This is a genomic window from Paenibacillus sp. YAE3, from assembly GCF_057546105.1.
Window position 1 is genome coordinate 114,112 of sequence record NZ_BAAIYF010000007.1, and the last position, 57,671, is coordinate 171,782.

Annotated in this window: 54 protein-coding genes and 1 pseudogene (2 of these 55 only partly in view); 9 read left to right on the forward strand and 46 right to left on the reverse strand. The window is 49.2% G+C overall.

All coding sequences use genetic code 11. The features are described 5' to 3' along the window. The 12 genes and pseudogenes from AC27KL_RS15085 to AC27KL_RS15140 all read right to left on the reverse strand — a co-directional run. Nucleotides 1-643 (reverse strand): annotated as a pseudogene (locus AC27KL_RS15085) (alpha/beta hydrolase) (its annotated part extends 104 nt beyond the left edge of the window); the annotation flags it as partial. A 7-nt stretch (nt 644-650) separates the two neighbouring features. After that, nucleotides 651-2,384 carry an ABC transporter ATP-binding protein gene (locus AC27KL_RS15090; RefSeq protein ID WP_487170210.1) on the reverse strand — a complete coding sequence of 578 codons (1,734 nt, stop codon included), beginning with the start codon at nt 2,382-2,384 and terminating at the stop codon, nt 651-653. 87 nt (nt 2,385-2,471) lie between these two features. Further along, nucleotides 2,472-3,968 carry a hypothetical protein gene (locus AC27KL_RS15095; protein ID WP_487170211.1) on the reverse strand — a complete coding sequence of 499 codons (1,497 nt, stop codon included), beginning with the start codon at nt 3,966-3,968 and terminating at the stop codon, nt 2,472-2,474. Beyond that, nucleotides 3,946-4,518 (reverse strand): RNA polymerase sigma factor, encoded by a 573-nt coding sequence (locus AC27KL_RS15100; protein ID WP_487170212.1) that lies wholly within the window; start codon nt 4,516-4,518, stop codon nt 3,946-3,948. Before AC27KL_RS15100 ends, AC27KL_RS15095 begins: the two co-directional genes overlap by 23 nt. A 503-nt stretch (nt 4,519-5,021) precedes the next feature. Continuing rightward, nucleotides 5,022-5,885 (reverse strand): aldo/keto reductase, encoded by an 864-nt coding sequence (locus AC27KL_RS15105; RefSeq protein WP_487170213.1) that lies wholly within the window; start codon nt 5,883-5,885, stop codon nt 5,022-5,024. 151 nt (nt 5,886-6,036) lie between these two features. Beyond that, the gene (locus AC27KL_RS15110) at nt 6,037-6,426 is read right to left on the reverse strand and encodes a DUF2255 family protein (RefSeq protein ID WP_487170214.1); all 390 of its coding nucleotides are present in this window, start codon (nt 6,424-6,426) and stop codon (nt 6,037-6,039) included. A 107-nt stretch (nt 6,427-6,533) separates the two neighbouring features. Further along, nucleotides 6,534-7,703, reverse strand: coding sequence for an MFS transporter (locus AC27KL_RS15115; protein ID WP_487170215.1), 1,170 nt, complete (start codon nt 7,701-7,703; stop codon nt 6,534-6,536). Between the two features lie 522 nt (nt 7,704-8,225). Continuing rightward, a complete protein-coding gene (locus AC27KL_RS15120) occupies nt 8,226-9,455 on the reverse strand; it encodes an alpha-L-fucosidase (protein ID WP_487170216.1) in 1,230 nt (409 codons plus the stop codon). A 92-nt stretch (nt 9,456-9,547) separates the two neighbouring features. Then, nucleotides 9,548-11,257: an ABC transporter substrate-binding protein gene (locus AC27KL_RS15125; RefSeq protein ID WP_487170217.1), complete on the reverse strand. Its 1,710-nt coding sequence runs from the start codon at nt 11,255-11,257 to the stop codon at nt 9,548-9,550. A gap of 137 nt (nt 11,258-11,394) precedes the next feature. Beyond that, complete coding sequence (locus tag AC27KL_RS15130) at nt 11,395-12,294, reverse strand: carbohydrate ABC transporter permease (RefSeq protein WP_339324867.1); 900 nt, start codon at nt 12,292-12,294, stop codon at nt 11,395-11,397. 57 nt (nt 12,295-12,351) lie between these two features. Further along, the gene (locus tag AC27KL_RS15135; RefSeq protein WP_487170218.1) at nt 12,352-13,338 is read right to left on the reverse strand and encodes an ABC transporter permease; all 987 of its coding nucleotides are present in this window, start codon (nt 13,336-13,338) and stop codon (nt 12,352-12,354) included. Between the two features lie 264 nt (nt 13,339-13,602). Next, entirely contained in the window at nt 13,603-15,867 is a 2,265-nt protein-coding gene (locus tag AC27KL_RS15140) for a helix-turn-helix domain-containing protein (RefSeq protein WP_487170219.1), read from the reverse strand. 183 nt (nt 15,868-16,050) lie between these two features. Here AC27KL_RS15140 and AC27KL_RS15145 point away from each other — a divergent pair, with 183 nt between their 5' ends. The 4 genes from AC27KL_RS15145 to AC27KL_RS15160 all read left to right on the forward strand — a co-directional run bounded on the left by AC27KL_RS15145 (nt 16,051) and on the right by AC27KL_RS15160 (nt 20,522). Next, nucleotides 16,051-16,707 (forward strand): TetR/AcrR family transcriptional regulator, encoded by a 657-nt coding sequence (locus AC27KL_RS15145; RefSeq protein ID WP_487170220.1) that lies wholly within the window; start codon nt 16,051-16,053, stop codon nt 16,705-16,707. A gap of 80 nt (nt 16,708-16,787) precedes the next feature. After that, nucleotides 16,788-18,167, forward strand: coding sequence for a serine hydrolase domain-containing protein (locus tag AC27KL_RS15150; protein ID WP_487170221.1), 1,380 nt, complete (start codon nt 16,788-16,790; stop codon nt 18,165-18,167). A gap of 349 nt (nt 18,168-18,516) precedes the next feature. Then, nucleotides 18,517-19,446, forward strand: coding sequence for an AraC family transcriptional regulator (locus tag AC27KL_RS15155; RefSeq protein ID WP_487170222.1), 930 nt, complete (start codon nt 18,517-18,519; stop codon nt 19,444-19,446). Nucleotides 19,447-19,622: 176 nt separating this feature from the next. After that, nucleotides 19,623-20,522 (forward strand): SDR family oxidoreductase, encoded by a 900-nt coding sequence (locus tag AC27KL_RS15160; RefSeq protein WP_487170223.1) that lies wholly within the window; start codon nt 19,623-19,625, stop codon nt 20,520-20,522. 295 nt (nt 20,523-20,817) lie between these two features. On the opposite strand, the gene AC27KL_RS15165 is transcribed toward AC27KL_RS15160, so the two are convergent. The 11 genes from AC27KL_RS15165 to AC27KL_RS15215 all read right to left on the reverse strand — a co-directional run bounded on the left by AC27KL_RS15165 (nt 20,818) and on the right by AC27KL_RS15215 (nt 32,277). Then, nucleotides 20,818-21,576 carry an ABC transporter permease gene (locus tag AC27KL_RS15165; protein WP_487170224.1) on the reverse strand — a complete coding sequence of 253 codons (759 nt, stop codon included), beginning with the start codon at nt 21,574-21,576 and terminating at the stop codon, nt 20,818-20,820. Further along, nucleotides 21,573-22,322, reverse strand: coding sequence for an ABC transporter permease (locus AC27KL_RS15170; RefSeq protein ID WP_487170225.1), 750 nt, complete (start codon nt 22,320-22,322; stop codon nt 21,573-21,575). Before AC27KL_RS15170 ends, AC27KL_RS15165 begins: the two co-directional genes overlap by 4 nt. After that, entirely contained in the window at nt 22,319-23,032 is a 714-nt protein-coding gene (locus AC27KL_RS15175) for an ABC transporter ATP-binding protein (protein ID WP_487170226.1), read from the reverse strand. The genes AC27KL_RS15170 and AC27KL_RS15175 overlap by 4 nt, the downstream gene beginning before the upstream one ends. Before the next feature lie 92 nt (nt 23,033-23,124). Then, on the reverse strand, nt 23,125-24,135 hold the full coding sequence (locus AC27KL_RS15180) for a HAMP domain-containing sensor histidine kinase (RefSeq protein ID WP_487170227.1): 1,011 nt from the start codon (nt 24,133-24,135) through the stop codon (nt 23,125-23,127). Continuing rightward, nucleotides 24,132-24,809 carry a response regulator transcription factor gene (locus AC27KL_RS15185; RefSeq protein WP_487170228.1) on the reverse strand — a complete coding sequence of 226 codons (678 nt, stop codon included), beginning with the start codon at nt 24,807-24,809 and terminating at the stop codon, nt 24,132-24,134. Before AC27KL_RS15185 ends, AC27KL_RS15180 begins: the two co-directional genes overlap by 4 nt. Nucleotides 24,810-25,002: 193 nt before the next feature. Then, nucleotides 25,003-25,836, reverse strand: a complete 834-nt coding sequence (locus AC27KL_RS15190; protein WP_339324858.1) for a carbohydrate ABC transporter permease — start codon at nt 25,834-25,836, stop codon at nt 25,003-25,005. Nucleotides 25,837-25,862: 26 nt separating this feature from the next. Then, nucleotides 25,863-26,741, reverse strand: coding sequence for a carbohydrate ABC transporter permease (locus AC27KL_RS15195; RefSeq protein WP_487170377.1), 879 nt, complete (start codon nt 26,739-26,741; stop codon nt 25,863-25,865). 194 nt (nt 26,742-26,935) lie between these two features. Next, nucleotides 26,936-28,267, reverse strand: a complete 1,332-nt coding sequence (locus tag AC27KL_RS15200) for an ABC transporter substrate-binding protein (protein ID WP_339324857.1) — start codon at nt 28,265-28,267, stop codon at nt 26,936-26,938. A gap of 157 nt (nt 28,268-28,424) precedes the next feature. After that, nucleotides 28,425-29,258: a response regulator gene (locus tag AC27KL_RS15205; protein WP_487170229.1), complete on the reverse strand. Its 834-nt coding sequence runs from the start codon at nt 29,256-29,258 to the stop codon at nt 28,425-28,427. Then, a complete protein-coding gene (locus AC27KL_RS15210) occupies nt 29,236-31,029 on the reverse strand; it encodes a sensor histidine kinase (RefSeq protein ID WP_487170230.1) in 1,794 nt (597 codons plus the stop codon). The genes AC27KL_RS15205 and AC27KL_RS15210 overlap by 23 nt, the downstream gene beginning before the upstream one ends. A gap of 795 nt (nt 31,030-31,824) precedes the next feature. Further along, nucleotides 31,825-32,277 (reverse strand): VOC family protein, encoded by a 453-nt coding sequence (locus tag AC27KL_RS15215; protein WP_487170231.1) that lies wholly within the window; start codon nt 32,275-32,277, stop codon nt 31,825-31,827. A gap of 298 nt (nt 32,278-32,575) precedes the next feature. Here AC27KL_RS15215 and AC27KL_RS15220 point away from each other — a divergent pair, with 298 nt between their 5' ends. After that, nucleotides 32,576-32,812, forward strand: coding sequence for an SRPBCC family protein (locus AC27KL_RS15220; RefSeq protein ID WP_487170232.1), 237 nt, complete (start codon nt 32,576-32,578; stop codon nt 32,810-32,812). Nucleotides 32,813-32,860: 48 nt separating this feature from the next. Here the strand turns inward: AC27KL_RS15220 and AC27KL_RS15225 are convergent, their stop codons facing one another. Beyond that, nucleotides 32,861-33,724, reverse strand: coding sequence for a LysR family transcriptional regulator (locus tag AC27KL_RS15225; protein WP_487170233.1), 864 nt, complete (start codon nt 33,722-33,724; stop codon nt 32,861-32,863). 139 nt (nt 33,725-33,863) lie between these two features. Here AC27KL_RS15225 and AC27KL_RS15230 point away from each other — a divergent pair, with 139 nt between their 5' ends. Beyond that, nucleotides 33,864-35,081, forward strand: coding sequence for an MFS transporter (locus tag AC27KL_RS15230; protein ID WP_487170234.1), 1,218 nt, complete (start codon nt 33,864-33,866; stop codon nt 35,079-35,081). 382 nt (nt 35,082-35,463) lie between these two features. Here the strand turns inward: AC27KL_RS15230 and hxlB are convergent, their stop codons facing one another. From hxlB to AC27KL_RS15275, 9 genes are all read right to left on the reverse strand, one after another. After that, nucleotides 35,464-36,012 (reverse strand): 6-phospho-3-hexuloisomerase, encoded by a 549-nt coding sequence (gene hxlB, locus AC27KL_RS15235; RefSeq protein WP_339325139.1) that lies wholly within the window; start codon nt 36,010-36,012, stop codon nt 35,464-35,466. Between the two features lie 138 nt (nt 36,013-36,150). Then, nucleotides 36,151-36,816 (reverse strand): 3-hexulose-6-phosphate synthase, encoded by a 666-nt coding sequence (hxlA, locus tag AC27KL_RS15240; RefSeq protein WP_487170235.1) that lies wholly within the window; start codon nt 36,814-36,816, stop codon nt 36,151-36,153. Next, nucleotides 36,813-38,114 carry an MFS transporter gene (locus tag AC27KL_RS15245; protein WP_339324850.1) on the reverse strand — a complete coding sequence of 434 codons (1,302 nt, stop codon included), beginning with the start codon at nt 38,112-38,114 and terminating at the stop codon, nt 36,813-36,815. The genes hxlA and AC27KL_RS15245 overlap by 4 nt, the downstream gene beginning before the upstream one ends. Then, nucleotides 38,111-39,073, reverse strand: a complete 963-nt coding sequence (locus tag AC27KL_RS15250; protein WP_339324849.1) for a sugar kinase — start codon at nt 39,071-39,073, stop codon at nt 38,111-38,113. Before AC27KL_RS15250 ends, AC27KL_RS15245 begins: the two co-directional genes overlap by 4 nt. Before the next feature lie 16 nt (nt 39,074-39,089). Then, entirely contained in the window at nt 39,090-39,962 is an 873-nt protein-coding gene (locus AC27KL_RS15255) for a sugar phosphate isomerase/epimerase family protein (protein WP_487170236.1), read from the reverse strand. Nucleotides 39,963-40,255: 293 nt separating this feature from the next. Then, a complete protein-coding gene (locus tag AC27KL_RS15260) occupies nt 40,256-41,263 on the reverse strand; it encodes a LacI family DNA-binding transcriptional regulator (protein ID WP_487170237.1) in 1,008 nt (335 codons plus the stop codon). 131 nt (nt 41,264-41,394) lie between these two features. Further along, nucleotides 41,395-42,474, reverse strand: a complete 1,080-nt coding sequence (locus AC27KL_RS15265; RefSeq protein WP_487170238.1) for an ankyrin repeat domain-containing protein — start codon at nt 42,472-42,474, stop codon at nt 41,395-41,397. A gap of 713 nt (nt 42,475-43,187) precedes the next feature. Then, nucleotides 43,188-45,119: a fructose-1,6-bisphosphatase gene (locus AC27KL_RS15270; RefSeq protein WP_487170239.1), complete on the reverse strand. Its 1,932-nt coding sequence runs from the start codon at nt 45,117-45,119 to the stop codon at nt 43,188-43,190. A gap of 170 nt (nt 45,120-45,289) precedes the next feature. Beyond that, nucleotides 45,290-46,540 (reverse strand): DUF4073 domain-containing protein, encoded by a 1,251-nt coding sequence (locus tag AC27KL_RS15275; protein WP_487170240.1) that lies wholly within the window; start codon nt 46,538-46,540, stop codon nt 45,290-45,292. Between the two features lie 236 nt (nt 46,541-46,776). Here AC27KL_RS15275 and AC27KL_RS15280 point away from each other — a divergent pair, with 236 nt between their 5' ends. Continuing rightward, entirely contained in the window at nt 46,777-46,971 is a 195-nt protein-coding gene (locus tag AC27KL_RS15280) for a hypothetical protein (protein ID WP_487170241.1), read from the forward strand. A gap of 498 nt (nt 46,972-47,469) precedes the next feature. Here AC27KL_RS15280 and AC27KL_RS15285 read toward each other — a convergent pair whose 3' ends face one another. From AC27KL_RS15285 to AC27KL_RS15330, 10 genes are all read right to left on the reverse strand, one after another. Continuing rightward, nucleotides 47,470-47,910 (reverse strand): hypothetical protein, encoded by a 441-nt coding sequence (locus AC27KL_RS15285; RefSeq protein ID WP_487170242.1) that lies wholly within the window; start codon nt 47,908-47,910, stop codon nt 47,470-47,472. A gap of 120 nt (nt 47,911-48,030) precedes the next feature. Then, nucleotides 48,031-48,651: a TVP38/TMEM64 family protein gene (locus tag AC27KL_RS15290; RefSeq protein WP_487170243.1), complete on the reverse strand. Its 621-nt coding sequence runs from the start codon at nt 48,649-48,651 to the stop codon at nt 48,031-48,033. 147 nt (nt 48,652-48,798) lie between these two features. Further along, nucleotides 48,799-49,302, reverse strand: a complete 504-nt coding sequence (locus AC27KL_RS15295) for a DUF3600 domain-containing protein (RefSeq protein WP_487170244.1) — start codon at nt 49,300-49,302, stop codon at nt 48,799-48,801. Further along, nucleotides 49,292-49,855 carry a sigma-70 family RNA polymerase sigma factor gene (locus AC27KL_RS15300; protein WP_487170245.1) on the reverse strand — a complete coding sequence of 188 codons (564 nt, stop codon included), beginning with the start codon at nt 49,853-49,855 and terminating at the stop codon, nt 49,292-49,294. Before AC27KL_RS15300 ends, AC27KL_RS15295 begins: the two co-directional genes overlap by 11 nt. Before the next feature lie 208 nt (nt 49,856-50,063). Next, on the reverse strand, nt 50,064-50,825 hold the full coding sequence (locus AC27KL_RS15305; protein WP_339324837.1) for an ABC transporter permease: 762 nt from the start codon (nt 50,823-50,825) through the stop codon (nt 50,064-50,066). A gap of 3 nt (nt 50,826-50,828) precedes the next feature. After that, complete coding sequence (locus tag AC27KL_RS15310; RefSeq protein WP_487170246.1) at nt 50,829-51,587, reverse strand: ABC transporter ATP-binding protein; 759 nt, start codon at nt 51,585-51,587, stop codon at nt 50,829-50,831. 15 nt (nt 51,588-51,602) lie between these two features. After that, nucleotides 51,603-51,953, reverse strand: a complete 351-nt coding sequence (locus AC27KL_RS15315) for a DUF1048 domain-containing protein (protein ID WP_339324835.1) — start codon at nt 51,951-51,953, stop codon at nt 51,603-51,605. A 12-nt stretch (nt 51,954-51,965) separates the two neighbouring features. Continuing rightward, the gene (locus AC27KL_RS15320) at nt 51,966-52,313 is read right to left on the reverse strand and encodes a DUF1048 domain-containing protein (RefSeq protein WP_339324834.1); all 348 of its coding nucleotides are present in this window, start codon (nt 52,311-52,313) and stop codon (nt 51,966-51,968) included. Then, nucleotides 52,310-52,618 carry a PadR family transcriptional regulator gene (locus AC27KL_RS15325; RefSeq protein WP_310858113.1) on the reverse strand — a complete coding sequence of 103 codons (309 nt, stop codon included), beginning with the start codon at nt 52,616-52,618 and terminating at the stop codon, nt 52,310-52,312. The genes AC27KL_RS15320 and AC27KL_RS15325 overlap by 4 nt, the downstream gene beginning before the upstream one ends. Nucleotides 52,619-52,915: 297 nt before the next feature. Further along, nucleotides 52,916-53,248: an iron-sulfur cluster biosynthesis family protein gene (locus AC27KL_RS15330; protein ID WP_487170247.1), complete on the reverse strand. Its 333-nt coding sequence runs from the start codon at nt 53,246-53,248 to the stop codon at nt 52,916-52,918. A 168-nt stretch (nt 53,249-53,416) separates the two neighbouring features. On the opposite strand from AC27KL_RS15330, the gene AC27KL_RS15335 reads away from it, so the two are divergent. Both AC27KL_RS15335 and map read left to right on the forward strand, forming a co-directional pair. Beyond that, nucleotides 53,417-54,019 carry a TetR/AcrR family transcriptional regulator gene (locus tag AC27KL_RS15335; RefSeq protein WP_487170248.1) on the forward strand — a complete coding sequence of 201 codons (603 nt, stop codon included), beginning with the start codon at nt 53,417-53,419 and terminating at the stop codon, nt 54,017-54,019. Nucleotides 54,020-54,024: 5 nt separating this feature from the next. Then, a complete protein-coding gene (map, locus tag AC27KL_RS15340) occupies nt 54,025-54,771 on the forward strand; it encodes a type I methionyl aminopeptidase (RefSeq protein ID WP_487170249.1) in 747 nt (248 codons plus the stop codon). Between the two features lie 279 nt (nt 54,772-55,050). Here the strand turns inward: map and AC27KL_RS15345 are convergent, their stop codons facing one another. From AC27KL_RS15345 to AC27KL_RS15355, 3 genes are all read right to left on the reverse strand, one after another. Continuing rightward, nucleotides 55,051-55,629, reverse strand: a complete 579-nt coding sequence (locus tag AC27KL_RS15345; protein WP_487170250.1) for an MBL fold metallo-hydrolase — start codon at nt 55,627-55,629, stop codon at nt 55,051-55,053. 15 nt (nt 55,630-55,644) lie between these two features. Then, complete coding sequence (locus AC27KL_RS15350) at nt 55,645-56,169, reverse strand: DUF5946 family protein (RefSeq protein WP_487170251.1); 525 nt, start codon at nt 56,167-56,169, stop codon at nt 55,645-55,647. A 379-nt stretch (nt 56,170-56,548) separates the two neighbouring features. After that, nucleotides 56,549-57,671: the 3' portion of an MFS transporter gene (locus tag AC27KL_RS15355; RefSeq protein WP_487170252.1), read on the reverse strand. 98 nt of this gene lie beyond the right edge of the window; 1,123 of the gene's 1,221 nt are visible here — the last part of the coding sequence; its start codon lies off the right edge, out of view; it ends in the stop codon at nt 56,549-56,551.

Genomic DNA, 57,671 nt, shown 5'->3' on the forward strand with positions numbered 1-57,671 from the left:
ACGTTAAAATTTGTCCGAAGCTGGTGAACACAAGACGGTTTGGTGCATTTTTGTGGCAGCCGCGAGGGGTAACATAGTAATCACGTCCTTCGGCCATTGTACCCGTCATGCATTCTTCCAGCTCTTGCGGCACATAAGTTACATAGAGCGTATCAGCCCCGCTTGCTTCAGCCGTCCGTTGCTGCGACACTTGCTCCAGCTGCTTGATTTGATCCTCTACCGGCACGACGCGTCCTAGACCTTCGCCGAACAGCGAGCCGATATCGACCATGCTCACGGTTGCGACAGCCTTAATGCGGCGCTCTGTCTGCGAAGCCGCGACTGTGTATCCTCCGCCGGCACAAATGCCCAATGCTCCGATGTTATCCGTGTCTACAAAGGACAGCGTAGTTAGATAGTCAACCGCAGCACGAACATCTCCCGTACGGGCATAAGGATCTTCGAAATAACGAGGCGTTCCTTCGCTTTCTCCTTGGTTGGAAGCATCGAAAGCCAAGGTAACGAAGCCCAATTCAGCAAGTTTGTCCGCATAAAGTCCGGCTGCCTGCTCCTTAACGCCTCCGCCCGGATGAGAGACGACAATGGCCGGATACTTCTTGGCTTCATCGAATTCAGAGGGAACGTACAGATTTCCTGCCAACAGTTTCGTCTCATAAGGTCTTTGTCATATGAATGGTTTTATTGAAAAAGTCCATTCCTTCCATTTGATGTGATATCACAATTAATATCCCCTTATAACGCTGTTCCCTTAAGGCGTGAATGATGATGCGACGGGTCTCTTCGTCGACGTTAGCCGTGGGTTCATCTAAAATTAATACGTCCTTTTCGGCAAACATGGCTCGTATAAAAGCGATGATTTGAGCCTGACCACCCGAGACGCCTGAAGTGTTTTGATTAATTTCTGTGTCCAGCCCTTTGGGCATCCTGCCTATATACTCTTTCAACCCGAGTTCGTCAATCAGGTTTTCAACAGTGTTGCGGTTTTCACCATTTTGCCCGTATAAAATATTGTCCAACACGGTCCCGCGGAAGAGAAAGGTGCTCTGTGATACCACACCAATTCTTTGCCTTAAGGAGTCGCTTTGAATCGATGCGGCATGGATTCCGTTAAATGAAATGATTCCGCAAGCAGGCTGGTACAACCCTAATAAAAGTTTAATAAGCGTCGTTTTTCCCGAACCGTTATCCCCAAGAAGAAGAACCTTATCCCCTCTCATTAACGAGAAAGTCAAGTCATTAAAAACCAGAGGCAGATCCGTTCGATATCGATAACCTACACGGAGGAACTCTATCGTTTCAATCCTTGAATCCAACTCGACAACCTTACCGCTGTTTTCGTCCGGCATGTCGAGTAGCTGGTAAATTCTTTCGACGCTCAAGCAAACCGGTTTCAAAATCGTATTTAAGGATGTAAGACTTTGTGCACTGGCAAACACTTTTGTGGTGTACAGGGAAAAGGTTGTGTACATGCCGACAGTAAATTGCCCTTTTAAGATGAGGATGCCGGAGATGAACAATATGATTAGGGTGAACAGGTTGTTTAACAAGCTAACGTTTTCGGTTAAAAATATCAATGACTTGTTTTGTTTGATGCTGTGATGAAACAGCTCATTCATCTTTGATTTAAATTTGAAGAGCTGCGTCTCTTTGCCGCCCAGAATTTTAATGTCCTCGATGCCATTCATCGATTCAAATACTTCCCCGCTTAAAACAGCGGACGATTCCATCATTTCCCTTGTATTGTTCAAAAATTTCTTGTTGGATGATTTGGATAAAAAAATGAAGATAGGTACTAAAACAATAACTACGCAAGATATTTTATCATTAATCGCGAACATCGTGATTACTGCAAACATTGCATTTAATACGCTAAGCACCATACTGATAATGACTGGCGAAAAGGCATTTCCGACGGAATTGCATTCGGCCACCCGCCCCTGGAGGTATCCTTTTTCGGTGGTTGAGAGGTAACTCATTGGCAATGATAATACTTTTGACATGACCAAATACTTTAACTCGTTAACGATCGAATAACTTATTTTAACAAACAACCATCCAGATAAAAGAGAACATGCATATTGCATCAGATATAGAACAGCCATCATGCCTAACAACAAAAACATGTCGTTGATGTTCTTATCTTTTAATAAAACCCGATCAAGCAAGATCCCTGTGAGATACGGGATGGGTACTGTCAAAATCGAACTCGCCAGAACAGCGCCTACCCCGAACATAAAGGACAGTCGGTACTTTCCGATAAAGGGAACGAGTTTAAAAAGATTCTTCCACGGTCCGATTCTACTCATTGCTTTTGCGGGGATCGTCCAATTCAACGGAATTCCCCCCAGACGTTGGAAATAAGTTTTGAAAATAATGATCCCCATGATTATATCGATCCTTGGGAGGCTTTTGCGCTTGATCGTTAACACACGGTCACAAGTACCATAAACCATGCTTGTTTCCTAGCAACTTTACCAAGGCAGGTTGGAAAGTGCGGGCAAGTCAAATGCCCACTGGAAATCTCGCTTTTTGCCAATAACGGTTCGTTTTAACGTCATTGATGGTGGGATGTTTGTTAAGCCTTGAATCGCAAATTCCAGATTTTCTGACTTTATTGGCTTCCCTTGCGTATAAGCTCCACCGATACGGACTTTGTATTCCCGTCCATTATTATCAACCGCGACCCATTCATCCAGTAAAGGCTGATTCACAAACCTTCCTTTTGCGTACACAGCCATAACTTGTTCTCCCGTAGAAGGATCTTTCAGAAGCGAGGATTTTGTAAACGTAATAGTGTCTCCTGCATCATTCATCACAGCTGGTTTCTTATCCAGCTCCTTCGGGTTAAACTGAATGGCGCCTTCGTTGGTGAAACGCATGACCAATCCGTTGACGACCACCCTCATATGACGTGAATCCGGAGGAATTACGGCCGAATCGAATTCATTGGACCATTTCAGGGTCCCGCTTGAAGTATTCAATTGCTGCGTTTCCACTTTTTTAACATAGGATCCGATGGTCTTATACCCGTTACCTTCCTCAACCTTCACATCATACAAAACCTCCAATCCGTCATGCCAGTTGGGCGGGACCTGTTCGAGCATCTGAGGAGCCAGGGATATCGACATATCCAAACGCACACCATTTGGTGTAACTAGAAGCTGTTTCATGTCCATGTTGAGCCCATCCTGCGGTGAATTTGTATTCTCCAAAGGTTTAGATACCGATAATGATTTGGCCTTGGTCATATCCAGCGCCAACTCCAACGGCCAATTAACCAGGACACGTTCTTCCGGTTGTTCTTCTGGACCAACTGCTGCTTCTACTGCTTTCCCGTGGATAACAATGTGATCCGGAACGGTGCCGTCGAATACATAAACATAATCCTGTATTCCCGGATCTGTGTTGCGAAGATACCTGCCGGGAATTGCAACTCGGCGTCCCTGCATGTCCGTAATCAGGAACGGATCGCGCACGCTGTATTTTAATGAACGTCCATCCGGTCCGAATTGCTTTGTCACGATAACGATATGGGAACGGTCCTTCAAAACGGCTAAGATTTCCAGCGAGTATCCGTCATCTTCTACTTTGACGTTCTGCATTTGAAGAAGACCAAACCGTTGGGCCCTTTCATATTCCTCATTCCATAACCAATTGCCGTTGGTGGACAACGGGCCACTACCTTGATAAAGCTGCTCACCGATCATTGAGGTACGATCAGACGAGGTCTGCCATACCATATACGCTCCACCCATAAGAATTACGACAGCAGCTCCAGTCATCACCATTCGACGAAATACCTGCTTGAGAGCGGCTTTCTTTTTCAAGTCTCCAAACGGCCTCCTCGGATCCATTTCGATGTGTTCTATTGCTTTCATCACGTTTGAAGTAAATTCGGGATCCGGTTCTTCATCATATATTTTGGCGCCCCAACATTCCTCGTCACTAGCCTTTAATATAGGTCTCAAACCATATCCCTCCCTTGTTCTCGATTTGTTTCTTAAGGCTTTTTTTGCCTCTGTGCATGGCATTTCGAACTTGGTCAGCGTTTAATCCGGTAATCTCGCAGATTTCTTCATATGTCAAGTCATTCGTATACTTGAGAAGCAACACCAGTCGATAATTTAGAGGAAGTTCCTGAAGCTGGCGATAGATTTCCCGCTGCATTTCCTTTTGAAGGACAAGTTGTTCAGGCGTATGCTGGTGGCTTGGTTCATCGACCCCTTCATTCGAAGCAGAACGGACTCGATTTCGTCGCTGAAGATCCTTCACCGCATGAACGACGATTTTATATAGCCAGGCCGAAAAATGCCCCTCGTCCCGATAGTTTGCTAAGCTGCGGTAGACTTTAACAAAGGCTTCCTGAGCTATGTCCTGAGAATCCTGATGATTTAACCCCATACTGCGGATGATTCCGTATACTTTAATTTTGTAACGATCGACGATAACAGAAAATAATTGCTTTTCGCCTTCGACGATACGACGAATGATCTCCGATTCGGAAGACGGATCTGTCAAGTGTTTCACCTCATTTCCATGCTCATTTAATACAACCTATAAACGCAAGCTGACCCTCAAACTTCTCAGTCTAATAAATAAAAAAAGAGCCCTCCGAAATCAGAAAGGCACTTTCAGTATAGTTCTGACATTCTCAGTAACGTTTATTCTATACTCCGGATGTCCAAAATAAACAGATACGGCTTTACTTTTGTTCATTGTCAAGAAACGACTCGAGAGCATCAAGCTTATCGGACCAGAAACGGCGGTACGATTCTAACCATGCGGTAAGTATTAAACGGACCTCAATAAAAGAAGCAGCGGCAGACATGAATGAAAGCATCAGAAAAAAATGATGCGTACAGCAAATACCCTCTATCCATCTAGGAGAGAGGGTGTAGCGACCTACCTTGAGCCCATAGGATACGCCCGCACGGAAGCCTGGCGCTGCAGAGGCGGGCATAAGAGCTGTGATGATTCGTAGTATTCATTCGAATGAATTCATGTGCGTTTCCGATAGCTGTTTATTTTAATTTCCCGCCAAATACCGGGAAGAAGCTATGTTCACCATAATCTTGGATGTGCTCTACATTCTTCAAGATCTCCATATCCGCATCGCTGATAACAAAATCAAGCTCTGCATTGTTTCTCATGTGATCCGGATTTGCCGTCTTCGGAATGACGACTAGTCCAAGCTGGATAGCGTAACGGAGGCAAAGCTGAGCAACAGATACTCCATACTTGTCAGCTATTACCTTCATCTCTGGGTGATCAAGAACTGCACCGTGTGCTATGGGGGAATATGCTTCGACCAGGATGTCATTCTTCTGGCAGAATTCAATAAGCTCGAAAGGAGTATTGCTTACATGTGCTAATATTTGATTGACCATAGGCTTGATTTCACAGCTTGCGAGAATGTTCTTTATATCATCTTGAAGGAAGTTTGAAAGACCGATTGCCTTTACTTTGCCTGTCTTATAAGCGTTCTCCATGGCTTTCCATACTTCTTTGTTTTCCTCGAAATAACGGTTCTCCTCACGGAACTCTGTCCATGGCTGCGGACTGTGGATTATCAGAAGATCGATGTAATCCAGCATCATTTTGGATAAAGACTCATCAATGGACTGCGTAACTGCATCATAGTTTTTTGCTTCTGCAGCAACCTTTGTCGTAATGAATAGTTCTTCTCTCGGGATACCGCTGAAACGGATTCCTTCTCCTACACCAACCTCATTCATATAAGCCTGCGCAGTATCAATATGGCGATATCCGATAGATACCGCATCCCGCACGGCCTGTGCCGCCTGTTCATTGTCAAGCAGCCAGGTACCAAGACCCAATTTTGGAATTTCTACACCATTTGATAATTTGTAAGTTTCGTTAAACATGTTTTTGTCTCCTTTGCAGGGTTATATTTTTTTATATACTTAATTAAGATCATTAGGCAGTGGGTGATGGCGTGATCAAGGTTTCTTGTCATGGCTAACAACATTTTTTTAAACATGCGCCTTGCTTCAATGACGACCCGCCAGATGTACATCAAGCATGGGTTTCGGGCGGTTGCGGTGTAATCTTGACTGTCGCAGAACGAGCTCGTGTACTTATCATCGAGCTTAAGTAGGGACTGCCATTGTACTTTGCAAGGTACGTATTGTCGATAAGGTCGTCCATCTCCCCGCCGATCGGTTCGAAAACGACTTCCTTCGTCATGCCAGCGACAGTGATACGTCCCGCCTTCTCTCGAATTGCAGCCTGATACCAACGGGAGTTCTGTCCGAAGTAGGCGCGAACATAAAGTGAGTCATCAACCACAACAGACCATATCCAAGTCGGGGTGCCGTAGGTTATTCCGTCTTCGCGGAACGGCGAGATGTGCAGGTCGTCAGCTTCAGCAATCTTGCGCAATTCTTTTTTCGACCATGTGCCCATGAGCGGCATCCTCCTTATTTATAAGTGTGTGTCAAGCACGCAGATTATATTTCCAGAACCCCAAATAAAGTGAATGCTGATTGTTTACTAAACCGTTGAAACAATTCCTATCCGGAAAATTGATTTATAGGACTATGCCTGTAGTTTCTCATCGAAATAAATACGAAACTCAAGATTAAGAATAGGAATCCGCCTAATACGACGTACTGCGTGCCCATTCCTGATATAGCTAATCCGCCTGCCGACGTACCGGTTGTTACCCCTAAGTTACTGGATGCCAGAAACAATCCATTCGAAAATTCAGGGGCTTCTGGAGCTGCAGACGACATCCAATATTGACTAATATTATTTCCTATAGCCACTACGATTCCAAAAATCAAAACAATGAATGCCATAGGTACAGTGAACTGTCCCATTAAGAACAATAAGACGTAAACGGCCCCTAATACGAAAGAAAAAGATGCGACAGTTTTTATGGCATTTTTAGTAAGTAACTTCCCGGCGACGATGTTCCCTATTATACTTGCGCCACCGAATAGGAATAACATGAAGCTAATCGTTTTTCCGGGTATATTCGTAATGGTTTCAAGATACTCTGCAAGGTAACTGCTAACCCCATACATCGCTGCATTTATAAAAATGACGGCAGCAATGGATAGCCAGGTGATGGGTTTTTTCAAAACAATTAATTGAGATCCATAAGAAAGTCTTTCTTTAACAGGCATAGACGGTACAAATAGTAATATAGCAATGAATGCTAAAGCATTCACAACCGCAAAGAATAACATTGCCATTTCTAGAGAAGTTGTATTAGCAATAAAACTGGAGCACGGTGCGCCAAGTACCATCCCTCCCGTCACTCCCATAAATACTTTAGAAGTAGCTTTTGGAGCTTCTTCCTTGCTGACTGAAGCTGCTGCTGCCGTCAAAGCTATGGAGACGTAAACTGGATGGAAAAAAGCCGGAATCACACGAGCGATTAATAAAATGGCAAAGTTGGATGCAACTATGGAGACAATGTTGCCTAGAACGAAAATTCCAAGTACAAGTAACATTACCTTTTTGCGATTTATGCCCGAAAACAATAACGGCATCGTGGGCCCAGACATTGCCACAGCAAGTGCAAAGAAACTCACGAGCAACCCTGCTTTGGTAATACTGATTTGGAAATGATCAGCAATTAAAGGCAATACCCCAACGATCCCCATTTCCGTATTTAAGATGCCGAATACACCTATGGTCAATATAAAAATCAACAATTGATTTCTTTTAGCCAAAAATAACACCCCCTATCTTCTGTATGTCTTATTTCGGCCGCCAAAGCTGCAACTGCTGCATTTTCACGATCGGCGGCCAGCTATTAACGTATTTTGCTCATTCTTGTGCAAGCTTCTTAGCTTTTGCTTCGCCAATATCACTAAAAGCCCCCCTAATGACAACAACTTCATCTTGAATTTTTCGATTCGGCAAAAATCAGAACTTAACAACAGATGAGTTAACAAAACAAGTTGTTTAATCAACTCGTGTCTATTATTATATGGGCAAAAAAGATACATTCAATGGTTAAAATAACGAAGTTTGTTGATATCTCAACAAAGCAATCAAAAATGTTCATTATCCAAGAAGGCCTGGTGAAATATACGGTGGCAAAAATGGATCAAGTACTGAGTATTCCTTATTGAAATATCCTGTCCATTTCTTAAACCAAAAAAAAGCCTGACCCATCAAGGGATTCAGGCTTTAGCATTATGTTTCAAGATGAATGCCCATGAACGTTGCGGAACGCGAAAAACTAAGCCTTAAACGACATTGTAAGCTGCAAAACTGCGGATCACAGGCTTCTCTACGCTCGAAAGCACCCGTAATCGGAGCGCGTCGGTTTCAACCGTGGCGAAACGGTCGATTTTTTTATGCCCGATCGCACTTCCCCTGACAAGCTCTTTCCACTGGCCGTTGACATAAGCTTCAAGAACATACTCCCGAACGCGTTCCCCCTGAGCGATATCCTCCATCAGGATCAAGTGGTTCACGGACCCGGCCGAATCAAGATGGAGCAGCAGCTCCGTACCTTCGCCATGCGTTTGGCCGATGGGCTGCCCGAATCTGCGCCGGATTTCATCCCCGAATTCGATGACTCGCGCTGCATCAGCATCAGGGAGGAGCCCGCGGTTATCCGGAGAGACGTTCAACAGCAGCGTAGCCCCGTGGCCGACCGACCGGTAATAAATGTCCAGCACGTCCTCCAAGCTTCTTAAGCTCGCTTCGTCGTCGGGATGCCAGAACCAATGTCTTTTGCGGATCGGAACGTCACATTCGGCCGGCACCCAGGAGGGGGTTCCCTCCATCCATGTGAGCATGTCGCTGGTGAACATGCTTTCTCTTGCCGTCGTTGCCGTATTCCAGCAAGGGTATGGAGCGACGCCGGCCTCATTGCCTACCCAACGGATCGTGGGCCGTCCCATATTAAAGACCATCGCTTCCGGCTGATATTGGTCTACCAGTCCGATGATTCTCGGCCAGTCATATTCCCGGCCTTGAGAGCCCGCCCCATCGAACCATACTTCGACAAGCGGCCCGTAACCCGTCAGAAGTTCCGTCAATTGCTCCGCATAGAAGTCGTCATATGCTTCCTTATCCGGGTAGCAAGGTTCATGCCGGTCCCAAGGCGATAAATACAACCCGAACTTTAGTCCTTCCTCCCTGCAAGCATCGGCGACTTCCCTGACCACATCCCCCTGACCGTTTTTCCAAGGGCTTGATTTTACGGAATAATCGGTCGTTTTCGTCGGCCACAGACAGAAGCCGTCATGATGTTTGGCGGTCAGCACCAAGTACTTGAATCCGGCACGTTTTGCCGTCCTGGTCCATTGCCGGGCATCGAACTCCGTTGGATTAAATAGCTCCGGGGAATCGGTCCCTTCCCCCCATTCCTGATCGCAAAACGTGTTGATGCCAAAATGGCAAAACATCCCCAGCTCAAGATCCTGCCATGCGAGCTGCTGCGGCGATGGTTTGGCAAGTACTGTCATTTTTAATACACCTGCTTTCCCAAAAATTCAAAGCTCACCCCCTGCGCAATAAACCACGCCCGCGCAAGGGATGAGGCAGTTCGTTCCGGAGCCTATTTTTTGGCATCCAGCGCTTTTTGATAGATTTCCAGGTACTGGTTTAATTGAAGCCCATCGAATCCTTTTACATAGGCATCCCATTCTTTGTTAATGTCCTTGGAGCCGGTAATAAACTGGGCCATGTTTGATTTTACGTAACTGACAAGCGTCGTTTTGATCTGCGCCGCGATCTCGGCATCTTCGAGCGCTATGAACAAGCCGTTAGGATACTGTTCCTTGGAGTGATACGGTTCATACTCCTTGGAAACCTGGTTCAGGCGCGTGCCATAGCCGTCCGGTGCAAGCAGGTCCTGCGGCGCTACCCAAGACGCACGATAAGCGTAGGTCCGAAGGGATGGGCCGATCTGCTCCCAGCCGTCGTTATGGGTCGGCTTTTTATCCGTTTTCGGTATCGCCGCGTATTTGGCCTGCTCGCCGTTAAAATCCAGTTCTCCGGTTTTCGCTTTCCGCCACCCTTTGTCTTCGGGGCCGTTTTCCTCCAGCACGATGGCTTCTTCGGTGTATAAATAATCCGCTAACCGGATCGCGGCAATCTGCTGCTCTTTAGTCGCTTTATTCGTAATCGCAAACTGGGAGCTTCCGATCCCCGCAAAATTAAGCGTCTGTTGAACGCCGTTCGGTCCTTTCAGCGGCGGCACGACAACGTAGTCCTTATGGCGCGGGGCTTTATCGTCCATGCTGTAGGCGTAACTGATTAATGCCGTCGAGAGTGTTCCCATGACGTTATCCGGCTCGCGGTTGGCCATTTGCTGCACGGCGTCGGCATTTTGCGTAAAGGCCGCCGGATCGATCAATCCCTCTTTGTACAGTTTGTTGAGATAAAGAAGGCCTTGTTTCCACTCTTCTTTATTTGCCGTAAAGTCGACTTTCCCGTTGATTTGGCGGAGGAACGTTCCCGAATCTTTATCGACGTAGTCATCGAGGATAAAGGAGTTCATGAGGAACGCCGAAACGTTGCCTGCCCACATCTCGTCGGAACCCGTCAACGGGATTTCATCCGGTTTGCCGTTTCCGTTCGGATCTTTCTCCTTAAACGCTTTCAGGACATTGTAAAATTCGTCCGTTGTCTTCGGAACAGACAGGCCCAGCTTATCAAGCCATGCTTTGTTGATCCACATTTTGAGCGCATTGTCGCAATGGTAACATTCGTTGACCTGCGGCAAAGCGTAGATGTTGCCGTCAGGCGCCGTAATCGAAGCCTTCATGTAGGGCAGATCCTGCATTGCCTTTTTAATATTGGGAGCGTATTGGTCGATCAAATCATTCAGCGGAATAAAGACTCCCTGCTGCCCGTATTTCATCTGTTCTTCCTTGGTCAGTCCCCCGTGCAAAATGACTTCCGGATAGTCGCCGCTGGCAAGCATGAGCTGCTTCCGGTCATTCAAAGCATTATCCGGGACCAAATCCCAGGCGATTTTGATATTCGTCTTGTCTTCGAGATATTTGGTAAACAAATTCGTTTCCATGTTTTCGATCGTCGCGAACTGCGGCGCGAACATTTTGATCGTCATCGGCTCTTTCACGATCGGATACGTGCCGACCGGCGTAAATATATCGCTTTGCTCCGCAGTCTTATTGTCTTTTTGGTCGCCGGAAGCTTCCGGCCCTGCGGATTTGCTGCCGCTGCAGGCGCTGAGAAGAAGCATGCAAGCCAACATCCAGCTGATGGTGCCTAGCCAAATTTTACGGTTCTTTTTTTGCATCGAACTTTTCCCCCATTCGTCATCATGGTTTTACCGGGCAATAACCTTGTTTTGTTAACCATCCGAATCTCGAGCTTATCCGCAAAACGGACAGCATCACCTCCTTCAAGCAGTTGTGGCGGCGCGCTAAGCCGTCTTTAGCCCTTCAGCGAACCGATCATGACCCCTTTGACGAAGTGCTTCTGCACAAAAGGATAAATAATCAGAACCGGCGCACTTGCAACGACGATAAGCGAATATTTGATCAAATCCTTAAGCCCCTGCTGCGCCTGCATCTGGTTCACGTTCGCCATCATGGAGGCATCCACCGTATTCAGGATGAGAATGTTGCGGAGAATGATTTGGAGCGGGAACAAGTCGGGCGACCGCAAAAAGATCAGCGCATCAAAATACGCATTCCAATGTCCGACGGCATACATCAGCGTCATCACGGCAATGATCGGTTTGGACAGCGGCAGAACGATGCTGAATATAAACCGGATGTCGCTGCAACCGTCCAATTCCGCCGCTTCCGACAATTCATCCGGAATGGTGGTCTGGAAAAACGTCCTGGCCACAATGACCTGAAAGACGCCCATCGCCCCCGGCAAAATCATCGCCCAGCGGGTATCCAGCAAATGCAGGTCTTTGACGACGAGATAATAAGGAATCAGCCCCCCGTCAAACATCATGGTGATCACAAGCATAACCATAAAAAAGCTGCGGCCGTAAAGAGTCTTCTTGGCCAGCGGATAACCAAGCATGATGGTCAGAGCCACGTTAACCACCGTGCCGACGACGGTGTAAAAAAGCGAATTTAAATAACCGACGCCGATTTGCGGATTACGGAACACCGCTTTGTAGCCGTCCAGCGTAAAATCCACGGGAAAAAGCCATACTTTGCCCGACGTAACCGCCTGGGGCGAACTGACGGACGAGCTTAATATGTAGATCAGGGGCACCGCCACAATGACAAGAATCAGCGTCAAAAACAGGTAGACGAAAGCAACGAATAGGCGATCGCCTTTGGACTCGCGAATAGCGGTTCCTTTGAACATAAGATCTCCTCTCTTTCTTGGTGCTTGTGCGTTCTCATGCATCAAACCGGGATAGGCCTACCAGAGGCTGTTGCTTGACAGTTTTCTGGCAATGTAATTGACCGTGATGAGCAGAATCAGGTTGATCACCGAATTGAACAAACCGATGGCCGCCGAGAAGCTGAAGCTTGACCCAAGCAAACCAACCTTATAGACATAAGTGGATATGACCTCGGAGGTGCTCAGGTTCAGCGGATTTTGCATCAAATATATTTTTTCAAAACCTAATTTCATGATGTTGCCCAGGTTCAGAATGAGAAGAATGACCGAAACGGGAATCAGGCTTGGGATATCGATGCGCAATATCTTCTGGATGCGGGATGCGCCGTCTACCTTGGCGGATTCATACAGCTCCGGATTCACGCCGGAAAGCGCGGCGATGTAGATGATCGCGCCATATCCCGTAAACTGCCATACATCGGACCATACATAGATGGATTTGAAAAGACCCGGCATGCCCATAAAATTCGTATTGCTCACGCCGAGCATCTCGAAAAATTTGCTGACCATCCCCACATGCGGCGTCAGGTTTACGATAATGATCGATACCATGATGACCGTGGAAATAAAATAAGGGGCGTATGAGACCATCTGTACGGTTTTTTTGAAAATGCCGTTTCGGATCTCGTTCAGCGCCAGTGCCAAAATGATGGGTGCCGGAAAGCCTACGATCAAGCCGTAGAAGCTGATGCCGAGCGTGTTTTTGATGTACAGCCAAAAATTCGGCGATTCGAAAAACTGGTAAAAATATTTAAGTCCGACCCAGTCGCTGCCCCAGATGCCTTTGATGACGTTGTAATTTTTGAATGCGATTACAATTCCGGCCATCGGTATATATTTGAAGATGATCAAATACAGGACGGGCAGCAGCAGTACGAGATAAAGCTGCCAGTGCCGCCTGATTTTTTTGCCGATGTTTCTTCTGCTTGGCGGCATTTGGGAAGATAATGAGATTTTTCGAGCCAGTCCCGGCTCGGCTTGCGGCTTGCTGATCAGTCTTGGCATGATGGGTAAACTCCTTCCGTTCGATCATACTTTCGGGCATTTCTTTCAGGTGCTGGGAATGTAAGGTGATCGTAAAGGAAACCGCGAGCCCGAACAAGAAACAAAAATAAACCGGATTAACCGTTTTCGCCTGCCGGCCCCCATACAACGTAAAAACCCACCGTAAATAAGGTCTTGGCCGGTAATGCCGATCGCCCCGGTTTCCCGATCCTAACGCAGCCCGCTGCGACGAATGAAAAAAACAGCGATGCACGATCGCTGTTCTTAACCGTTTTCTACGACTGAACCATTTTCGCCTGCCATGCTGCGCAGCTTGTCAGCCCGGTATTCGCCGGGAGCGACCCCGACGGTCCGCTTAAACACACGGGTAAACGAAATCGCATGGGTATATCCGACCCGTTCCGCAATTTCCTGCACCGAATCCCCCGTTTCCGTCAGCAGACGCTGCGCCTCCTTCATGCGGACATCGATCAAAAAATCAACGAATCTCTGTCCGGTGTTTTCTTTGAACAACTTGCTTACGTATTTGGCGTTCAGATGGAACCGGTCTCCAAGCATCTCAAGCGACAAGTCCGGATTGGCGTAATCATGCTCGATCAGCCGGCAGATGTCCCGGATGATGTTCGAATGCTGCCGGCGATCCTGAAGCTGTTTCATCCTCTCAAACTGGGCCGCAAGCACCTGTTTCGTTTCCTGCCTCAACTGCTCCAAAGAGGAACAGTTGTCCACACTCTCCGTCAGCTTCGGCAGCCCCTCCTGTATCCACTGGTTGTATATTTCCTTGCTCATGCCGGACAGTTCGCGGCCGATATGATAAATGAAATAATTCATCAAATTGTATATTTCATCATTGGTTAACAAGCCTTGCTTCAACTGTACGAACCATGCGTCATAGTCTTCGATCCAATTTGCCTTCAACATCCGGTAGGACTGAACGATGGAGCGGATCTCCCCCAAATGGGAATACACTTCGGCGACCCCGTGGCGCGAAATATCATCGCCTTGAATCAACCGGTTTTCGCCCAAAACGATTTTATATTGCAGAGCCGCAAGCGCTCCTTTATACGACATCGGAATATCGCTTAAATGCGGCGTGGATTCGCCCATGCCCATCGTGATCGTAAACTTCAAATTTTGATCGACCCATGCGATAACCTGCTCGGCAAAACGGGGCAAGACCACGGTTCTGAAATGATCGTCGTCGCTTTTTTCAAACAACATGACCGACAAGCCCGAGGAAGACACCCATTCGGACCACACCCGGCAGTCCCATTTGGAGGCCATCTCATGGACGACGGTCCGCAAGGTAAACTTAAGCAAATCCTGATCGGCTTTCGAATAGTTCCTGCAAAAATCGCCGTATTTGTCGATTTCAATCATGAGGATGCGAAATTGATCCAGCGGCTGCGGCAAGTTCAGGCGATCCGCCTCCGATTTCAATTCGGCAACCGTCAGCGATGAATCTCCTTCGATCAATTGGTGGAACATATACCGGGTCCGCAAATGGAGATCCTCCCGGTATTTCTCCTGATACTGCTTGGATTGCTCCAAAATATGGTCGACAGCGGATTCAATGAAGGCAAATTCATCCGGTTTTCCTTTCCACAAACCTCCTCCCGCCACCGGAAGCGAATAGCTGCTGAACCTGGCGGCGATGGCTTCGATCGGTTTCGAATTCCGTTTGGTGACATAAATCATCCAAATGAACCCGACGGCAATCATGACGATGCCGATTACGAACCAAAGATTATACAGATAAGAGACAGCGCTTACAAAACCATGGTTCACAAGGCCGCTCCCGTATTTCCAATTGGTATAGCTCGATATATACTCCGAGTAGACTTCGGACGAACCGACCGCGACGTCGCTGCCGAACAAAGCCTGGCCCGATGCATCCTTGACTTGAATAAAGCTGACCTTGGACTCGTACATCGATTTGGTCAAGTTGCTTAAAGAATCCGCGGCCACGTTGACGACGATCATGCCCAGGTCGTTTTTCATGTAAGGCGACCCTCTTACCAGGCTGACGACCTGCTTGCCGCCTTTCATTTTAAACTGTTCGAACGTTCGTACGCCCGTCCATTTGGGAGTCATCGATACCTGGTACTGCTCGATAAAACTCCGGTCCGGATACGTGTCGACAAATCCGTTCGTCGCGTCGCTTAGCACATACCCGTCCGAGTTTCTGACCAGATAAATCGAATCGATCAGGGGATAATAATTGATCATTTCTTTGAGCTTCTGCACGGCCCTGATATTAATATACGGATCGCTCGCCGCCGTCGACTTGAAAAAATCATTCAAAGGTTTGCTGTTAATGCTCTCAAGCACGATCATGTTGTCGATCACCTTCAAGGACGTATCTACGATACGCATCGCTTGCAGCGAGAGGTTCTTATTGGCATTCAGCGCCTCCTGGCGGCTTTGTTCGCCGAAGATCTGAAAGAACACAAAAAATATGAACGTAATTACAATGATAAAAACCGGCATGTATGAGAGCAATAGACGTTTGAACCAGGATTTACGCATGAGCAGCCCCCGCAAAGTTGATTTTTTTCCACTCTTCTCATTTCACCGCCTGCCCTCACAAATCCTTTTTGCGAATGCATAAAAATGCACTCTTCGGATCCCAGGGGCTTTCGCTTGACAATCTCATGAAAATTATTTATGTTGTTTACATACCGACTGAATGTATGAAAGGACGAAGTATGGATGGCAAGAAATAAATATCCCGAAGAAACATTAAAGCAGATTCTAAGTGTTTCGCTGAATCTGTTTTTAACAAAAGGCTATGAACACACATCATTGCAGGATATCATTAGGGGGCTTGGGGGGCTTTCAAAGGGTGCGATTTACCACCACTTCAAATCAAAAGAAGATATTATGATTGCGGTTCTCAAACAGCTCTACCAAGATGTCGAAGATACATTGGCCGCTGTCCGGGATGACAAGCAACTAACCGGTCTGGAGAAGCTGCGCCAAATCATTAGTGTTTCTTTGAATCACGACCCTGCGCAGCTAGAGATGATGTCGACAGCGCCTAACCTCTTGAAAAATCCCAAGATCTTAGCTGCCCAATTACAAAGTATAATCGAGGATGCCGTGCCCGTCTATATACAGCCTATCGTTGAGCAAGGGATATTGGATGGGACAATCAAAACGGAGTATCCTAAGGAGCTTAGCGAAATGGTGATGCTTCTAAGTAACCTTTGGTTGAGTCCTATGATCTTCGAGGCTTCACCCGAGGTTATGCTGCGCAGATGCCGGTTCGTACAGGAGCTACTGAAAGGAATTGGGATTGACCTGCTAGATGAACCAACCATCCGGCGTTACGAGGAATATTATCGTGTGTATAGCGCGAATCACTGAAACGTTGATATGAAACTATAAATTTTTTTAAACCTATTCATACCGTCGGTCGGTATCAAAATGATAGGAGGAGTCTATTTATGAAAAATACGACGAAGACCTTTGATTCGGATTACTGGCAAAAACGATTGGATGAGCTGTGCAAAACCAATGACGTGCCGGGAGCATCCCTGGCTATTCTCGTCGATGGACAAATTCATAAGTTGGCCTGTGGACTGCTGCATCGGGGGACAGGTGTAGAAGCGACTAGCGATTCGTTGTTTCAGATTGGCTCTATTTCTAAGGTGTATACAGCTACGTTGGTGATGCAGCTTATAGATTCTGGCGAATTGACTTTGGACTCAACGGTAAAGGAGATTCTTCCCGAGCTATCCATTCCCGGAACCGAAGCGATGACTATTCGTCATTTACTGAGCCACAGTAGCGGGATGACCAGCGATTTTACGATCGACACTGGACGGGGAGATGACTGCTTGGCTCGCTACGTCGAGGCTTGCAATGAGCTAAGATTGGAAAGTTTCCCCGGAACGGTTGTTTCTTACAGCAGTGTGGGATATAACGTCTTGGGCCGCATCGTTGAGGTCGTGACGAACCAGACGTGGGACGATGCTTTAAGAGACCGGCTTCTCGTTCCGCTTGGACTCGCCAGTACGGTAACACTGCCTGAGGAAGTGTTGCGGTTTCGGGCTGCGATGGGGCACTTGGCCGGCGAGGCAGATCAAATTCCGGAACCTGCTCCTTTCTGGAATCTGCTGCCGCGCTCTTCCGGCCCCAGCGGCGGGGCTTTGTGCTCAACGGCTGCTGACCTTATCCGGTTTGCCCAGATGCATCTTCACGGAGGACGTGCGCCGGACAATAACCGCGTATTAACTTCTGAGTCGGTAGCCGCTATGCAACGTCTGTCGGCCGAAACGCCTGATAAGTGGACATCCGGCAACATCGGATGGGGACTGGGTTGGATGCTTTATGACTGGAACGGAGTTTCTGTGTTTGGACACGACGGTGCTACAATCGGGCAAAACAGCTATTTGCGCGTAGTCCCCGGATGCGGCGTAGCCGTTGCCTTATTGGCTAACGGCGGAAACACAGAGCTGCTCCAGTCGGCTCTTTTTCGGGAACTATTCAAGGAATTGGCGGGTGCGAGTATGCCGGACACCGTGTTCGAACCGGCACCATACCCGCTAGCAGTTGATATTAAGCCGTTCGTTGGTACCTATAAGCGTCAAGGAGTCGTCATGACGGTTACCGAAAGAAACGGAATGTTGCATTTGTTATACGAAATTTTCGATGGCAGGCAAATCCCTTCTCCACCGCTGGAAATAACCCTCAGCCCCGTGTCAGAAACAGTATTTGCAGGAGCGGGCATGGGCCAGGACTGGATACCCGTGGTTTTCTCAACGCTGACGGACGGTTCAGTATATTGCTACATGGGCATGCGAGCCGCACCGAAAATCGCGTAAGCGCTAAATTTTTCTTTATAGTCGCTCTGGGGTAGTGTCAGCTTCACTGGTATACTACCCCAGTATTAAATCTCTTCATCCATCCCCCATTTTCGGTGACAATCTCTGTTACATCAAAAGACCATTCCCTCCTCCCTGGCCGCTAAGTCGATTTTTTTAATGGCATGAGGCCATCTTTACGGGTCTACTATCGCAGCACGCGGTCGTTTGACGATTACATGTCCATCGGGCAAAATAATGGTTACCATCGGATCTTGACTGCTATTTAAGACATGCCACAATATCGCTCCAATGGATAAGAACCATAAGTCATAAATTCTAAATAAAATGGAGTTGACTTCGAAACCAAATGAAAAAGCCAGATGAACATTCGCTTTCAGATGAATCGCTTGATGCAGAAACGGCTCGTTTGGCCCGACTGATCCACGCCTATACTCCATATGACGGCACGTTTAGCCAGTGCATTCCCGGTTTGGACGTCAGCCGTTATTCAAAAGTAAATACGGACTGCGTGAGAACCTTCAACTCCCCCTCTCTGTTAGTCGTTGCCCAAGGAGTAAAGGTTGCCACCGTGGGGCAGGAGATCTATCAGTTTGGCCGTTCACATATGCTCATGTTCCCTGTCGCTCTACCGATTGCTGTGAGCACCATACAAGCCAGCCCTTCTGAACCTTTTCTAAGTGTAAAGCTGAAGCTGGACCCACAAAGGATTGCCGAGTTAGCACTGAAAGTGTATCCCCAGGGCCTGCCTCCCATTAGGGAAAGACGCGCAGCGTATATCATTCACGCCGATTTGGGTATGATCAAAGCTGTGTCGAGGCTTCTGGAGTGTCTTTCTAATCCCGTTGAAGCTAAATTGCTTGCCCCGCTTGCGGTGGATGAGATTTTGATGCGAGTCCTGCTTAGCCCTGTTGGCGTTCATGTCGCTGAAATGTGTTCTGCCGACTCGAGAATGCAGCGAATTGTGAAGTCGATTATGTGGCTGCACGACAACTTCCCCCAGCAAATAAAGATCAGGGATTTAGCCAAGTTGGTACATATGAGCGAATCCTCGTTTCACGAACATTTTAAGGCAGTCACTTCAATGAGCCCGCTGCAATACCAAAAAGCGCTTCGCCTTCATGAAGCGAGACGTCTGATGATATCCAGCTCTATGGATGTAAACACTGCTTGTCAACTGGTTGGGTATGTAAGCACTTCTCAGTTTAGCCGAGATTACAGCCGCTTTTTCGGTACCCCGCCCAAGAGAGATATCGCTAAATTGCGCCAACAAAAGTAAAGTTTATAGTTTGTGATATCGGAGGATTAGACAATAAGTGACGAGGAACTGGCAAAAACCTGGGCGATACGCAGATTATAATGAGTAAGTCTTGAGGCTGGCGTTGCGACTCTTTTTTTCGCAATACCCGTGCTTCAAGTAGATCCACTTTTAAGTTACTTAAGGAGGATTTCATAATGCGTATTTTTGTCACAGGAGCGACGGGTTTCATTGGTTCCGCCGTCGTGAGCGAACTCATCGAAGCAGGTCACCAGGTCGTCGGCCTGGCCCGCTCCGACAAGGCTGCCGAGTCATTGACTGCAGTCGGGGCGACGGTGCATCGCGGTGCCCTCGACGACCTCGACAGCTTGCATAAGGGTGCTGCCGCATCAGACGGCGTTATTCACCTAGGCTTCAAGACCGATTTCGCGGATTTCGCAGGCGCAGTCGCAACCGACCTGCGCGCCGTCGAAACGTTTGGGGCGGCGCTTGAAGGCTCCAATAAGCCGTTTGTGTTCACTACGGGAACCTTAGTGGTCGCATGGTCGAACCCGGTGCCGATCCTCGGAACGGAGGAGACCGCGGTGGACTCCAACGTACCACGGGGCGCGGCGGAAAACGCGGCGATCGCACTAGCAGATCGAGGAGTACGATCATCGGTCGTTCGGCTCGCACCAACCGTGCATGGCCCGGGCGATCATGGCTTCATCTCCATGCTGATCGACATTGCTCGTAAAAAAGGGTTCTCTGCCTACGTCGGCGACGGGTCCAACCGCTGGCCGGCTGTTCATCGCCTCGACGCGGCGCGTTTGTACCGTCTCGCAGCTGAATCCGCATCAGCCGGCTCTCGGCTGCACGCTGTCGGCGAAGAAGGTATTCCATTCCGTGATATCGCCGGCGCCATCGGTCGCAGCTTAAACCTGCCAGTAGCCAGCATCTCCCGTGAAGAGGCAGAAGCCCATTTCGGTTTTCTCGGCCCTTTTACGTATACCGACAACCCCATGTCGAACACTCTGACCCGGGAACGTTTGGGCTGGCAGCCCGTGCACCCTGCATTGATTCCCGACATCGAACAGGGGCATTACTTCAATAACTGAACCGCTGGCTGCATCTGTGTCTTCGCGTTATGTGATGTTTAGAGGGCGCTGAAGAACTAACACGCCTTTGTTGACTCCGTATCTTGAATAACCACAAAGAAGACATCTATCCTCAGACAGATGTCTTCTTTATGATCAGTCACGATGATCAGTCACGCCATCATAAGCTGCACCACCACAAATTGACCAGCCGAACCCACGTTGTTTCCGGCGTCATTGTCGTCTTCCCAATTTCATCAATGTTAGCTGAATAGATCTGTCCCAATAGGTTCCCGCTCTTGCCCGTTAGCTGCACTTAGGCATCACGTTTACGGTAAAAAACAATAGCTACAATAATAAGGATCAGTGTCCATACCATTGAAATTCCCGTCCCTTGCATTGGCGTTAGGACCTTTATTTCATCAGGGGCAGGCGGCATATACATATAGGATCCGGCCATATCCGGAAAATAATTTTTAATGCTAGGCAGAAAATTTCTCAACAATGGACTGACAATGAAATAATAAACAAGCAGCAGCACTATAGCAGGAGTGGTTCGTTTCAGTAAAGTTCCTATCGCTGCACTGAGAAGTGTGGTTAATGTTAGATAGCCTGCCGCACCTGCTAATGCTTTTATCATTGTGTCTGTTTCCATCCCTACTGCTTTGTCTCTCATCATCATAAAAGTATACAGTACGCCGGATGCAGCAATAAAAAACGCCACAGGAACGGTTATCATGGCCAATGCCAAATGCTTCATGGATAATTGAACCCCGCGCCAAGGTATCGTAGCTAAAGTAGTTCGAATCTGTCCACCCGTATACTCCGAACAAGCAGCCAAGATACCAAGAATAATGAACCCTGCTTGAAGATAACCTATTGAAGCAAGTCCTATACTCAGTATACTTTGCGTCCCCGCTTCCCCTTGCAGGCCAACTGAAGTAAAAGCTGCCGTTAAAACCACATTAAGAATGAATGTGCCCATAAGAGTGAGCCAGGTCAATGGTAATGTTGCTAATTTGTCCAGTTCAGCATGAAGGATTCGTGTTATCTTTATACTCGAAGGGATACTCATGATGCAACGTCCCTTCTATGAAATACAATAGCTGCAACAATGAAAAGAACGACTACCCATGCGAACATGACGAATCCGCCTATGAACGGGGTATGAAAACTGTCGCTCATCGTCATAAACATATCAATGCCAGCCCGGTCCGGTAAGTACAACGCCAACTTCGTAACCTTGGAAAGCAAGTAACTAAATGATATAAAGGAAGTATTTATGATGAGCACAGCAAGCGGGATCATGCCATTTTTGGTTAGGACAGTCAACCCGAATGCTAAAAGGGCAGTGAATGTCCAGTAACAAACTGCACCGAGCAGTTTAGACCATTCAAATACGGGAGTATATCCACCAAGGACAAGATACGTGGCTGACACCGTTGTTATCATGGCAACAACACTAAGCATGATGCTGATCACGGATACAGCGCCTGCTTTGGACAGAAAAAAATGAAGCCTTGATGAAACAACCGTTAAGCTTGTTGCAATCTGTTGTCCCCCGCCCGATTCACTGCTCTCTGTCAAATACTCGCTGCTGACGGCAAGCACGCCGAGAATAATGACACCTTGTACACCAAGGGCCAAGCCAATATAACCAACTTCCGATAGCCGCGTGCTGACTCCAGCTATAATTTCCTCTTTTTGTGCTATGCTGTCCAAGGCAGCGATGACCGCTGGGCTAAATGCTCCAAGCAGAAAGGCAAGCCAAATGCCCGGCAGGGAGAACAATTTGGATAGTTCCGCGTTGAATACTCTCATACAACGTCACCTGCTTTGTCTGATGTCAGGGCAAAATAGGCTTCCTCCAGCGAGGAATGGTTACCGATCACTTCTTCCAATGTTCCGTCTGCAACGATTTTTCCCTGCTTAATAATCACCACATCATCAACCGTCTCTGCAAGCTCTCCCATCAGATGACTCGATAGTAACACCGTGTTTCCAGACGCAGCGCGTTCACGTAAAAATGTCCGAATAAAGCGGATTCCTTCCGGGTCAAGCCCGTTTACAGGTTCATCTAAAACCAATATTTCCGGATCCCCAAGAAGCGCAGCTGCCAGTCCAAGTCTTCTCCCCATCCCAAGGGAATAACTTCCAACCCTTTTTCCAGCCGCATTCGTAAGTCCTACGATTTCCAAAACTTCCTCTACACGTGAGCGGGGCAATCCTGCGGCACGGGCAATCCAACGCAAGTGTGCCCGTCCGGTTCGCATACGATGAGCTCCAGATCCATCCAGTGCGGCACCTACTGTTGCCAGAGGATGTTGCAATTCTGCGTATGGCTTGCCATTCATTAATGCACTTCCTGAGGTGGCACGATCCAATCCAAGGAGGATACGAAGCGTAGAACTTTTACCTGCCCCGTTTGGGCCTAAAAAACCAGTCACTCTACCTGGCCTAGCCTTAAAACTGATACCTGATAAGATCTCTTGAGTTCCGCGACGTTTCACCAAGTTATGAATTGTGATCAACCATAACACTCCTTTTCTGTTATGGCTCCAATTATAAATAAGCAAAGTTACATCCCGGTTATCAGGCTGTTTACTTCTGAGTTAACTTTAGGTTAAGCTCTACCAATGGCTACTCTTGTGCCGTTTTCATTTGATGCAAAGTCAGCTTTCAGCTTCATTTTTTTCAACATATAATCGCAAGCGGATAAACCAATCCCCGCTCCTCGCTCATAGGAAGCGCTATCCAAACCGGGCCCCCTGTCTGCAACGATAATCCGTTCCCGTTCTACATCAACCACGATGTTGGCATATTTTCCTTCTGCTGCATGCCGAAGAATGTTCTGAAATAAATTATCCAGCACCCGTGACAACCATGCAGGATCTGCTTTCCAATAAAAAGTCTTCTCTGCCGGTAAATGTACATCAAGCTGAATTTGTTTTTCTTCAAATGCAGGATACCATGCAGCAACAGATGCTCTTACTAAACGCACAATATCTGTTGAAACGGGTTCAAAAGGATGTTTCCCTGATATAAGCAATGTATAGGAAAGCAAATCATCCATGAGATCCCCGACTCTGGTGATCGTGTGGTTCATCTCCGTTAATGAGTGTCGTCCTTCTAAACTCAAGGATTCTTTATTTAATCTGGAGACATGTCCTCTCAAAATGGTAAGCGGCGTTCGCAAGTCGTGGGATAAATTCGCAATGAGCCGATGTCGCAACAATTCCTCTTCATGTGCTCGTTTACGGCTGTCTTCCAGCTGCTGAATCATCCAATTAAAAGAACTTCCTAGCTGGTCGATCTCATCCATACGATCCAATTGAACAGATATGGGTTTAGGGAATGAGTTATGTTTAGCGGAAAATGACATGGCTTGCTGTAAGCCGGCGAGACGTTTTTGAAGTTTAAAGAAGAACAGCCAAGATAATATAACAAATGCGACCATAATAAAAACAAACAATAGTAAGGACACGTAAAACAGATTTAACGTTGTTACATTGTTTTCATGGATACTTGAAACCCCAAAAAACGCACTGGAGAAAATAAGCAAAATCGGAGGAAGAAAGATAAACAGAAAATGTACTTTTAGAAAACGACGCAATAATGATCTAGTCTGCTTCATCGTTTCACCCGGTAGCCTATTCCCTTCAACGTTTCAATAATCTCCGGGGAATCCGGATGGCGTTCCAGTTTTTGACGCAAACGATGGATATGCACCATTAACGTTTTATCGCCCGTGATATAAGGTTCTTCCCAAATAGCTTCATAAATTTGTTCTTTTGGCAAAACTTGATTAGGGTGACGCAAGAAATACATTAAGATCTGATGTTGTTTCCCTGTCAATATAATTTCTTCTCCTGTGCGTTTGTCAAAAATCATTTGGCTCTCGGGATCTACTTCAATCTGATTTCCTAATGAAATGCGTGCGGAAGGGGTTCCACCCCTTCGACGGATTAATACTTCTAATCTTGCAACCAACTCATCCGTATGGAATGGTTTCGTTAGATAGTCATCGGCAAATTGCAAACCATCTACCTTATCTGTTACCGATGTTCGAGCAGATAATAGCAAAATAGGAACATCAGGAGCTGCCTTTTTTAATCGTTTCCCCACCGTAAATCCGTCTAAACCGGGTAACATGATATCCAAAACGACGACTTCGTGCTGATGTACTTCGGTTTCGGCTCCTTCACCAGATAACAGCCACTGAACCGTAAATCCTCGCTGTTCCAATTCTTCTTTTAGCAGGCTGCCTATTTTCTCATGATCTTCAATATATAATACGTTTCTTTTCAAGCAACATCCCTCTCTCTATATCGCATGAATAAAAGCAGAAACTTTCTCTTCCATACTTTTTCATATATTATCATAATTTGGGTTCCGGGATATAAAGCGTTGATCAAACAGTAACGCAAAAAGCAGCATGGTCAAGGAACCTGACCATGCTGCTGCAACTTTGCTTGGATCAAAAGACTAAGGAGCGCGATCGCTATCCCTTGATCCCGGAAAGCGTTACGCCCTCTATGATATAACGCTGACCGATGATATACACGATCAGCACCGGAATCAGCGCAATCGAGGCGCCGGCCATCATGAGCGTCCAGTCCGTGGAATACATGCCGCGGTACAGGTTCAGCATCATCGGGACGGTGAATTTTTCGGGAGTGTTCAGGAAAATGAGCGGATAGAAGAAACTGTTCCACATGCCGAGGAACGTGAAAATGCCGAGCGCCGACAAAGCCGGTTTCACCAGGGGCAGCATGATCCGCGCATAAATCGTCCAGCGGTTGGCTCCGTCCACGATGGCGGCCTCCTCCATCTCCTTCGGAATGCCTCTGAAAAACTGGCGCAGCAGAAACACGCCGAAGGCGTTAAACAAGGCGGCGGGCACAATGATCGACAAATGCGAATCGAGCCAGCCGATGCTTTTCATCATCAAATACAGGGGAATGATCGTGACTTGCCCCGGCACCATCATCGTCGCCAGAAACAGGACGAAGAGGGGCTCCCGGAAGGGGAAGCGGATCTTGGCAAATGCGTAAGCCGCCATCGAGCAGGTGAACAGCTGGGAAGCAACGACGATCACGTTGATATAGAAGCTGTTGAAATACGCTTTTCCGAAAGGCAGCGCGGTTAACGAGGTTTTAAAATTGGACCACACGAACGGATCGGGGATCCATTTCGGCGGCACGATAAAAACTTGGGACAGATCCTTGAGCGAGCTGAGCAGCATCCATACAAACGGCAGTGCCATAATGCATGCGCCGATCAGCAGTATAATATGAAGCAGGACGGTGGACAAACGAAGTCCTCTGGTCTGCATGCGTTCTCCTCCTTATCCGGTCGATTCTAGTCCTCGTAATGGACCCAGCGTTTGGACATTTTCATTTGGAACAGCGTCAGCGCCAAGATCATGATGAACAAAATGACTGCGGTCGCCGTACTTTTCCCGAACGTAAAGTCCACGAACGCCGAATCGTAAATGTGAAACACGATCGTATAGCTCGCTTTCGCGGGCCCGCCGGAGGTCATGACGAACGACTGGTCGAACACCTGAAACGAACCGATGATCGTCATAATCGTCACGAAAAAGGTCGTCGGAGATAGCAGCGGAACGGTTATGTTGATAAACTGCTGCCATTTGCTGGCGCCGTCAATCTGTGCCGCTTCGTAATAGCTGGCGGATATGCCCTGCAGCCCGGCCAGGAACAAGACCATATTCCCGCCAAGACCCATCCAGACGCTGAGCATGGCGATCGACGGCATGACAAACCGCGTGTCGGTCAGCCAGCGCGGGCCATCGATCCCGAACCACTCCTTCAAATAAAGGTTGATCAACCCGAAATCGGCGTTAAACAGCCACATAAAGACGACGGCGACCGCCACGGACATCGTAATGTTCGGCATAAAATAAATGAGTCTGTAGATCAGCTTGCCTTTTACCCGGTTCAGGCCGACCGCGATCAGCATCGCCAAAATAATGCCCGTAGGCACGGTTAGCACCGTATAGTACAGCGTATTGACCAAGGCGATCCGGAAATCCTCATCCTTGAACGTGTTGATGAAGTTGTCCAGTCCGACAAACTGCTTCTCTCCCATCCCGTCCCATTTCATCATGCTGAGCACGAAAGCCGAAATCAGGGGAATTAAGGAGAACAGCAGCAGTCCGACCAATTGGGGAAATATAAAGACATACCCCCAAATCCCATCCGATGTCTTGCTCGTCATAGCGGTCTTCCGTTTGTTGTCCGGCTGCAAGGCCGGTGCAGAAGCCGCTTTGTTGGCCGTCTGATTCTGCATAAACAACCACCTTCCCTCTTGCGAATTACGCCTTACAAAGCGCTGGCCGTCAGCCGCCGGCCGTATGGAAAGAGGGAAGGAACGCTGCGCGGTGCCCTGCGCTCCTTCCCTCCGGACTTTCGTTATTTGCCGTTTTTATAATCGTCGATTTTTTTGTTGGCCATGTCCTGAATGTCTTTGAGCGACGCGTCCAATTCGCCGTTCTTAAGCCACAGTGCCTCGAACTTGGAAGTAATGTCCGTGCTTAACCCCGGAATGCCGGCCTCGAACGGCGTCAGCGAATAACCTACCTCACGGGCATCGAGGAACAGCTGCGCATGCTCCGGCAGGTTGCCTTCCAGAACGACGTCATCCACGCCTTGAACGGACGGTACCGCATTGCCCCCGCCTTGCAGACGGAACTTCTGTCCTTCCGAGCTCAGGAACTCGGAGTAGAAGGTATAGGCGGCGTCTTTATGCTTCGATGCGCTGTTCATGACCAGGAATGCCGTCGGAATTCCGGCCGGTTCAATCTTTTTCCCCGTGTTCGTCGGCCAAGTCACGACATCGTACTCCAGGCTGGAATTTTTCTTGAACAGCGGCAGATACCACCGTCCGGCCCCGACAAACCCGACTTGGTTGGACATAAACATGGCGTCGCCGCCCTGCCCCTTCGGCAGCGTACCTGCAAATGTAATATTTTTCTCCTTCACGTTATCGTACAGGAACTGGAACGCTTCCTTCGCCTTCGGATCGTCATAACCGATAAACTTGCCGTTATCGTCGTAAACTTTGCCGCCGTTGGACGTTACCCAGCTGTAATAGCTGTTCCAGGAGTTGTCCAGTACGTACCCGTACTTTTTCGAGTCGCGGATTTTCTCCACCATGCCTTTGAACGCGTCCCAGGTCCACTCTCCCTTCGCCTGAAGGTCGGCCGGCATCTCCGTAATTCCCGCGTCCTTCAGCACTTTCTTGTTGTACCACAGCACCATCGGGTTGCAGTCGACCGGCACGCCGTAGATTTTGCCGTCACGCTTCGCCGCGCCCCACAGCCCCTCGAAATAGTCCTCCGGTTTGATTTTGCTGTCTGCTGCCGTCATTCGCGGCGTTACTTCCTCGATGCTTTTATTCTCGATCAGTTTCACGACGAAGCCATCGCCGGCATAAAACACGTCAGGAGCGGTTCCTCCCGTCAGCTGCGTCAGAATTTTCTGATCGTATTCCCCCGGAATCGGAATCAGCTCCGCCTCAATGTCCGGATGCTTCGAGTTGAAGTCCTTCGTAAACTCTTGGAAGCGGGTCAGCTCTCCGGGATTCCCCCAGGTCGCCCATTTAATCTTGACCTTCTCCCCGCCGCCTTTGCCGTCTTCCGACACCGCTCCCTGGTTGTCGCTGCCGCCGCCCGATCCGCATGCCTGCAGCACAACCGACGCCAACAATACCACCGCGAGCAAGGACTTTCTGAGCTTCTTCATTTCTTTACTCCCCCATTCAAAAGAGTAGTCGTCTGCTTCGTACCTTATCTTGAAAACGTTTACGTGAATATTATAAAACGGCTCCCTTCGCCATTTGAACGGCACTAATTTCCGAAATCGTGTCATGTTTACCTATGTTTTCTATTTTGTGAAGTATTCAGCTAAAGGGCGCCGATTTGCGCGGCATTCCCTGGAATTCCGCCGGCGTCAGTCCGACGACTTTTTTGAACTGTTTGCTGAAATGCTTGGTGTCATTAAAGCCGGACATCTCTGCGACCTCATATACTTTCAGCGTTGGATTCTGCAGAAGTTCCTTTGCCCGGTTCACCCGCAGCGTAATCAAATAATCGATGAAATTATGCCCGGTGACCCGCTTGAACATTTCACTGAAATAATTGCGGCTGACGCACACCTTGTCGGCAACCTGCTGCAGTGAGATCGACTCCGTAAAATGCTCCGAGATATACTCGACCGCCTGCTGGACGATGCGCTGGTGCAGCGATTTATCCGGAGGCGGACAATCCGCCGGGAGGGGCAGCGGCATCACGGCGACTGCCGGGTCGGCGCTGTTTTTTTCCTTATACTGCTCCAAAATACGGAGATCTTCCTTCTCCTTCTGCAGGCTGTGGCGCATTTCATACAGCACCGTTTTTAGCGATTCCGCACTCAGCATCGGCTTTAAAATATAGTCAAAGGCACCCAGCCGGATCCCTTCTCGCACATACTCGAAATCGCTATGGCAGCTGAGCAGAAGCACCTTGACCCAAGGGCAGAGCTCCCTCGTCCTGCGCGCAAGCTCAAGTCCATCCATCACCGGCATGGCAATATCGGTAATCAGAATGTCGATTTCCTTGCTTTCGACCCATTTCATCGCCCGCTGGCCGTTGGAAGCCTCTCCCACCAGCTCGAATCCGTTGACTTCCCAATCAAAAGTAGACCGAATTCCCATTCTTGCGATGGCTTCATCATCAACCAACAGCACTTTGTACATCATGATCCCCCTTCAATGTCGTAAAAGTAATCGTGACCTCCGTCCCCTGCATGAGCTCGCTGGTCACGCTGACCCCGTATTCGTTGCCATAATACAGCCGAATCGTTTGGTGCACATGGCGCAGCCCGATGTTGGTCATCCCCCGGTTATGATGCCGCCCCTCCTCGGCGAAAATTTGGGCAAGCCGCTCCTCGCTCATGCCTACGCCGTCGTCGGCGATGCTGATGATGATCTCCTCCCCCTCTTGCCGCGCACGAATCTGAATCGTACCCGGTTCATCCTTCGGCGCGATGCCGTGGAAGACCGCATTTTCAACAATCGGCTGGAGAAGCATGCGCGGAATCGGAATTTGCTTCAGCTCATCCGGACAATCCATTAGCAGCGTGATGGCGTTGTCATATCGGTACCCTTGGATGACCATATATTTCTGCAGCAGGTCCAGCTCTTCTCCTAATTGGATGAAAACGCCGTTTCGCCCCATGCTGACCTCGAGCAGCTGTACGAGCGAAGTCACGGCTTTGTCTACGTCGTTCGTGCGGTTCAGCTTGGCAAGCCAGCGGATCGAATTGAGCGTGTTGTACAGAAAATGCGGATTAATCTGGTACCGAAGGGCCCGGATTTCCGCCTTCTTCTTCTCGGATTCCTCCTTGGCGATCCGCTCGACGAGCAGCTCGATCTGTTCAATCATCTTGTTGAAGCTGCGGCCAAGCTGCCCGATTTCATTGCGTCCGACGCTGCGGCTGCGGATGGTCAAGTCGCCGGCTTCTCCTTTGCGCATCAAGCGGCTCAAATAGACGAGCGGATTCCCGATTCGGCGTGTAACGTAGTAGCCCATGCCAATCGCCAGCACGATGGAGCACAGGGCAATGAGCACCGTCAGATTCCGAATGCTGGACGAGTCTGCAGTCAACTCCTCGAGCGGTACGACGCCTACCACGAGCCAGTCGTTGTTCAGTCGCTCTGGAATCATGAGCGTGTTGCGCTTGCCCTCGCGCAGCTGCATTTTCCGGGCCGGCAGCGGCAGCTTGGACGTCTTCCCGTATTCGTCCGGGTTGGGATGGTAGAAATATTGATTTTGCTCATTGACGATGTAGACGTAACCCGTGTCGCCGAATTGAACGCGGTTCAGCTCATCGATCAGCACATTTCCCATGACCTCGACAAACATGACGCCGATGACTTCGCCCGTCTCCCAGCTCCGGATGGCCCTGCCGAGACCAAAAACCGGGAATCCCATCCCGGTCCTTTTCAGGTACGAAGTTTCGGAGAGCCCAAACCATACGGTATTGCCGTTCGCTTTCAAAATGGCCTTATACCAGTCGGAATCCCATTGATTCGGAATCGACATGAGGGAGTCTGCGCTAAGCACCGAATTTTTTCCTTTTGTATCAAAAATGTAAATATCGAGAATTTCCGGCGAATTGATCATAATCGAAGTCAGCATGTCCTTGCCGTCCTTCACCTTAAGCGTCGTTTCGTAGGCGTTATCACCCTGTCTCTGCTCCAAAATGTTGTGGACGATTTTGCTGTTGAGCACCATCATCGAGGAGTCGTCCAGTTTCTTGAAAAACATGTTGAGCTTATCGCTCACCTGCACAATCGTTAGCGCGGCCACTTTGCTGACCTGCTCTTCAACGATCATGGACGATTTGTGGTAGGATATGAATCCTCCAATCAGGACAGGAAGAGTCATCCCGAAGAAAAAAAAGAGGAATAGCTGCACGACAATCGAGTGCAATGGGGGAAAACGAGTGTGGAACCAGGATCTCATTGTTGCGAATCACCCTCTTTTTTCAAAAGTATCACTTGCGTAATGCTATTTTATATACGAATGATTACGCTTTCAAAGCAATGTTGTAAAAATTCCGAACAAAGCACGAAATATCGTAAGAAAAACCTCTTACGACGTACTAATCAATCAGGAAGATAAGGGGTTAACAGATGTAGTTTAAGCGTTGGAGGCCGGAGGGGATTTTTCGCAGGGAAAGCAGGTCATGCTCTTCTATTGAACTAAAATGAATATTCTACAGAAAAAAAGCTAGGGAAAAATTCCCTAGCCAGATCAGTTGTACAAACTTTTCGATGCTTCATCAACGAAACGACGAAAGAAATTTCGGATGTCCTTTGTTAACAAATCAGGAACCTCCATTGCAGCGAAGTGTCCTCCATGTTCAAACTCCGTCCAGTGTACGATATCATACTGTTGCTCTGCAAGACGGCGCACGGGCCTGAAGGTCCTCCTAACGAGAAGAAGATGATATTGTTTACGAATGTAAGTGCTTGCTTGCACCGGGTGTAAGAAAAAACTAGGGAGCCAGCGCCCTAGCAAACAGATCGACGCTCCGCTCGATAAACATGTCAAGTGTAATTTCGTTAAAACAAAAAAAGCCGCATCTACGCGGCTATGAAGCGTGTGTTGTGCCAGTCCTCGCTCGATCTCTTCACGGAACTTGTCGTCCCCTTGGTCGCTGCCTCCCTTATGAGATTGATGCAACGGGGTGATCGGCTCCAGGATATTTACTCTAGAAACGTATATTTCAGTTCAGTCATCTTCTGAACGTCTCTCTTATTTATTACCGAGATGTTCCGCCAAACCGATTAGAAGACCTTCTTTTCCACGAATGTAGCAGAGCCGATACGAGTCCTCGTACTGGACCACTTCGCCAACGAGCTGAGCACCATGCTTCTTGAGTCTGGATACCATTTCGTCAATGTCTTCAACGGTGAACATGACGCGTAGATAACCGAGGGCATTTACAGGTGCATTCCGGTGGTCTGATATCGTAGGCGGGGTGATAAATCGCGAAAGTTCAAGCCGGCTGTGGCCATCCGGGGTAACCATCATAGCAATCTCTACACGTTGTGAACCCAGCCCGGTTACTCGACCCGCCCATTCGCCTTCGACAGTGGTTCGCCCTTCGAGCTTCAAGCCAATCTCCTCGAAGAAAGAGATTGCGTCATCCAGGGATTCTACGACGATGCCCATATTGTCCATTCTTATTAATTTGTTATTTTCCATGGTTATATCTCCTTTACGTTTATCAGGCTTTGCCTCGCTGGCTTCATCCATACGATATCTCTGTATGACCCATTTGGGGCTGCATCCGGCTCCGGGATTTCACTGGACAGCAGTCCTTCAATAAAAAAGGCAACCCTCCCTTCTGTCTTGCGTATAAGGCGGATGCTCTTCCAATCTCCATTCGACGAACCCGTTGTGCTTTAACCAGATTGACGCGTTTGTACAAGAAGTCCAGGAACGTAAGGTGGTAAGTTACCTATATACAACGTAAGTATGCTGGTTCTAAAGAGGATTCGACATGCAGTTGGATTATACCTTCTACATTGGAGCCAGCGCGAATGTGGTGTGGGACGTGCTGTTCATCCCCGAAAAATCGTCCCGCACTTTTATCGGAGACGCCATCCAATCCTGTTTGAAAGCAGGCGACCCCATCCGGCTCGCCGGTCCTGGGCTAGACGGGGACACAAGTTTCGCTTCTTTCGATTGGAAAAACGCTCAAAAAGCACTCCGCAGAGTGCTTTTTCTGTTTAAGTAAACTGACCGTTAGCATAATAAGTCTCATAGTTGCCGAAAACAGCTTGTTTCATGGTTCTCTCAACATATGGACAAATGCCATGGACGCGGGGGATATCTCCTCGAAAGAAAGCGCGATGACCCCAATCTCCCTGGTAATGGCAGGCGTAATTGGTTTAACGATGAGTTCGTGGGACACGGAAGATAGCGTAAAGTCGAACACAAGACCGATTCCGAGCCGTCTGCGGACCATTTGGATCAGGGTTTCGGCCGTTTGGACGGTCAAGCTGCTTTCGAGATTCAATTGGTGCTGTTGAAGTATGCTGTTCATCGCCGCCTCATGCCCGCCTTTACAATAGATCATCTCATGCCGGTATCTTCCGAGGTCGACAACCGCTGTATCCTGCAGCTCGTGATCGTCCGGAATGACGGCCACCATGTGATCGCGAACCAGGCTATGACACTCAAATCCCGTAAAAGGGGAAGCGACGAGCCCAATCTCCACGGTACGGTCGGTGACCCATTCCTTGATCTGGTCGGATACCCCCTCATTCAGTTCGATTTGAACATGAGGATACTTGGCCCGGAACCTGGCGATAGCCTCCGGGAGCAATAGAGTCGACGCGGCGGGAAACGAGCCGATTTTGATTTTTCCGGATAAGAGCTGGCTCTCCCGGCTGGCTACCTGAAAAATGCGGTTTTCAATGGATTGCATCTGCCTGGCCAATACCAGCACCTCTTTGCCGACATCGGTTAAAATGATCCCCTTCTGCTTATCCCTGACAAACAGTCTCACTTGCAGCGCCTCTTCAAGCTGTTTAATCGTCTTGCTCACAGCCGGTTGGGAAATAAACAATGCTTTCGCTGTTTCGGTAAGGTTCAATTTTTCGGCGGCTGTCATAAAAACATTCAGGTGGTTCAAGTTCATTTTCATCGTACACACCCTCATAACCATATAGTTATTTCCTTCATAACAAATATGTATTTCAGTTATGAACTATTATAACGTATTCTAATTACACGGCAACACGGAGGCATGACACGCATTTGAAGGTTGTAAGGAGGAGATTACCTTGATCGATCATGCAAAAAAAGCGGAAATTCCTCAAACATCGGAGGACTCCCGCGTATCAACGCGCCGTATCTGGACTACGGCTTGGCTCATAACATCCGTATTCATGCTGTCCAATTCAGCGACGCCGCTGTATGTACAATGGCAGACGGCGCTGGGATTCACGAACGGAACACTAACGCTTATTTTTGCCGCTTATATCGCGGGTTTGCTTGGCAGCCTGCTCGCAGCCGGACAATTGTCCGACCGCTTGGGACGGAAGGCGGTGCTTTATCCGGGTCTTCTGGCTGCGGTGGCGGCCTGTGCGCTGTTTGCATTGGCCGATTCAGTTGGCATGCTGCTCGCGGCGCGGTTGCTTACAGGCATAGCCGTCGGCGTCATCGTCTCCGCCGGCATGGCGGCGGTCGTGGATTCCGGTGGACACGGCAAGAAACAGCTGGCATCCCTTGCCGCTTCCGTGGCCATGGTCCTCGGAGCCGGACTTGGGCCGCTGCTGGCCGGGATGATGGCCCAATTTCTTGCGCACCCCGTCGTGCCGGTGTATTCCGCTCAATTTATCATTTTGGCAACGGCCTTTATGGTGGCAGCCCGTCTTCCCTCCCGGCGGAATCCTGCGCACGAAGAGTGGAAGCTGCGCTTCCCGTCGGTTCCTAAGCATAACCGTCTGCACTTAGCTCTGGGAATATCCGTGTTTGCCCCGGGCATTACTTCGACTTCCTTTGTACTGTCGCTGGGTCCTCCGCTGCTGTCCAAACTGCTGCATGTGACCAGTCCCTTGGTGGCTGGAGGAACAGCCTGTGTCATGTTTTTGGCGGCGACGGGCATACAATTCGTTGTCAAAAGGCTCTCGGTTCGCAGTCTGTTTCTTTTGGGAGTTGCGGTTATCCTATTGTCCATGATCTGTCTGGTTACCGCCGTCATGTACTCGTCACCCGCATTCCTTGTTCTAGCCGCGGTGCTCGCGGGTGCAGGACAGGGATTGGGGCAGCTTGGAGGCCTGATGCTGATCAGCTTGCATGTCCCGGAACATCGCCGCGCCGAAGCCAATGCGGTACTGAATATCGGAGGATACGTACCTGCGGCGCTGCTGCCGATCGGAACAGGTTTTTTGATCGATATGACCAGCATCTCCCTGGGTGCCTCGCTCTTTGCGGCTGTCATCGCGGCGGTTTCGGTCGCGGGTGCCGTTTTTGTAACAGTGAAGTTTAACAAAAGATAAAGTAAAGAGATGCTGATTTCCACGGGCCGAACGATTCAAAAAGCGGTGATCTCATACAGTCCCAGTACAGAGCATTGGAAGATTCCATCAAAATCATGAGGGGAAGTCGGTCTAGTTATACGAAAGCAGCCGGGTAATCACATCCGGCTGCTTAATTATTATAGTTTCTCGATCGAAAAGCCAAGAATACTGTCGGTTTGCTTCTTTGCTTGCACCGACGCATTGTCCAAAAATACCTCCGGACGGCTGAGTGCCGTACAGTACCGACCAAATAAGCTACTGTCTTTACAGGTATTCATTGAGCTCTCGATCATTAGCTTAAAGTCTATGACCTGATAGTGGAATGCTTGACAGTAGAGCGGCGGTGACAGCACGGATGTCGCTATTCCACGTTGCTGTGCTGCTTGAACGCCGCGGCATTGTCCACGCCGCGAGACTCCGCGTAGCACAGGCAGACCGCGTCCAGCACAAGGTGGACGCATTGGTCAAACAGCGAGCCTAGCGGCTGAATGCTCGCGCTTTCGCCTTCCCGGCGGTGCTTCGTGGCCGCCGGAATCGCGAGCACCCGCACGGCCGACCGGGCGAGCGGGGATTCGGCGTCGGTCGTCAGGGCGATGACCGACGCGCCGAGCTCCCGCGCCTTCTCTGCGGTCCAGACGACGCTATGCGTCGTTCCGGAGCCGGAGACGGCGACTACATAATCACCCTCGGCGATCGAAGGGGTAATCGTCTCCCCGATCACATACGAGGTCGCGCCGAGGTGCATCAGCCGCATGGCGAAGGATTTGGCCATCAGTCCCGAACGGCCTTCACCTACGACAAAGATCCGGGGAGCACCCGCCAGTAGGGCGGCTGTCTCGTTAACATCACTCTCGTCTACCCGTTCCAGCACAGCACGAGCTTCCGCGAGTATCGTCATCAGCTTGTTCATCATTGTTCAGTCTCTCCTTCTCCATTCGCGATCGAGCAAAATTCATCCGCATTCGAAACCTCCGGATGTAATGATATCCGCTGCTCGGACGTTGCTTCTATAATATACATCTTTCCATTGGAGCCCGGGCATGACCCGCTACCTGCTCCCCAGTTTCAGGATGCAGTCCTGAAACGATCGGGCAGCGGCGGCCGGGTCCGCTGCTTTCGTAATCGCGGAGCCGACGATGAGAACCTCCGGCTTCATCGCGAACAGTCCCGGCAGAGAATCCAGGGTGATCCCGCCCGCCGCAGCGATCCGAAGCTTGGCCTGGCTTTCGCCGACCGAACCGGGGGCACCGGATGCGGCTTCATATGCGCCCGGCCCGGTCAAGCGGGAGCCGCCTCCCTCTTGCTGGTCCTTGCTGACATGGAAGCAATGGACCGCCTCCCCGTACCGGGCAAGCGCCGCCTGTTCCTCCGGCGTCGTATGAAGCAGGTCGATCATGACCTGCCTGCCCCATGTCTGGGCGGTCTTCATGCAGAGCTCAACGGTGACCGGCGGAGAGGCACCCATGACCGTTGCCACGTCAGCCCCCGCCTTATAGCACAATTCGAACTCGTATATGGCGTTATCGAAGGTTTTGACATCCGCGACAATGATCTTGTGGGGAAACTCGCGCTTCATCGCTTCTACAGACGCCATGCCGAATTCTTTGATCAGAGAAGTGCCGACTTCGATCCAATCGATATAAGGTTCTGTCAATCTCGCCATATCGATGGCCTCCTGTATGCTCATCCGGTCCAATGCAAGTTGAATGTTCATCTTGTCGACACCTCAAGCTTTCCCTCTGGAGTCGATTCCGCCGTTTTGCGAGATCTGCCCACGGTTAAAGTCAGAATTGCGGACAGAAGCAGCGAGCCGGCCATAAAAATATAGGAGGCGCCGAAGCTTCCGGTGAAGCTGTTCAGATAGCCGACGATGTAGGATCCGGCAAAAGAACCGAGCGCCCCCATACTGTTAATCAGCGCCATGGCGCCGCCCGAGACGTTCCGGGGCAAAATTTCAGGCATGATGGCGAAGAACGGTCCGTAAGGGGCATACATTGCGGCGCCGGCGATGACCAGCAGAATGAATGAAATCCAAAAATGATCCGCTCCCAGCAAATAAGAGGCGTAGAAGGCAACCGCACCTACAAGCAGGAACGGCCAGACAAAGGCTTTCCGGTTCTCCGTTTTATCCGAGAAATAGGACGCGACCAGCATCCCAATGACCGCGAGCACATAAGGAACGGAGCTCAGCCACCCGGTTGCGACCATGCTCATGTCAGGAGCGGCCTTGATAATCGAAGGAAGCCACATGACGAAGCCGTAGACACCAATGCTCCAGAAAAAATACTGCAGGCACAGCCGGATGACAAGCGGCGACCGGAACGCCTCGCCGTAGTTCTTAACGGGCTTCAGTCCCTTCTGCTCTTCATTCAGGGTAATCTCAAGTTCCTTTTTCTCCTCTGCGGTCAACCAGTTCGCTTCAGCGGGCTTGTCGTTCACGAGCTTCCACCAGAAGAACGCCCAAATAATCGGTGGCAAACCTTCAATAATAAACATCCATCTCCAACCGACAGCGGACACGAGATAACCCGAGACGATGGACATCCACAGCACGGTTGCAGGATTGCCGAGGATGAGAAAGGTGTTGGCGCGCGAGCGCTCTTTTTTCGTGAACCAGTGGCTCAGAAAGACCAGCATCGCAGGCATAACTGCACTTTCAACCACGCCGAGACAGAAACGGATGATGATGAGAATATGAACATTATGGACGATACCGGTAGCTCCCGCCAGCAGCCCCCATAAAATCAGCGAAACGAATACGAGCTTCTTGGCACTTTTGTTCTCGGCATAATGGGCACCCGGTACCTGGAAGAAGAAGTACCCCAGGAAAAAGAGCGCGCCAAGCAGCGAAGACATTCCCGCCGAAATCTGCAAATCCTTGGCCATGCCGGCAGCCGCGCCAAAGCTGTAGTTCGCCCGGTCAAGGTAGGCTAGACTGTACGTTACAAAGACGATCGGCATTAGACGCAGCCAGCGTGAAGCGACGAAGCTGCCTTTGTTCGATTTGTTCATCTCGTTCTCACTCCTGTCAGATGATAGTGAAGATATGCCTTTAGCTCTTCCATCGTCGGGTATCCGTCGTGATCCCCAACGGACTGCACTGCAATCGAGCCGATTGCATTTCCCTGCCGCACCGCTTCGGTGATGCTTAACCCCCTCAGAAGTCCCCCGATCAAGCCTGTGGCAAAGCCATCCCCAGCCCCGACCGTATCCACAACCTTTTTCACCTGAAAGCCTGGAACCGTTCCCTCTTCATACGGGGTGCGGAAATAGGCTCCTTCCGGCCCCAGCTTGACGGCAACAAGCGAAACGCCCCGGTTCAGATAAAATTCGGCGATCTTCTTCGGGTCCCTGGAGCCGGTCAGAAATTCCCCTTCTTCGATCCCCGGCAGCACCCAGTCCGCCCGGCACGCCAGGTCGTTGATGACCTTCCTCATCTCCTCTTTCGAAGACCAGAGAGACGGGCGCAGATTGGGGTCAAAAGAAACGGTCCGTCCCGCACCCTTCATCGTCTCCAGCGCCGCATAAGCGAATGCGCGGGTGCTCTTCGTCAGCGCGGGCGGAATGCCGGTCATGTGCAGATGCCGGAAGCCGGTCAGATAGCCGGAGTCCACATCGGCCTCACCAAGCGTGCTTGCGGCGGAACCTTTCCGGAAATATTGCACCTGCGGATCTCCCTCCAGCACCATCGACTTCAGCTGGAACCCGGTTGGATAGCGTGAATCATGGGTAATACCGTCGATGTCCACCTTCTCTCTAGCGAGATACTCCACGATATAATCGCCGAACGCATCCTCGCCCAATCGGCTGATCCACCCGGAAGTTAGTCCAAGTCTCGAAAGGCCGACGGCCACATTGACTTCCGCCCCGGCTAGACGGCGGCTGAAGGTGTCAATGTCCTTCAAGGCGCCGGGTCTGCCCGCTACGAACATAACCATAGCCTCTCCAAAAGTTACCGAATCTTTCAACATGGTTGCCATGCCTCCTTCAATCTGTCCGTTTTCGTCCTTTTCCAGGCATGCCTGGCGCTTGCCGGAGCATCTTCAGATACTCTGATAGACGCTCCGGTCCGGGAAGCGTAAACTCAATCGCCCGGGACGCATGTTCCGGCAATTGAGCCAACAGCTCTCGCCAGATTGCGTCTTCTTCCTCAGGGATAGGAAGCGTTTGCAAAGCATTGTCTTCGGAACATACGACATGTTTGCAGTGAATGTAGCTGGTGTAAGGAGCCAACTCCAGCGCCGCCTTCACGGGCTCTTCTCCGGCATACAACCAATTGCCGGTATCGAACGTCATGGCCACTCCGCCAAGACCTGAACACTCCACCGCCTGAAAGAACGCTTTCAAATTTCCGGCGTTGCCTCCATGCGGCGTTTGGTCATTCTCGATCAGCAAAGTCAGCGGACCATGCAAAGCCCTGTATTGATCAAGCAGTTCGCCCAGACGGGTCAGGCGTTCGTCGCTGTTCCGGCTTGCATGGACTTCCGAAGACTTCCGGCCTCCAGACGCTTCAATCGCTTCTTCTCCTGGATCGGCCCAGTCCTGTGCTATGAAATGCCCAAGCGACACCTTCAGCATCTCCGGCCTTAGAATTCCCGCCTCTTCCAGAATCCCAGACAGCTGCGTTTCATTCAGCCTTCCGGCTTCGTCCCACAGCTCCAGCGGAACGGAATATATGCAGCGCAACCCACTGTTCCGGTTGGCTTCGCGGCATTCGGCAAGCGGCAGATTCCCCGGGGGGAACAATTCCCGTCTTATTTCAATGCCGTCTGCTCCGGCGGCGCGAACCGTCTGCGCCCATTCATGCTGCAGACCGGGAGTATTGCCGAATACAGAGGTCGGCACAAAAACTGCCTTCATATAGTCATCCTCCTTCGTGCTAAATCGGATTATCAGGATACCAGGAATACCGCCCCTCATTCGTAAACCGATTTAGTAAACCGATTTACTTCAACTCATGGGTTCATTATAAACCTGTATTCATCATTTTGCAACCCCTTACATTTAAGCGCTGTCATGATTCCGAAAAAGCATAGCCTTCAAACATGGAGACTTCTCCCGTATTGGATGACCTACAACAAAAACCAGCTCCCGGTCCCGGACCCAAAGCTGGTTTTGTTTGTTTAAAGTGTATGATGACCTCGGCAGCACCTTCAACGGGCCTGGCCGGATGATTCGCGCACAACAAGCTCGCATTCAAAGACAAACTCGGCCGCCTCCGGCGCCTCCTCCGACCGGATGCGGGTAATCAGGCGCTCGGCCGCTTTTCTGCCCATCTCCAGGGAAGGCTGGTTGATCGTCGTTAGCGTCGGCGTCAACAGGTGGGCGAACGGAATGTTGTCGAATGCGACCAGCGCCAAATCCTCTGGCACACGCAGCCCCTGCTCCTTAACAAAAGCAAGCGCTTCGAGCAGCACCAGGTCGTTCCCCGCAATGAGTGCCGTCGGCGACTCCGGTCTCTCAAAGCGTTTGCGAAGCCGGTCTTTAAGCGAGGAGATCTCCGCATTGATGATGTTACCACTCCCGTCATCCAGACCGAGCTCACGCATAGCTGCGCGGAACCCCTCCGTACGCTCGGTTCGCGTGCTGATCGTCAGCGGTCCCGTAGCCAAGACGATGCTCTGGTGCCCGAGCGACGCCAGATGCTCCACTGCCCGGGTGACTGCCTTCCTGTTATCGACCACAATTGTATCCGCCTTGACGTTGTTTACGCGACGGTCCATGAAGAGGATCGGATACCCCTGCTCGGCGAGGCTTTCATACAATGGCCCGTTCTTGCCCGTAGGCAGGAGAATGATACCGTCGACCTGCTTGGCCTGCAGCATTTCGGTATATTTTTTCTCCTTCTCGCCGTCCTCGTCACTGTTACACAGAATGACGCTGATGTTCTGCTCCTGGCAATAGTCCTCGATGCCTCGGCATATTTCCGTAGAAAGCCGGTGCATAATGTTGGCGACGATGACGCCGACCGAACCGGTCCGCTTCTGCTTCAGCCCCCGGGCAAGAACGTTGGGCCGGTAATCGAGGGCCTCAATCGCTTCTTCGATCTTGATCCGCGTCTCCTGGCCCATATGCTGGTATCTTTTGTTTAGATATTGGGATACGGTGCTTTTGGACACGCCGGCGCGCGCCGCCACATCCCCGATTGTCGCTTTCCCCACAGTTCTCTACCCCTCTGTCCGATGATATCCCTACTATAAGGTGCATCAAGGCGCTTTGTCTAATTTTCAGGATATACTGCCGGTTAGCTAACAACATCGTCAAAACACCAAATTTGATTTTCCATCGTCATTTACAACTCTCCCTCAAGAAACTTTATGAGGTGCCGTTCGGGTTGCGCGAGGAATTCCGTAAAGCTGCATAAGTCTGCATAAGCCTGATGCTCCCCGTCATAACAGCCGATCCGGCCTTTATTTTTCGGGTTCCAAACCAACTGCAGGTCAGCGTAATTGTCGATTTCGGCGGAAAGACGCAGCAGCTTTTGCCTGCCGACTTTCATCTCTATCGTATCGGTCAATGTGAAAAAATCGATATACCGGATTTCATATTCGTTTTGCGCCAGCTCAAGGCACAGCTGGTCTCCCGTAAGAAAGCGGACCAGTTCATCGGGTAATTTATATTTTTTAAGCTCGTATTTCTTGTTCTCCGCATGATGAAAATCAGCCGGTTCCAGCGATTTCAAATAATCAGCCATGACCGTATTCTTATTGCTGATGGCAATCGTATACGGCCGCTCGCCGTTTTTTTCCGCTAGAGTAACGTCAGCGCCGTGTTCAGCCAAAAATTTAACCATGGCCATATTCCCCATCCGAGCAGCCACGGTTAACGGAGTCGCCTGATAAGGATAGACCATATCCGGTTGGTTAAAATTGATGTCCACCCCCTGATCAAGCAAATACTTGAGTGTTTTCAGGTCATGGTCCGAGGCGGCTTGACGCATGAGGACACCGCCGTGCAGCTTGATATCTAATCCCAGCTCATGAATCAGCGGAATATTATTTTTGTTGCCATAGTAAGCCTGTGAATACGCGCCCGACCCCGTTTGATCGAGCTTGTCCATCTCGGCTCCTTGCGCTGCAATGTAACGGACGATGTCCTCCCCGCAATAGCGAACGGCTGTCAAAAATGCTGGACGAAGATGCACATTCAGGTTGACGCCGTGCTCTACCAGCAGCTTGATAACCTCCCTTTGCTGCGATATGAGCGCCAGATCTAACGGACTTAGCGTAATATGCTTACTAAGTACGATCCCCTCCTCAATATCCCAGCCTGCTGCGATTGCCGAATCTAAAGCCGGAATGTTTCCTTGGTAAATATGCATCGCGATTTCCGGCAGCTCCTCGAATCTCCCGATATCTTTCAGGACGATCAATCATACCCCTCCTTATTCAAAATCTATTTAAATGCCCGCCTATACGATCGATTTTACTGCGCAGAATACCATCTTACCAGTGATAAGCTAAGCTTAATTCGTCCCTCCTTTCAGCCTCGTTTGAATATCTTGATCCGAATCTACAAAACCATTTTTCGTTCCCCTAAATATTTTACTTTAAAGGATTCATTATATTTTTCGGACAACTCTTTCTCAATGAGTTTAGCTGTTGTTTCACTGGAATAGCTGCATCCTATTAAACTGAATATAGAAATTCCCATGATAACCATGCTGGCTTTCTTTAATAATTTCCTCATATCGTTTACCTACCTTTTGAAAAATTGGAGGATCAGCACAGGTAAACATCCATAGAGATGCCGTTTCTCATGAAAATAAAAGCGGACACCATCAGGTATCCGCAAACATGGGTTTAAGACCTGCATAACCTGTAAGATTCATTAAAAGCCGCCTAAAAATCTGTCTAGCGGTACATTTGTACATACCACATTTTGAACCCTTGCCGCTCATAAAAACCGACGATACGTTGCCATATTTAACCCCCAATGGATTAACCCAGCTAGCCTTGATTTACCATATAGAGATTCTATAGGATCCTCAAAATATCCTCTTTGAATAAATCAAAATCATCCTGTCCGCTAGCTTGCACCGATTAAACAAGCGAGTAAAACAAAAAAGCCGCTAAAATAGCGACTTTATTTCATGTAGCGATAATCCAAAAGCTTCTTCAAATTGGAGATTTTCTGCTGCTGCTTCTCCCCGACATTGGTTTCCCGGACCAGCTTCCGCTCCAGCTCCTTGTCCACCAGCCTTTTGACAGACAGGACGTCCGTTCCGTTGCATAACACGTCTTCCCTGGATTTGAATTTCTGATGGGCGACAAGCTGCATGCCAAAGGAATTGTACAATAAGGTATATCCGGCGATGCCCGTCGTGGACTGATAGGCTTTGGAAAAACCGCCGTCGATGACGACCATTTTCCCGCCCGCTTTAACCGGGTTCTCTCCGCGGATTTCTCTAACCGGCGTGTGGCCGTTAATGATATGCCCATGATCCGGATTCAAACCAAACTCCAGCAGTATCTTCCGGCAGATCTCCTCATGTTCGCGCAGATGATAGTAAGGGTTCTTGCGCTCCTTATGGGTTTCTTTATCTTGGATAAAATATCTTTCAAAGGTGGTCATTTCTCGCTTTCCAAAAAGCGAAGAACATTCCCCTGTCCAGAGGTACCATACCATATCCGTAGCCAGATCATCGGTTTCCTCCGGATGCGCATAGGCGTAACGCAAATAATATTCAAAAACGTCGAGCAGCTGACGGCCCGAATACCGTTTGTCTTCAATCTGCATTTCTTCCATGTTGCCTTCTTCGTCCATGGGAATACAGCCGTGGATTAACAAATTCCCGTTGTATTTCAAATAAAGGCTGCCCTTTTTCATAAGAAAATTCATATGTCTGGCCAGCTTTTCGGAATGTTGGACGGAGAACAGCAATTTTTCCATCACCTGCTGTTCTTCCTCCAGCAACTGTTCCGGCTGCTGCGGATTTACGGTTGCGAAACAGGTGTTTTCCAACGGGTAAGTTTTTCCGCCCATCTTGATTTCGTTTTTGTCGTAATCGATCTGCTCCAGCAAAAGCCGTTCAGACATGTTGAAGTAAGGACGTCTCTTGATAATCGGGATTTCAAGCTTAAACTGGATGATGGCTATGGCCTGGTGGATTTTGGTAATCTGCAGGATTTCCTGTTCAGAACTGTTATGGTCGCTCTGCAGCTTCGGTCTGAAGGCCGGATTGTCGTTATAGTATTTCTCCGCCAAGTTCAGCAGCGGGCGCAGATTGATTCCGTATACGTCTTCGATGATGTCCAGATTGTCGTATCTGGCGCAGATCCGGATAATATTCGCGAGGCAGACCAAGGAACCCGCAAAGGCGCCGATCCACAGGACATCATGGTTTCCCCACTGAATGTCTACCGAATGGTAGTTGATCAGCGTGTCCATAATTTTATCGGGGTCCGGCCCGCGGTCGTAGATATCTCCGACCACATGAAGATGGTCAACGACCAGACGCTGAGTCGTATAAGCAAGGCCGGTAATGAGCTTGTCCGCCTGGCCCAAGGAGATCAATTGCCGGTATATTTCCTCATAATAAGGATCCTTATTGTGGGATGAATCCGTCTTGTACAGCAGCTCTTCCACAATATATACAAACTGCTCCGGCAGAGCTTTGCGCAATTTCGAGCGCGTATATTTGGAAGAGGCATAAGAAATGAGCTTAAGCATATGTTCAATCGTTTGTCTGTACCATCGGTCCAAGGCTTGTTTATTGCACAGATCTCCTTTAACCAGCTGTATTTTTTCTTCCGGATAATAAACTAACGCCGCGAACTCATTGATTTCATCATCCGTCCACACCTCATGGAACAACGCTTTGATTTTTTCTTTTACGGTACCCGAACCGTTTCTTAATACATGCTGAAAAGCCTGGAATTCCCCATGCAAATCACTGACAAAATGTTCGGTTCCTTTGGGGAGATTGGAGATCGCTTCAAGGTTGATGATTTCGGTGACGACTTTTTCTTCCGTATCATATTTCTGGGCCAATAAATCCAGAAACTGCGCATCCAAAACAGATGTCCCCCTTCAAGGAAAGATGGTGATGTTAGTGTAAGCATTTTTTCTCCATATTTATGCGGGTGCCATGAATCTTTCTTTTATTCCTGTTGTTGTCCCCAAGACACCATTTGTGTGCGCAAAAAAGAGCGCTGATAAAATCAACGCTCTGCTCTAATCAGGCATTATTTTTTGAAAGTCACCTTTTTAGACAATCCATCCTCCAGATTCATTTCACCCTTGTGGCGAACGAATACCGTTTGGTTCCCTTCAAATTTTGGCGGATTCTTCGGATCATAGTCCACCCAGCGGCTATTCCCATTTCCATTTCCATTCACAGAATATTCCATGTATTGCGTAGCGCCAATGAGCTCATTTTTTTCATCGTCAGCTTCAACATTGGGCGGTAATTGGACAATCGTACCATGATGCACGCCCAGCTCTTTTATGACTTTGTCCGTTTTGTAGTCGTACGCTTTGATTTTCACGTCATTTCCGTTAACTTCCACCTGAAGACCCTGTTTAAAATCAAGGCCTGTCGGCACTTCGCCGCCATGAGGACCTGCCGATGCCCAGCCCATTTGAATACCAGCCGTGTTCACGACAGTAAAACCGCGCTGATCCCCTCCTTTTACCACCTTTTTGCCGGCCCAATCCGGAAGATTGAGGTCCCAGTGACTGTGGCTTGTAAAAAGAATGACCTGCGGGTAATCCTTCAAGATGGCTTCCAATTTTTCTTGCTCTAAGTAATCACCGGTATAAGGGGATTGTTTGGAGCCTGAAATACTGTCCTTGAGGATATGATGGCTAAACAGGAAAATGGGTTTATTGGGATCTTTTTTAGCATATTCTTCAAGATTTTGCTTTAACCAATCAAGCTGCTCATCGCTAAGGTAAACCTCATCCCACAAGGATTTGTCATGGTAGTGCATGTATTTTTCGGTTCCTAAGAACAGGAACGGATATCCGTCTAGTTCTTTTTTATGATAGACTTTCTCCTCACCCGTGAAGTTATAAAAATTTTGGAACATCTCGGATTCCGGCGTCTGATTCGGCCACGTATTTTGCGCTAATTGGGTAGGAGATGCCCATTTCGGCTTATAAAACTCATGATTTCCGATGCTGTACCAAACATGTTCCGGATGGGGGTTACGATCCAACACTTGTTGTACGGCTTGGTATTCAAAATCCCACCCTCGGTCTGTAATGTCGCCATTCACGATTAATGCTTTGGAAGCAGGGTTTACCTGTCTCATATCTTGAAGCACATGCCTAAAGTCGTCGATATCCCCTTGAATGTCACTAATGACATCAAAAGTAAGGCCTGGATTTTTGGAAAATGCATGTTCATCCGGTTGTGCCTGAGCTGATCCTGAAAATGCACCTACGCTGCAAATAATAGATGTTGCCATCATGCTTGTTAGTAACTTCTTCACATTATTCCTCCTAGTTATTGTCATTTTCAGAATATAATCTGCAAACGTACAAGCTTCTATTAGAATAAACCGAAAATGTGAAGGTAATATTCTCTCGAAGTAAATCATGAACGAAAAAATGTAAACAACCCAAAACCGGGGGATCGATTGATTGACACTTGAGGGGAATTCGGCTACAGGAAGGCAAGCAAGTCAAAGACTTTCAAGCTGCGCTGGTACCGATTATGGAGGAAGGCATGGCGAAAAAAGAATTAAAAGGACACATGAGTCCGGAAAGCTTGTCGTCCCTCTTGGTTTCCATTTATTTTCAAACCGTTATAAGCTGGCTCTCATTCCCCGATCAAGTTCAGAACCCGGTTTCGATTTTCTTGGATCGGTTCGAAATGATTCGGGAAGGAATTGGCGTTCAGCAGAAGGGAGAATGGGAATGATGAAATGTCTGAAGTCGTCATTATAAGGGGCGGAATCGGGGGGCTATGTACAAGCCTGCGCCCTGCAGCAAAGAGGGCATGACGTCACGCTGTATGAAGGGGCGGGCACTTATCAATCCCCGGGAGCGAACGGTTCGGTACAGACTTTTGTCACGATTCATCGAGCAGACCTTCTACATGTCCTTAGGAATGCATTAAAACCTGGAACGATCGTCTTAAATAAACGATGCGTGGATTTCGTGCAGGATCAAGGCGGAGTGACGCTATCATTCGAAGATAGTGAAACGATACTCTCGGATGACGTGGTGGCCGTGGAGACTTAGGGACCGTCAGGTCGAGTTGGCATTGTGCCGCTTGCCAGCTCCTCCATGTCAACCGCTTCAGAGCCGTCAGATTTGGGGACGGTCTAACCCCTCGCTGCCCGAAAAGCGCCCCCGCGCTTGAGCCAAGTCCGGGTGCGTCGCCAGGCAAGCGGACCGTCCTCACGAACAATCATACTCAAGGATATTCTCTCGTTTCCGCATATTGGTCTACAATTACATTTGCCTTTTCTTCAGCTTCTTTTTCAAGAAATGGTTCATCATGAATCCATTGTTGGTAGTGGATTAACTCATGGGCAAATGATACAAGATAAGAAGCTAAGGTGTTATTTCTACCATATTTTGAATCCAACTCCTCAAAGTCGCCCGTTGCAATACGTATATATGGTTCATCATTTTTATTATATGGTGCAAAAAATGATGCAGAAACTTCCTCATTGAACTTAGTTAAAATATAATAGTCTTTTTTTAGATAGACCACAACTCTAATGGGAAATTCCATGTTACCTCTGATCCAGCTTGCAAACTCTAGGCATGCTCTTCTAACTTCAGGATGCACACCCGGAAGACTTCTTACTCTCAAACCAGTCCTTGTTTTCTTAATTTGCATGCAGTTCATACACCCTCTGCTTCCTGATATTTATTATGAGCCTTTTGGACAGTCATCAGTAAGATGCTTTTCCGGGAGCGCAATCATCTTTGCTCTATTTATCGTCTAACTCCGACTTCTTCCCCCGCCTTATTCCATGGTATCCGCGGCCGCCGTGGACATAAAATAGGCCTGCAACCTCCGGTTCAACCATAGGGAAGCTGCAATAAACAACGCTACTCCGATGAACGCGACAGGCTGGTCGATAAAGTCGGACAGATGCGTTCCGATATAGGAAACGCAGAATACCATGACTCCTTTGCCTAAAGCTACGGCTGCCGCAAAAGAAAACGTCGGCATTCGCGTTAATCCCGCTGCCATGTTAATGACGACGAACGGTCCGATCGGGAGCAGGCTTAAGAGAAAAACGAAGCTGAACCCGTTCCTTTGCGCCCACAACATGGCTTTTTGTACTTTCGGCTTGGCCGCCCAGCGCCGAATAAAGGGTGTATCCGCTGCTTTGCGAATCAGAACAAAGGTAAGCAAGCTGCCCATAACGAGGCCGATCCACGAATATAAAAAACCCAGCCACAACCCATAGATGGCGGCATTCGCCCCAACGATCACGATGGTAGGCAGCGGCGGAACAAACGATTTCAGAAAAGTTAACAGCACGCCGGGCAGCGGTCCCAGCGAGCGGAAACGCTCCAAAAAGAGTTCGATGTTTTGCTCCGTAAAATACTCCATAATGCTGAACTCGGCGCCTAACATAAAATGCGATCCCCTCCTATAACTGCAAGTGATTTCATTATACTACAGGATCGCTTGGTTTCCTGATGCATAAATTCGATTATTTTAATAGCACGTTTAAAGCTTGAGGGGACCCATCCGCATCGGACGGGTCCCCTCTTCATTTGCTTACGGCTTGGCGTTTCCGTTGATCTTCTCAAAAAACGGTGCCAACTTGGAAGAGAGTTGAGACCACTGCTGCTGTTCTTCTTTAGTCAGCTTCTCTTCATGCCTGACCCCATTTTTATCGGTCATCTTCAGCTTTAATTGCATCAACTGCTTGGTCAGCTCCATATACTCCTTGAATTCGGCTTCTGTGAGCTTGCCTTTTGCTGTCTGAAGGAATCTTTCGATCTCTTGATAATCTTCCTGTGTACCACCAATCTTTTCAATGTTTTCAACAGAACCGAATAGATCATCCACTAGATAGGAAGAAGCAAATACGGCAGACGGAATCAGAATCGCTACTGCGGCAATACCTGCAAGCAGGCGTTTTTTCATAGGAGACCTTCCTCTCTTTTCGTTCAAATAGTGTTGATAGGACTGCTTGACACGTCCGTACAAATCGGGTGGACAGTGCATCGAATCAGCAACCTGGCGAAGTTCTTGGCGCAATTCCTGATCAATAGACATACTCGCTTCCTCCCGTCATTTCGATTCTTTTCCGGAGCTCATGAAGTGCCCGATGATGCCTGGATTTCACTGTGCCAACGGGGATTTGCAGAATGTCCGCGATTTCTTCCAGATCATAGTCGTGAAAATAGCGCAGGATGACGACCACACGCAGTTTGTAGGACAGCTGGCGAACTAAGCCGAACAGCTCGTGCTGCATTTCGGACTGCAGGAAAGCTCGGTCCGTCCAGTTGAACGGTTCGCAAGCCATCTGGCGGTTTCGTTCAAAAAGGCGAATTCGCCGCCATGCTTTTCTTTTCCAATCCTGGACAAGATGGATCGTGATCCCATGCAGCCAAAACCTGAACGGCCTGTTCGGGTCGTATTGGTGAAACGACCGCCACATGCGCATGTAAACTTCATTCACGATATCCTCAACGTCCTGTTTGTCGTAGACGAGAAAAGCAACCGTCCGATAGACGTCTTGATGAGTCGCCTCATAGACTAGCTGAAAGGCAGACTCGTCGCCGAGCGTCGCTTGTTCAAGCCACAATCGTAACTCTTTATCATTCATGGGGGCCCCTCCTGAACGTGTTACACCCCTTAATTCGCTCCAATGGGGAAAAAGGTTCCGTAAGAGAAAAACGTATTTGAATAAAAATATACATCACCTGTGGCACGCCTGGATACAAACCAAAAAAACCTTAGTCGGCAGAAAGGCAGAACTAAGGTTTTTTGAGTATTAAATAGCGACAATCGGTTGATATCTGAATTTTGTGTAATTAAACTGCTCTCCGTTTATAAGCCCGCATCGCAAAGACATAAGCGACCAGCATAATTCCGACGCACCATGCAAGCGCGATCCAGATGTCATTGCCTACCGGTTGACTTGACAACAGGGCACGGATGGTTTCGACGATCGAGGTGACCGGCTGGTTTTCGGCAAAAGCGCGAACGACTTTGGGCATGGAATCGGTCGGCACAAAGGCCGAACTGATGAACGGCAGGAAGATCAGCGGATAGGAAAATGCGCTCGCCCCTTCGACCGATTTTCCGGACAATCCGGCAATCGCCGCGACCCAAGTCAACGCCAGCGTAAACAGCACGAGAATACCGGTTACGGCGAGCCAGGGCAGAATCCCTGCGGTCGAGCGGAAACCCATGATGAGTGCTACGAGAATGATGACGACGAGGGAAATCATATTGGATAGCAGCGAAGTTAGCACATGCCCCCACAGCAGGGCTGAACGCGAAATCGGCATGGAGTTGAACCGCTCAATGATGCCCCGCTGCTTATCCATAAACAGGCGGTAAGCCGTATAAGAAATCCCGCTTGCGATCGCAATCAGCAGAATGCCGGGCAACAGGTAGTTCACATAGTTGTCCGTACCGGTTTGGATGGCGCCGCCAAACACATAGACAAACAGCAGCATCATCGCAATCGGGGTGATACAGACCGTGATGATGGTGTCCATGCTGCGGAAAATATGGCGCATGGAACGTCCGAGCATAACGCTCATATCGCTGAAAAAGTATCTATTCATCGATTATTTTCCCTCCTTATTACCGATAATGGCGAGGAAGATCTCCTCTAACGAAGGCTGTTTCTCCACATACTCCACCTTTGCGGGCGGGAACAGCATTTTCAGTTCCTCAAGCGTGCCGTTGGTTATGATCCGACCCTCATGCAAAATGGCAATCCGATCGGCAAGCTGTTCGGCCTCATCCAAGTACTGAGTGGTGAGAAATATCGTCGTGCCGCCGTCGGCCAGCTCCTTGACGGTCTTCCAAACCTCGATGCGAGCCTCAGGGTCCAGCCCGGTGGTCGGCTCATCGAGGAAAATGATCTGCGGATTTCCCACAAGGCTTAGAGCAATGTCCAGCCTGCGGCGCATGCCGCCCGAATAGGTAGATGCCTTGCGGTCCGCAGCTTCTGTCAGGCCGAAGCGTTCAAGCATATGATCCGCAACCTGGCGCGGATTTTTGAGGTGCCGCAGTTTGGCGATCAGGATCACATTTTCCCGTCCCGTCAAAATCTCGTCCACGGCGGCAAATTGTCCGGTCAAACTGATTGATTGCCGTACTTGGTCGGGCTTTGAAGCGACGTCAAAACCGTTGACGGTGGCGGTGCCTCCGTCCGGCTTAAGCAGCGTGGTGAGGATTCGGACCATCGTCGTCTTGCCCGCCCCATTCGAGCCCAGCAAGGCGAAAATCTCGCCTCGCTTCACTTCAAAATCGACGCCCTTCAGGACTTCCTTGTCTTTGAAAGATTTTCGCATACCTTTCACTTGAATTGCTTTTTCCATCCTCATACCCCCTTTTTATTTTGTTTTATCCGCAGCTTCTTTTATGGCCTTGTAAACTTTTTGGTCAACGGATTCTTGATAGACGTCAGCATAAGTTTTTGAATCTTTGATTAGATCATCGCAGAAAGCCGCTACGTCACGGCCCGTCACTTCAAGCACGCCTTTCCCCATAGCCGCTCCCTCTTCAAAAAGATCGACAATGCCCGAGAGCAAACCCGTCCCCTCGGTTAGCTGGACAGGGCCGACCTTAAAGAGATATTTTTGAATCTCTTTATAAACAATCTGATAATCTTGCGGGAGCGCCTTTACACGCGCCACGTGCGCTCTCCACTCTTTTTTGCCTTCGATGATATCTCGTATTCTCATGTTAACCTCCTCCTATTTGCCTAATTTTTTAGCGATATTATGGTTAAGTTGCTCGCGCCACTTGTCGCGATAGGACTTTGCCCCATCGATGCCGACCAGCGCCAAGCAGAAGCCTTTGATATCGTCACCCAAAACCTCTTGGACACTTTGACCGTCCGCTGCCGTTTCTTCGAGCAGGCCAAGCACACCGTCAAGTATCGGCATGAGATTGCGACCGGTGAAATCGGAATGCGGCCAAAGATTGACATTAATTTTTTCCCATGCGGCTTGATAATCAGCCGGCAGTTTTTTTGCCCTCGCTTCAAAAGCTTTCATTTCCTTGGTCATGTCGCTGCCGGTGATTTTTTCCCAAAAATTCATTGTTTTTCCTCCTTTAACTCATTCATTTTTGATGATACGAACTCCCATTTTTCCCAGAACTTCCGCAGCTCCTCGCGCCCCGCGTCATTGATCGCGAAAAACTTTCGCGGCGGTCCCATGTCGGAGGGTTTCTTCGTGATCTCCACCAATTTGTTTTTTTCAAGCCGGATCAGGATGGTGTACACCGTTCCCTCCACAACATCTGAAAAGCCGAGGGCGTTCAGCCGCCGCGTGATTTCGTAGCCGTAGGTTTCTTGGCGGCTTATAATCTCAAGGACGCAGCCCTCAAGCACGCCTTTGAGCATTTCCGTTAGGTTTTCCAACACCATCTCTCCTTGCTATTCTGTGTCACTGGTATCATGTATTACTTAGTACCACTATAAAGTAACACGCAGTAGCGGGAAAGTCAATGCCATTTCCTCATCAACGTTAAAAATAGGCTTACAATGGGGCAGCCATCCGCTTTTACATTTCATTTATTCAATAGGTTCTTGCCATTCTGGCTCTTGATATCCATGGCTACACACAAAAAGCCGCAACTATGCGGCTTATAAGCGTGTATGTTCTTGTCGTTTTTAGATTCTTGAAACCGAGTTGGAGCGCTACTTTGAAGCCGTGTCCCTGGCGTCCTTGATTCTGACATTGGTACTGTATAATGCCGAATCGCTGCTCACCTTGAACGACGGGTATGACCGGTCCGCTTCCAGCTTCAGCGCGTCGTCGAACAAGCTTTTCTGCTGCTTGTCGACCAGAAAAGTAAAGTTTTTTACAGGAACCCGAACGTCGGTGTCAAGCGGCTGATCCAAAATCTCGATGGCCAACACTCCGTTGCACCCGCAACTTTCGGTATCATAAAAAAGCTTGAAAAAACCGGGACGCCCCTCCAAGCTGTTCGCGAGTTTTTCTTCCGTGTAAGAATCAATGAAAATGATCATGTTTCGACCTCCTCCTTGCATCGTCTTCTTTACAATATCATGCTTATTATACTGATAAAAAATCAGTTCCACCATGATGGAGGTTCCCTTTCCGGATTGCGGAAATCAATCGCATGATGTATATTGGTTTTACATTGACATTACTGCAGGTCTAAAAAAGGAGGAGCCATGTCACCACGTACCAAAGAACAGAATGACGCCATCCGGGAGATGCGCATGAACCAAATTATGCAGGCTGCTGCGGAAGTATATTTGGAAAAGGGCATTCAATTGGAAATACGCGATGTTGCGGTCAAAGCAGAGCTCGGCTACGGAACCGTGTATCATTACTACAAAAATAAGCACATGCTTCTGGAAGATTTATTGTGGGATGCCTTGTATCGAACGGAATCCGCAGTACAGCCCGCAATGACGGAGGACGGCGGCAGTTTGCATAAAGCGGAGTCGTTCTCCAGGCTGCTTCTGCAGAAGTGCCTCCAGGATCCTTCCGTATTTATACTGCTTAAAACGGTTGCGGATAATTTTCATCACTTCCCGGGAAACCGGTTCAGCAAGCTGTCAGAACATTTTCAGGAACGGATCTATTTGCCGTTTGTGCACATGATTCGCGAAGGAATCGATTCCAAGTCACCGGAGAAAACGGCTAATCTGATATTCGGCTCGCTGATCGGCTGCACAGCATTGAACATCCACCATCAAATGCGACACGAGATGGATGCGGACGGCATCGTTGACATGATTTTTTCAGGCCTACAGGCAAAGGAGAGATAAACGGAATGATCATCCTGAAATCGAAAGCGGAAATTGAAGAAATGAGAAAAGCCGGCCGAATCGTCGCTGCTTTTCACAAAGCCATCTCAAGTATGATCCGGCCGGGTGTCACGACGCTTGAGATCGAGTCGTTCGCGCTGCGGTTCCTGAAGGAGAATGGCGCCAAGGCGTATACGATCGGCTACAACGGCTATCCGTATGCGACATGCGCTTCGGTCAACGACGTCATTGCGCATGGTTTTCCGAACCGGACACCGCTCAAGGAAGGCGACATCGTCACCATCGACATCGTGGCGGAAAAGGACGGCTGGATCGGCGATTCTGCCTGGAGTTATGCGGTCGGCGAGGTATCGGAGGAAGCCCGTAAGCTGATGCGGGTAACGAAGGAATGCTTGGATCTGGGCATCGAAAAAGCTGTCGTCGGAAACCGGATCGGCGATGTGATGCATGCGGTTCAAACCCATGCCGAGCGGAACGGATTTTCGGTGGTGCGCGATCTGCTCGGTCACGGCGTAGGCCGGGAGATGCACGAGGAGCCTAACTATCCCCACGTCGGGAAGCCCGGCAAAGGATTCCGCTTGAAGGAAGGGATGGTGTTGACGATAGAGCCGATGATCAATGCGGGAAAAGCGTTCATGACGGTGGATGCCGACGGATGGACCGCCAGAACCGCCGATGGCTCGCTTTCCGCGCAATACGAACATACGATTGCCATTACTTCGGATGGACCGGTCATATTGACCGCACAATAGAAATCAATCCTTAGTTTGTGGCAATGTTGATCCGGAAGCTGAGCGGTGATCCCCTCTTCCTTCATAGTTTCAGGCAAAAAATCGGCTGCGATTCGCATGTCTGCGAAAAGGCCGATTTTTATTTTTCCGTTCCCTTTTACCGTTTTTAGTTTACATAATTATTTTATCGTTAACATAATTTTGTTTATTCTAATCGATTGTGGCCTATGTCCTCATCCTAAAAACACAAAAAGCCGCAACAATACGCTTTAGCTGAAGGGACTTGAATCTCCGGATGAATCAAAGGATGACATGCGGACCGTGCCCGGGGAATACCTTCCGTTCGTCGGTGCTTCTTAATAGTGCCCAGCTTTTATCAACCATTTCATTTGATTCAACGAACATAGGGTTCATCAGGGGCAAATCGCCCGTAAAAATGCCCAACCCTTCGATAACAATGCTAATGGAATCATCCGAGTGACCCGGAGTATGAAGAATATATCCTGGGATGCCCAATTTTTTAATGAAGCTGGCTTTATCATTTTCATTGATGATGTGATCGGCCTCCACCTTTATTTCTTTGAAGCCGGGGAATTTTTTCATCGACTCATTCGCCGTTTCAAGAAAATCCGATTGCGTTCTGCTGATCATAAGTGCTACACCCATAGATTGCAGCTCTTGTACGATTCCGCAATGATCCGGATGAAAGTGGGTAACCATGACATAGGGAATGTCCTTCCAATCGATATGGTACTTTCGCAATTGGCTCGCCATCTTACCAAGCGTACCAGGCAACCCCGTATCGATGAGAAGGTACTTGTTTTGGCAATCAATCGCATAATAATTCGTCGAATCGTAGCCAACGTTAATGACATTCATAAGTCCGCCCCCATCTTATCGTTCATATTCGTCGATATAGAGATCGCCCACAATTTTTGCGCTTGAATGATATCGTTCATACGACCGGTATACATCATTCGCCCATTTTAATAACATCGATTCTAGTTTTTTCTCCTTCAGTCCGATGAGGTCCATAACCGTTAAACATCCTCTTTCTTGAACGGGCAATGCAGAAATCAAGATTTCCGGATGGGACGATTTGTATTGATCCAAAACATGGCTCAACCGACTTGTCTTTGCGTACTTCCATTCGATTTCTTTTTCAAGCATCAAATACATTCTGGTGAGATGCAAATTGTTGTTCCACTTCCCATGAACCTCCGAATGCTGCAAACAATGGGCGTCGGCAAAAATAAACTGATTCACTCCACTCCCATCCATGAAATGTATTTGCAGATCATTGAAAACGTCAAAACATTCAAAGACTCCGCCCTCGGTGTGTGATCCACAAAATTGACATCTTCCGTAATCCTTTAACTCTAAGCCCTTTTTTTGGGCTTGTCGCACTATGTTCTGCATAGCCCCCACCTTCCCTTCAGGAACCATTATTGAATCTTTATTGAATCCGTATCCCTTAGCGCCGTCCTAACGTTCCGCGCCATAGTTCTGTAAAGAGCTGTTCATAGGAAATCGTTCTTTGGGAAATGCCGGTTGCCCGCTCCCACTGTCCCGTTGTATAAATCCGGATCGCCCCCTATAAAGCCATATTAAGGGCTAACGTTGCGTTAGGGTCAAGATGCAAATAAGCCATTGTAACAACGTCAAGGCGTTTTTCCCGCCGTTTTGATAATGGGAAGCGGCAGTGCTTCTTGGGCGACTGGCGGATCGACAGGACGCGGAGCTTGGGCTTCGGCATTTTATTGCGGATGCGGTCAATCAGTTCCGGATACCGTTGGGCTTAGCCTGCGGCACCCGTCTCGTCTGCGGAGGACGAGTGTCCCGGAACGGCCGCCCCCCGCTTTATGCGCCGCTCGAGGCGCAGGCTCGCCGCAAACACGACAAGCGACAGCGCCGTCATCGCGCCTGCGAAATAGCCGATTTGCCCGACGGTAGCGAAGCGCACGACTGCGCCTCCGACCGAGGCGCCCAAAGCGCTTCCCACGTAAATGACGGAAGACTGCAGCGACAGGACGATGCCGGACGAAGGCCCCGACAGCCCGATCAGCCGATGCTGCTGGGCAGGATTAAACATGTAGCCGCTGAAGCCGTACAGAGCCATGGCAGCGATCGCCACGGCAAGAATGCCGGGCCGGCCGGCAAAGCCGTACAACGCCGACAGCAGGAATAACGAGGCGGCGAGCAGCGTCAACGCCAGCGGAATTGCCCGATTCGGGCCGATCCGGTCCGCAGCGATGCCCCCCGTCCGCACCCCGATAAAGCTGGCGATACCGGAAAGGCACAACACGATGCTGATCATCCGGCCTCCAGCTCCGTATCCGGCAAATAGTTCGGAAACGTACGTAAAGAGCGCAAAAATCCCGGTGGCCCAGGCGAGCGTTGTCAGCAAGGCGGATAGCAGTTCCGGCCGCTTCAGATACGACAGGCGCTCCCGCATGCCGACGGCCCCGGCCGGCGCCACCTGCGGGAACAGCAGCCGAATGGCTAGCGCTGCGAGCAGCGTCACGCCGCCGACGATCCAAAACGTCGTACGCCAATCGAACGTCTGGGCGACCCACGTCCCGAACGGAACGCCAAGGATCAGGGAAACGGTCTGCCCCGCGATGACAATCGACACTGCGCGCCCTCGTTTTTCAGGCTCGGACAGCGTGGAGGCGACAGCGACTGCCCCCGGCGAGAATAGTCCCGCTCCCAGCGCGGCGACGATCCGCCCGGCCATCATCAGGCCGTATGAGGAAGCAAGGCCGCACACCACGTTTCCGGCGGCGAGCAGCAGCAGCGCACCGAACAACAGCTTCCTGCGCTCCATCCTTCCGGTCAGTGTCGTCAGTATCGGCGACGACACGGCATAAACGAGCGAGAATGCAGTCACCAGCTGTCCGGCAAGCGCCGTCGAGACATGC

Coding starts and splice junctions, on each gene's coding strand:
- AC27KL_RS15090 (WP_487170210.1), bottom strand. CDS start 2,384: ATGGGGATCATTATTTTCAAAACTTATTTCCAACGTCTGGGGGGAATT.
- AC27KL_RS15105 (WP_487170213.1), bottom strand. CDS start 5,885: ATGTTTAACGAAACTTACAAATTATCAAATGGTGTAGAAATTCCAAAA.
- AC27KL_RS15110 (WP_487170214.1), bottom strand. CDS start 6,426: ATGGGCACATGGTCGAAAAAAGAATTGCGCAAGATTGCTGAAGCTGAC.
- AC27KL_RS15120 (WP_487170216.1), bottom strand. CDS start 9,455: ATGACAGTACTTGCCAAACCATCGCCGCAGCAGCTCGCATGGCAGGAT.
- AC27KL_RS15125 (WP_487170217.1), bottom strand. CDS start 11,257: ATGCAAAAAAAGAACCGTAAAATTTGGCTAGGCACCATCAGCTGGATG.
- AC27KL_RS15130 (WP_339324867.1), bottom strand. CDS start 12,294: ATGTTCAAAGGAACCGCTATTCGCGAGTCCAAAGGCGATCGCCTATTC.
- AC27KL_RS15135 (WP_487170218.1), bottom strand. CDS start 13,338: ATGCCAAGACTGATCAGCAAGCCGCAAGCCGAGCCGGGACTGGCTCGA.
- AC27KL_RS15140 (WP_487170219.1), bottom strand. CDS start 15,867: ATGCGTAAATCCTGGTTCAAACGTCTATTGCTCTCATACATGCCGGTT.
- AC27KL_RS15145 (WP_487170220.1), top strand. CDS start 16,051: ATGGCAAGAAATAAATATCCCGAAGAAACATTAAAGCAGATTCTAAGT.
- AC27KL_RS15150 (WP_487170221.1), top strand. CDS start 16,788: ATGAAAAATACGACGAAGACCTTTGATTCGGATTACTGGCAAAAACGA.
- AC27KL_RS15155 (WP_487170222.1), top strand. CDS start 18,517: ATGAAAAAGCCAGATGAACATTCGCTTTCAGATGAATCGCTTGATGCA.
- AC27KL_RS15160 (WP_487170223.1), top strand. CDS start 19,623: ATGCGTATTTTTGTCACAGGAGCGACGGGTTTCATTGGTTCCGCCGTC.
- AC27KL_RS15165 (WP_487170224.1), bottom strand. CDS start 21,576: ATGAGTATCCCTTCGAGTATAAAGATAACACGAATCCTTCATGCTGAA.
- AC27KL_RS15170 (WP_487170225.1), bottom strand. CDS start 22,322: ATGAGAGTATTCAACGCGGAACTATCCAAATTGTTCTCCCTGCCGGGC.
- AC27KL_RS15180 (WP_487170227.1), bottom strand. CDS start 24,135: ATGAAGCAGACTAGATCATTATTGCGTCGTTTTCTAAAAGTACATTTT.
- AC27KL_RS15190 (WP_339324858.1), bottom strand. CDS start 25,836: ATGCAGACCAGAGGACTTCGTTTGTCCACCGTCCTGCTTCATATTATA.
- AC27KL_RS15195 (WP_487170377.1), bottom strand. CDS start 26,741: ATGACGAGCAAGACATCGGATGGGATTTGGGGGTATGTCTTTATATTT.
- AC27KL_RS15200 (WP_339324857.1), bottom strand. CDS start 28,267: ATGAAGAAGCTCAGAAAGTCCTTGCTCGCGGTGGTATTGTTGGCGTCG.
- AC27KL_RS15205 (WP_487170229.1), bottom strand. CDS start 29,258: ATGTACAAAGTGCTGTTGGTTGATGATGAAGCCATCGCAAGAATGGGA.
- AC27KL_RS15210 (WP_487170230.1), bottom strand. CDS start 31,029: ATGAGATCCTGGTTCCACACTCGTTTTCCCCCATTGCACTCGATTGTC.
- AC27KL_RS15215 (WP_487170231.1), bottom strand. CDS start 32,277: ATGGAAAATAACAAATTAATAAGAATGGACAATATGGGCATCGTCGTA.
- AC27KL_RS15220 (WP_487170232.1), top strand. CDS start 32,576: ATGCAGTTGGATTATACCTTCTACATTGGAGCCAGCGCGAATGTGGTG.
- AC27KL_RS15225 (WP_487170233.1), bottom strand. CDS start 33,724: ATGAAAATGAACTTGAACCACCTGAATGTTTTTATGACAGCCGCCGAA.
- hxlB (WP_339325139.1), bottom strand. CDS start 36,012: ATGAACAAGCTGATGACGATACTCGCGGAAGCTCGTGCTGTGCTGGAA.
- hxlA (WP_487170235.1), bottom strand. CDS start 36,816: ATGAACATTCAACTTGCATTGGACCGGATGAGCATACAGGAGGCCATC.
- AC27KL_RS15245 (WP_339324850.1), bottom strand. CDS start 38,114: ATGAACAAATCGAACAAAGGCAGCTTCGTCGCTTCACGCTGGCTGCGT.
- AC27KL_RS15250 (WP_339324849.1), bottom strand. CDS start 39,073: ATGTTGAAAGATTCGGTAACTTTTGGAGAGGCTATGGTTATGTTCGTA.
- AC27KL_RS15255 (WP_487170236.1), bottom strand. CDS start 39,962: ATGAAGGCAGTTTTTGTGCCGACCTCTGTATTCGGCAATACTCCCGGT.
- AC27KL_RS15280 (WP_487170241.1), top strand. CDS start 46,777: ATGGCGAAAAAAGAATTAAAAGGACACATGAGTCCGGAAAGCTTGTCG.
- AC27KL_RS15285 (WP_487170242.1), bottom strand. CDS start 47,910: ATGAACTGCATGCAAATTAAGAAAACAAGGACTGGTTTGAGAGTAAGA.
- AC27KL_RS15290 (WP_487170243.1), bottom strand. CDS start 48,651: ATGTTAGGCGCCGAGTTCAGCATTATGGAGTATTTTACGGAGCAAAAC.
- AC27KL_RS15295 (WP_487170244.1), bottom strand. CDS start 49,302: ATGTCTATTGATCAGGAATTGCGCCAAGAACTTCGCCAGGTTGCTGAT.
- AC27KL_RS15300 (WP_487170245.1), bottom strand. CDS start 49,855: ATGAATGATAAAGAGTTACGATTGTGGCTTGAACAAGCGACGCTCGGC.
- AC27KL_RS15305 (WP_339324837.1), bottom strand. CDS start 50,825: ATGAATAGATACTTTTTCAGCGATATGAGCGTTATGCTCGGACGTTCC.
- AC27KL_RS15310 (WP_487170246.1), bottom strand. CDS start 51,587: ATGGAAAAAGCAATTCAAGTGAAAGGTATGCGAAAATCTTTCAAAGAC.
- AC27KL_RS15315 (WP_339324835.1), bottom strand. CDS start 51,953: ATGAGAATACGAGATATCATCGAAGGCAAAAAAGAGTGGAGAGCGCAC.
- AC27KL_RS15320 (WP_339324834.1), bottom strand. CDS start 52,313: ATGAATTTTTGGGAAAAAATCACCGGCAGCGACATGACCAAGGAAATG.
- AC27KL_RS15325 (WP_310858113.1), bottom strand. CDS start 52,618: ATGCTCAAAGGCGTGCTTGAGGGCTGCGTCCTTGAGATTATAAGCCGC.
- AC27KL_RS15330 (WP_487170247.1), bottom strand. CDS start 53,248: ATGATCATTTTCATTGATTCTTACACGGAAGAAAAACTCGCGAACAGC.
- AC27KL_RS15335 (WP_487170248.1), top strand. CDS start 53,417: ATGTCACCACGTACCAAAGAACAGAATGACGCCATCCGGGAGATGCGC.
- map (WP_487170249.1), top strand. CDS start 54,025: ATGATCATCCTGAAATCGAAAGCGGAAATTGAAGAAATGAGAAAAGCC.
- AC27KL_RS15345 (WP_487170250.1), bottom strand. CDS start 55,629: ATGAATGTCATTAACGTTGGCTACGATTCGACGAATTATTATGCGATT.
- AC27KL_RS15350 (WP_487170251.1), bottom strand. CDS start 56,169: ATGCAGAACATAGTGCGACAAGCCCAAAAAAAGGGCTTAGAGTTAAAG.